The sequence below is a fragment of the Thioclava sp. F36-7 genome (assembly GCF_002020075.1).
Taxonomy (GTDB): Bacteria; Pseudomonadota; Alphaproteobacteria; order Rhodobacterales; family Rhodobacteraceae; genus Thioclava; species Thioclava sediminum.
Window position 1 is genome coordinate 1 of record NZ_MPZR01000009.1, and the last position, 55,366, is coordinate 55,366.

Annotated in this window: 55 protein-coding genes and 1 pseudogene (1 of these 56 cut by a window edge); 18 read left to right on the top strand and 38 right to left on the bottom strand. The window is 62.0% G+C overall.

The genetic code is table 11. The features are described 5' to 3' along the window. Positions 1-170 precede the first annotated feature (170 nt). The 3 genes from BMI89_RS15970 to BMI89_RS15975 all read right to left on the bottom strand — a co-directional run bounded on the left by BMI89_RS15970 (position 171) and on the right by BMI89_RS15975 (position 2,183). Complete coding sequence (locus tag BMI89_RS15970) at positions 171-626, bottom strand: cytochrome c (protein WP_078520071.1); 456 nt, start codon at positions 624-626, stop codon at positions 171-173. 88 nt (positions 627-714) lie between these two features. Beyond that, positions 715-1,089: a hypothetical protein gene (locus BMI89_RS20635; protein ID WP_143593930.1), complete on the bottom strand. Its 375-nt coding sequence runs from the start codon at positions 1,087-1,089 to the stop codon at positions 715-717. A gap of 359 nt (positions 1,090-1,448) precedes the next feature. Continuing rightward, complete coding sequence (locus tag BMI89_RS15975) at positions 1,449-2,183, bottom strand: DUF4396 domain-containing protein (protein ID WP_078571825.1); 735 nt, start codon at positions 2,181-2,183, stop codon at positions 1,449-1,451. 293 nt (positions 2,184-2,476) lie between these two features. On the opposite strand from BMI89_RS15975, the gene BMI89_RS15980 reads away from it, so the two are divergent. Both BMI89_RS15980 and BMI89_RS15985 read left to right on the top strand, forming a co-directional pair. Next, positions 2,477-3,862 (top strand): MBL fold metallo-hydrolase, encoded by a 1,386-nt coding sequence (locus BMI89_RS15980; RefSeq protein ID WP_078571827.1) that lies wholly within the window; start codon positions 2,477-2,479, stop codon positions 3,860-3,862. Positions 3,863-3,890: 28 nt separating this feature from the next. Continuing rightward, the gene (locus BMI89_RS15985; RefSeq protein ID WP_078520074.1) at positions 3,891-4,277 is read left to right on the top strand and encodes a DUF302 domain-containing protein; all 387 of its coding nucleotides are present in this window, start codon (positions 3,891-3,893) and stop codon (positions 4,275-4,277) included. 66 nt (positions 4,278-4,343) lie between these two features. On the opposite strand, the gene BMI89_RS15990 is transcribed toward BMI89_RS15985, so the two are convergent. From BMI89_RS15990 to BMI89_RS16005, 4 genes are read right to left on the bottom strand one after another with little or no spacing between them, the layout of a single operon-like run. Next, positions 4,344-4,589 (bottom strand): glutaredoxin family protein, encoded by a 246-nt coding sequence (locus tag BMI89_RS15990; RefSeq protein ID WP_078571829.1) that lies wholly within the window; start codon positions 4,587-4,589, stop codon positions 4,344-4,346. A 1-nt stretch (position 4,590) separates the two neighbouring features. Then, a complete protein-coding gene (locus BMI89_RS15995; protein ID WP_078520076.1) occupies positions 4,591-4,794 on the bottom strand; it encodes a cation transporter in 204 nt (67 codons plus the stop codon). 29 nt (positions 4,795-4,823) lie between these two features. Further along, the gene (locus tag BMI89_RS16000) at positions 4,824-5,219 is read right to left on the bottom strand and encodes a DUF302 domain-containing protein (protein ID WP_078520077.1); all 396 of its coding nucleotides are present in this window, start codon (positions 5,217-5,219) and stop codon (positions 4,824-4,826) included. A gap of 30 nt (positions 5,220-5,249) precedes the next feature. Then, a complete protein-coding gene (locus BMI89_RS16005; protein ID WP_078571830.1) occupies positions 5,250-7,745 on the bottom strand; it encodes a heavy metal translocating P-type ATPase in 2,496 nt (831 codons plus the stop codon). Positions 7,746-7,999: 254 nt separating this feature from the next. On the opposite strand from BMI89_RS16005, the gene BMI89_RS16010 reads away from it, so the two are divergent. After that, complete coding sequence (locus BMI89_RS16010; RefSeq protein ID WP_078520079.1) at positions 8,000-8,323, top strand: SHOCT domain-containing protein; 324 nt, start codon at positions 8,000-8,002, stop codon at positions 8,321-8,323. A gap of 371 nt (positions 8,324-8,694) precedes the next feature. Here BMI89_RS16010 and BMI89_RS16015 read toward each other — a convergent pair whose 3' ends face one another. The 4 genes from BMI89_RS16015 to BMI89_RS16030 form a co-directional block, all read right to left on the bottom strand. Then, the gene (locus BMI89_RS16015) at positions 8,695-9,456 is read right to left on the bottom strand and encodes a glutaredoxin (RefSeq protein WP_078520080.1); all 762 of its coding nucleotides are present in this window, start codon (positions 9,454-9,456) and stop codon (positions 8,695-8,697) included. Positions 9,457-9,763: 307 nt separating this feature from the next. After that, entirely contained in the window at positions 9,764-10,480 is a 717-nt protein-coding gene (locus tag BMI89_RS16025; protein WP_078571832.1) for a DUF1499 domain-containing protein, read from the bottom strand. Further along, entirely contained in the window at positions 10,473-10,625 is a 153-nt protein-coding gene (locus BMI89_RS20910) for a hypothetical protein (RefSeq protein WP_168176827.1), read from the bottom strand. Before BMI89_RS20910 ends, BMI89_RS16025 begins: the two co-directional genes overlap by 8 nt. Then, positions 10,622-11,473 carry a sterol desaturase family protein gene (locus BMI89_RS16030; RefSeq protein ID WP_078571834.1) on the bottom strand — a complete coding sequence of 284 codons (852 nt, stop codon included), beginning with the start codon at positions 11,471-11,473 and terminating at the stop codon, positions 10,622-10,624. The genes BMI89_RS20910 and BMI89_RS16030 overlap by 4 nt, the downstream gene beginning before the upstream one ends. 149 nt (positions 11,474-11,622) lie before the next feature. Between BMI89_RS16030 and BMI89_RS16035 the strand changes: the two genes are divergently transcribed. Together BMI89_RS16035 and BMI89_RS16040 are read left to right on the top strand one after the other, a co-directional pair. Then, complete coding sequence (locus BMI89_RS16035) at positions 11,623-12,285, top strand: metalloregulator ArsR/SmtB family transcription factor (RefSeq protein WP_078571835.1); 663 nt, start codon at positions 11,623-11,625, stop codon at positions 12,283-12,285. Between the two features lie 261 nt (positions 12,286-12,546). Continuing rightward, a pseudogene (locus BMI89_RS16040) lies at positions 12,547-12,726 on the top strand (IS256 family transposase); the annotation flags it as partial. 43 nt (positions 12,727-12,769) lie between these two features. Here the strand turns inward: BMI89_RS16040 and BMI89_RS16045 are convergent. The 7 genes from BMI89_RS16045 to BMI89_RS16075 form a co-directional block, all read right to left on the bottom strand. Then, complete coding sequence (locus tag BMI89_RS16045; RefSeq protein ID WP_210402170.1) at positions 12,770-13,285, bottom strand: TRAP transporter small permease; 516 nt, start codon at positions 13,283-13,285, stop codon at positions 12,770-12,772. 13 nt (positions 13,286-13,298) lie between these two features. Then, positions 13,299-14,333: a TRAP transporter substrate-binding protein DctP gene (gene dctP, locus BMI89_RS16050; RefSeq protein ID WP_078571839.1), complete on the bottom strand. Its 1,035-nt coding sequence runs from the start codon at positions 14,331-14,333 to the stop codon at positions 13,299-13,301. Positions 14,334-14,372: 39 nt separating this feature from the next. Beyond that, positions 14,373-15,668, bottom strand: a complete 1,296-nt coding sequence (locus BMI89_RS16055; protein ID WP_078571840.1) for a TRAP transporter large permease subunit — start codon at positions 15,666-15,668, stop codon at positions 14,373-14,375. A gap of 207 nt (positions 15,669-15,875) precedes the next feature. Then, the gene (locus BMI89_RS16060; RefSeq protein WP_210402171.1) at positions 15,876-17,147 is read right to left on the bottom strand and encodes a TRAP transporter large permease; all 1,272 of its coding nucleotides are present in this window, start codon (positions 17,145-17,147) and stop codon (positions 15,876-15,878) included. Continuing rightward, positions 17,144-17,674 (bottom strand): TRAP transporter small permease, encoded by a 531-nt coding sequence (locus BMI89_RS16065; protein ID WP_246832053.1) that lies wholly within the window; start codon positions 17,672-17,674, stop codon positions 17,144-17,146. Before BMI89_RS16065 ends, BMI89_RS16060 begins: the two co-directional genes overlap by 4 nt. 90 nt (positions 17,675-17,764) lie before the next feature. Then, positions 17,765-18,763: a TRAP transporter substrate-binding protein DctP gene (gene dctP / locus BMI89_RS16070; protein WP_078571842.1), complete on the bottom strand. Its 999-nt coding sequence runs from the start codon at positions 18,761-18,763 to the stop codon at positions 17,765-17,767. Positions 18,764-18,871: 108 nt separating this feature from the next. Beyond that, complete coding sequence (locus tag BMI89_RS16075; protein ID WP_210402172.1) at positions 18,872-20,089, bottom strand: CoA transferase; 1,218 nt, start codon at positions 20,087-20,089, stop codon at positions 18,872-18,874. A gap of 85 nt (positions 20,090-20,174) precedes the next feature. On the opposite strand from BMI89_RS16075, the gene BMI89_RS16080 reads away from it, so the two are divergent. From BMI89_RS16080 to BMI89_RS16090, 3 genes are all read left to right on the top strand, one after another. Further along, complete coding sequence (locus BMI89_RS16080; RefSeq protein ID WP_078571845.1) at positions 20,175-21,110, top strand: hydroxymethylglutaryl-CoA lyase; 936 nt, start codon at positions 20,175-20,177, stop codon at positions 21,108-21,110. A 22-nt stretch (positions 21,111-21,132) separates the two neighbouring features. Continuing rightward, positions 21,133-21,822 (top strand): GntR family transcriptional regulator, encoded by a 690-nt coding sequence (locus tag BMI89_RS16085; RefSeq protein WP_078571847.1) that lies wholly within the window; start codon positions 21,133-21,135, stop codon positions 21,820-21,822. Positions 21,823-22,180: 358 nt separating this feature from the next. Continuing rightward, positions 22,181-23,266 (top strand): hypothetical protein, encoded by a 1,086-nt coding sequence (locus BMI89_RS16090; protein ID WP_078571848.1) that lies wholly within the window; start codon positions 22,181-22,183, stop codon positions 23,264-23,266. Between the two features lie 645 nt (positions 23,267-23,911). Here BMI89_RS16090 and BMI89_RS16095 read toward each other — a convergent pair. From BMI89_RS16095 to BMI89_RS16130, 8 genes are read right to left on the bottom strand one after another with little or no spacing between them, the layout of a single operon-like run. Beyond that, positions 23,912-25,843, bottom strand: a complete 1,932-nt coding sequence (locus BMI89_RS16095; protein WP_078571850.1) for an aconitase family protein — start codon at positions 25,841-25,843, stop codon at positions 23,912-23,914. After that, positions 25,840-26,268, bottom strand: coding sequence for an RraA family protein (locus tag BMI89_RS16100; RefSeq protein WP_246832054.1), 429 nt, complete (start codon positions 26,266-26,268; stop codon positions 25,840-25,842). The genes BMI89_RS16095 and BMI89_RS16100 overlap by 4 nt, the downstream gene beginning before the upstream one ends. Then, the gene (locus tag BMI89_RS20915) at positions 26,265-26,537 is read right to left on the bottom strand and encodes a hypothetical protein (RefSeq protein WP_078571852.1); all 273 of its coding nucleotides are present in this window, start codon (positions 26,535-26,537) and stop codon (positions 26,265-26,267) included. Before BMI89_RS20915 ends, BMI89_RS16100 begins: the two co-directional genes overlap by 4 nt. Continuing rightward, positions 26,534-27,835, bottom strand: coding sequence for a TRAP transporter large permease (locus tag BMI89_RS16110; protein ID WP_078571854.1), 1,302 nt, complete (start codon positions 27,833-27,835; stop codon positions 26,534-26,536). The genes BMI89_RS20915 and BMI89_RS16110 overlap by 4 nt, the downstream gene beginning before the upstream one ends. Further along, positions 27,835-28,149, bottom strand: coding sequence for a TRAP transporter small permease subunit (locus tag BMI89_RS16115; RefSeq protein WP_078571856.1), 315 nt, complete (start codon positions 28,147-28,149; stop codon positions 27,835-27,837). Before BMI89_RS16115 ends, BMI89_RS16110 begins: the two co-directional genes overlap by 1 nt. Before the next feature lie 54 nt (positions 28,150-28,203). Continuing rightward, a complete protein-coding gene (locus tag BMI89_RS16120; RefSeq protein WP_038142964.1) occupies positions 28,204-29,136 on the bottom strand; it encodes an IS5 family transposase in 933 nt (310 codons plus the stop codon). Positions 29,137-29,176: 40 nt separating this feature from the next. After that, a complete protein-coding gene (locus BMI89_RS16125) occupies positions 29,177-29,389 on the bottom strand; it encodes a TRAP transporter small permease subunit (RefSeq protein ID WP_078571857.1) in 213 nt (70 codons plus the stop codon). Between the two features lie 59 nt (positions 29,390-29,448). Continuing rightward, positions 29,449-30,420, bottom strand: coding sequence for a TRAP transporter substrate-binding protein (locus tag BMI89_RS16130; RefSeq protein WP_078571859.1), 972 nt, complete (start codon positions 30,418-30,420; stop codon positions 29,449-29,451). 113 nt (positions 30,421-30,533) lie between these two features. On the opposite strand from BMI89_RS16130, the gene BMI89_RS16135 reads away from it, so the two are divergent. Together BMI89_RS16135 and BMI89_RS16140 are read left to right on the top strand one after the other, a co-directional pair. Continuing rightward, the gene (locus BMI89_RS16135) at positions 30,534-31,247 is read left to right on the top strand and encodes an FCD domain-containing protein (protein ID WP_078571860.1); all 714 of its coding nucleotides are present in this window, start codon (positions 30,534-30,536) and stop codon (positions 31,245-31,247) included. Between the two features lie 566 nt (positions 31,248-31,813). Beyond that, positions 31,814-32,887, top strand: a complete 1,074-nt coding sequence (locus BMI89_RS16140) for a Hint domain-containing protein (protein ID WP_078571862.1) — start codon at positions 31,814-31,816, stop codon at positions 32,885-32,887. A gap of 469 nt (positions 32,888-33,356) precedes the next feature. Here the strand turns inward: BMI89_RS16140 and BMI89_RS16145 are convergent, their stop codons facing one another. Then, on the bottom strand, positions 33,357-33,992 hold the full coding sequence (locus BMI89_RS16145) for a hypothetical protein (RefSeq protein ID WP_143593931.1): 636 nt from the start codon (positions 33,990-33,992) through the stop codon (positions 33,357-33,359). 1,028 nt (positions 33,993-35,020) lie between these two features. Next, positions 35,021-37,285, bottom strand: coding sequence for an adenosylcobalamin-dependent ribonucleoside-diphosphate reductase (locus tag BMI89_RS16150; RefSeq protein ID WP_078542871.1), 2,265 nt, complete (start codon positions 37,283-37,285; stop codon positions 35,021-35,023). Positions 37,286-37,444: 159 nt separating this feature from the next. On the opposite strand from BMI89_RS16150, the gene BMI89_RS16155 reads away from it, so the two are divergent. Then, on the top strand, positions 37,445-37,870 hold the full coding sequence (locus tag BMI89_RS16155) for a DUF1489 domain-containing protein (RefSeq protein ID WP_078571865.1): 426 nt from the start codon (positions 37,445-37,447) through the stop codon (positions 37,868-37,870). Here the strand turns inward: BMI89_RS16155 and BMI89_RS16160 are convergent. The 7 genes from BMI89_RS16160 to BMI89_RS16190 all read right to left on the bottom strand — a co-directional run bounded on the left by BMI89_RS16160 (position 37,867) and on the right by BMI89_RS16190 (position 44,485). Continuing rightward, positions 37,867-38,187, bottom strand: coding sequence for a hypothetical protein (locus tag BMI89_RS16160; protein WP_078571866.1), 321 nt, complete (start codon positions 38,185-38,187; stop codon positions 37,867-37,869). The two genes, BMI89_RS16155 and BMI89_RS16160, sit on opposite strands and share 4 nt — an antisense overlap. A 129-nt stretch (positions 38,188-38,316) precedes the next feature. Beyond that, a complete protein-coding gene (gene pgi / locus BMI89_RS16165; RefSeq protein WP_078571868.1) occupies positions 38,317-39,924 on the bottom strand; it encodes a glucose-6-phosphate isomerase in 1,608 nt (535 codons plus the stop codon). A 16-nt stretch (positions 39,925-39,940) separates the two neighbouring features. Beyond that, the gene (gene pgl, locus BMI89_RS16170) at positions 39,941-40,612 is read right to left on the bottom strand and encodes a 6-phosphogluconolactonase (RefSeq protein ID WP_078571869.1); all 672 of its coding nucleotides are present in this window, start codon (positions 40,610-40,612) and stop codon (positions 39,941-39,943) included. Beyond that, on the bottom strand, positions 40,609-42,063 hold the full coding sequence (zwf, locus tag BMI89_RS16175; protein ID WP_078571871.1) for a glucose-6-phosphate dehydrogenase: 1,455 nt from the start codon (positions 42,061-42,063) through the stop codon (positions 40,609-40,611). Before zwf ends, pgl begins: the two co-directional genes overlap by 4 nt. 106 nt (positions 42,064-42,169) lie before the next feature. Next, entirely contained in the window at positions 42,170-42,670 is a 501-nt protein-coding gene (locus BMI89_RS16180; RefSeq protein WP_078571873.1) for a DUF2478 domain-containing protein, read from the bottom strand. A 64-nt stretch (positions 42,671-42,734) separates the two neighbouring features. Next, positions 42,735-43,277 carry a PIN domain-containing protein gene (locus BMI89_RS16185; protein ID WP_078571875.1) on the bottom strand — a complete coding sequence of 181 codons (543 nt, stop codon included), beginning with the start codon at positions 43,275-43,277 and terminating at the stop codon, positions 42,735-42,737. Next, complete coding sequence (locus tag BMI89_RS16190) at positions 43,277-44,485, bottom strand: class I SAM-dependent rRNA methyltransferase (protein ID WP_078571877.1); 1,209 nt, start codon at positions 44,483-44,485, stop codon at positions 43,277-43,279. The genes BMI89_RS16185 and BMI89_RS16190 overlap by 1 nt, the downstream gene beginning before the upstream one ends. Positions 44,486-44,725: 240 nt before the next feature. Here BMI89_RS16190 and edd point away from each other — a divergent pair, with 240 nt between their 5' ends. Both edd and eda read left to right on the top strand, forming a co-directional pair. Beyond that, positions 44,726-46,531 (top strand): phosphogluconate dehydratase, encoded by a 1,806-nt coding sequence (gene edd / locus BMI89_RS16195; protein WP_078571878.1) that lies wholly within the window; start codon positions 44,726-44,728, stop codon positions 46,529-46,531. Between the two features lie 133 nt (positions 46,532-46,664). Next, complete coding sequence (gene eda, locus BMI89_RS16200) at positions 46,665-47,306, top strand: bifunctional 4-hydroxy-2-oxoglutarate aldolase/2-dehydro-3-deoxy-phosphogluconate aldolase (protein WP_075775624.1); 642 nt, start codon at positions 46,665-46,667, stop codon at positions 47,304-47,306. 8 nt (positions 47,307-47,314) lie between these two features. Here the strand turns inward: eda and BMI89_RS16205 are convergent, their stop codons facing one another. Together BMI89_RS16205 and BMI89_RS16210 are read right to left on the bottom strand one after the other, a co-directional pair. Then, the gene (locus tag BMI89_RS16205) at positions 47,315-47,581 is read right to left on the bottom strand and encodes a hypothetical protein (RefSeq protein WP_078572021.1); all 267 of its coding nucleotides are present in this window, start codon (positions 47,579-47,581) and stop codon (positions 47,315-47,317) included. A 15-nt stretch (positions 47,582-47,596) separates the two neighbouring features. Then, a complete protein-coding gene (locus BMI89_RS16210; protein WP_078571880.1) occupies positions 47,597-50,371 on the bottom strand; it encodes a glutamine-synthetase adenylyltransferase in 2,775 nt (924 codons plus the stop codon). A 121-nt stretch (positions 50,372-50,492) separates the two neighbouring features. Here BMI89_RS16210 and BMI89_RS16215 point away from each other — a divergent pair, with 121 nt between their 5' ends. From BMI89_RS16215 to BMI89_RS16235, 5 genes are all read left to right on the top strand, one after another. Then, positions 50,493-50,960 (top strand): YbaK/EbsC family protein, encoded by a 468-nt coding sequence (locus BMI89_RS16215; RefSeq protein WP_078571882.1) that lies wholly within the window; start codon positions 50,493-50,495, stop codon positions 50,958-50,960. Positions 50,961-51,087: 127 nt separating this feature from the next. Continuing rightward, the gene (locus tag BMI89_RS16220) at positions 51,088-51,543 is read left to right on the top strand and encodes a DUF2852 domain-containing protein (protein ID WP_078571884.1); all 456 of its coding nucleotides are present in this window, start codon (positions 51,088-51,090) and stop codon (positions 51,541-51,543) included. Positions 51,544-51,682: 139 nt separating this feature from the next. Continuing rightward, positions 51,683-52,513, top strand: coding sequence for an arginyltransferase (locus BMI89_RS16225; protein WP_078571885.1), 831 nt, complete (start codon positions 51,683-51,685; stop codon positions 52,511-52,513). Positions 52,514-52,747: 234 nt separating this feature from the next. Further along, positions 52,748-53,845 carry a TRAP transporter substrate-binding protein gene (locus tag BMI89_RS16230; RefSeq protein ID WP_078520100.1) on the top strand — a complete coding sequence of 366 codons (1,098 nt, stop codon included), beginning with the start codon at positions 52,748-52,750 and terminating at the stop codon, positions 53,843-53,845. 292 nt (positions 53,846-54,137) lie between these two features. Next, on the top strand, positions 54,138-55,250 hold the full coding sequence (locus tag BMI89_RS16235) for a TRAP transporter substrate-binding protein (protein WP_078571887.1): 1,113 nt from the start codon (positions 54,138-54,140) through the stop codon (positions 55,248-55,250). A 75-nt stretch (positions 55,251-55,325) separates the two neighbouring features. Here BMI89_RS16235 and BMI89_RS20920 read toward each other — a convergent pair whose 3' ends face one another. Beyond that, positions 55,326-55,366 carry the final stretch of a hypothetical protein gene (locus BMI89_RS20920; protein ID WP_158522199.1) on the bottom strand. The gene runs 127 nt beyond the window's last position, so 41 of the gene's 168 nt are visible here — the last part of the coding sequence; its start codon lies beyond the right edge, outside the window; its stop codon occupies positions 55,326-55,328.

The window sequence follows — 55,366 nt, forward strand, 5'->3', positions numbered from 1 at the left end:
TTGCTCAACCTGCGCCGATCGGCGTAAACACCAACCGGGCTCCGGTCGTGGCTGGATGAAAGACCCATGGCAGGTCACGTTGAAAAAGCCCGAGCTAACAAAGGTGTTCAATTCGGCAAGCCATAGCAAATCCGGCGGCCCGAAAGACGGGCCGCCAGCTTGAGCCTAGCTCAGTCACCTTCCATGTGCTCTTTAATATTTTCTGGAATGTCGGCTTCCGAGAACGATTTCTGTTCGGTCGGATCATGCACGAAGGCAATGATGTCCGCCAGTTCCTGCCCGGTAAATTGGATCTGGGCTCCCAGTTCCGTTTCCTGCATTGCGATCATTGCCGGAGCCCCTCGCCACATTTTGGCAGCGAAGCTGAACGGATCCATGGGCATTGCCATCGTGCTCGCATCGAGGTTCGGAGCGTCTGTCCCCCCTACCCCATTGATTGAGTGACATACGACACAGCCCTTCGACGCGAACAGGCGCCGCCCTTCAACCGAATCCATTTCCGGAACGACAAGCCCGCCCATCATGGCACCGTCGTGCATAACACCGGATTGCTCAGCGCTTGCCGAAAAGGCAAGCAAGGATGATGCGACAACCGCTATCGTCGACACAAAATAAAAATGTTTCATCTTTCTTTTCCTTCGTCTGTGTGTGGCTAGTTGGCGCTCGGAAGGATGTTCCGCAGCAGCGCCAAAAGCTTTGAAGCCGTTACTTCTGTCAGACGAGAGATTTGGGAGGGGGAGCGCGCGGGCTATCGATATGCCCTTCCATCGAAAGCACATTTATTGGGAGGGTATGGCTATCGTAGATTTTTGGTTCGATACCAGCCTCTTCCGTTAGGATAACCGCTGGGGCACATAGTGAATGCGCATGGTGATGCGCACGATGGCAGCCCACTAAGGAAACGCCGCTTTCAATGGGGGGCAAGGCATTGTGCGCCGATACGGTGAGAGAGGTATGGTTGCCCAGTTCCTCGATAACAGCTGGCACCTGCAAAGTGACTGCGATGAGCGCGATCACCAGGAAGATTCTCCACAGTGCGCCCCACATGGGCTGCCCCTGGCCACGCCGAATTCCTTTGAGATGCTTCATTCGAGCATCTTACCGGGGTTCCAGATTGTCACCTTGACACAAGTCAACGCAACAAGCCGCCGCCGCAGTCCCTTGAATGCGCAATCTACTCGCAGGTCGTCACATCGAGTAATTCGCCCGCGCCTGAAACGCCAAGCTATCTATCGCGCCCAGACTGGTAGGCGCGATGGCAAATTTTGCGATGGAGTTTCGTCGGCACGTCCGATCGTGGCATCCCGGAGGCGAGATGGTTGTCGCCATGTCAAGAAAAGTCGCGTCAACGGGTCGAAACACGGGATCGACATCGATCGATCTTTCCTCCGCTCAAATGCACTTTTCTTGACATTGGTGGCATCTCTCAGGGCCAGACCAGCGTGGAGTTACATCTTTTCCTTGATCCCTTTCCGGATCAGCCACCAGTTCACCGGGTAAGAGGTGATGAAGCCGAATATCATCGCGATCTGCATCATGAACCAGAATTCAACGCTGTTCACCTCAAGCTTCACGCCAAGAATGCTTGCAAAGATCCAGAAATGCGCAACGGCCATGAAACCATACATCCCGATCTGCCAAGCTGACAGGGAGAGGACGTCGGCTTTTATCGCTTGAATGATACCCTCTTTCACGGAGAGATTCCGCATCGGTTTGATCGTGAAATACTGGAAGGCCACCCCGATCACGAGCGCGAAGATATAGTCTACAATCCAAGCGGCGAAGATCTTCTCGGCAAAGAGTTCTTTCCAGCCGAACCAAGTCGCGATGACCGGCACGAAAAACAGCAACCACTCCGAGATGATGTCTCCAAGCGTGCAACCACTGCCACAGTGAGATGCGCCCTTGGCCACCATCATGGGAAATGGCGTGTATTTCTTGTTTGGCGGGGTCTCGTCCTTCTCCATCGCTGCATGCATTTTGCTGTGCGCCCCGAGCTTGCCGTAGGTGAAGTAGGCCCAGAGAACGATCACCGAGGCAAAGAGCGCCACGACAGGCCAGACCACATTCATGATCCACATGTGCTGGGGGTCTTTCGACTCGTCCCACGCGATGACAATTGCGGAAATCGCGCCAACAGTGAGAGAGATTAACGATAGGATGTGCAGCCAGTCGGGTATCATGGACGAACTCCTAAAATGCTTAGGGTGACTTCGCATCGAAACGGTCGAGTTCACGTGAGGTTCCGGCTGGCTGTCACTGCGCCCGCTTCGCTGGCTTCGTCAATTCACCCGCTCTGAGCTCCAGGCCGCCGCAGCATTCGAAGTTGGTTGGCCGCTTCCTGCCGACACTGTCGGCGTCTAAGTGCCGCCATGCCCATCCTACAAATGGAACACATTCAGAATTCGGAACGTGAATCGCTCCCCACGCATTTCTCCGGCAATCCCGAGCTGACGGAAATTCGGAGGCAAATGACATGACCATGCGTTTTGAACAGATCCTTGCGGAAGGGATCGCCCAGTGCTCCTACCTCTTGGGCGACACCGGCAGCGGCACCGCCGCCGTCGTCGATCCCCGCCCGGATTGCGATATCTATATCGAGCGCGCCAAGGCGCTCGGCCTGACGATCACCCATGTGTTCGAGACCCATATCCATGCCGACTTCCTGTCGGGCGCGCGCGAATTGGTGGACCGGCTGGATGGCACGCCCAAGCTTTGCGTCAGCGTCGAAGGCGGCGCCGAATATGACTTCGCGCATGAGGGCATCCGCGACGGCGACAAGTTCACCTTCGGCCAGCTCACGCTCGAGACGCGGCACACGCCGGGGCACACGCCCGAACACGTCTCCTTCCTGCTCTATGAGAAGGACAATGACGACCCGTGGGGCGTGCTGAGCGGCGATTCTTTCTTCGTGGATTCGGTCGGCCGGCCCGACCTCTTGGGTGACGACAAGACCGAGGAACTGACCGAGGCGCTGTTCCGCACCACGCAGGAATTCTACATGCAGCTGCCCGAGGGCGTGCTCGTCTATCCCTGTCACGGCGCGGGCTCGGCCTGCGGTCCGAATATCGGCGACCGGATGTCTACGAGCATCGCCTATGAGAAAGCCCATAACAAATATGTCCAGATCACCGATCTGCAGGCCTTCAAGGACGAGATGACGAAGGACGCGCCGCCGGTGCCAACCCATTACCCGCGCCTCAAGAAGGTGAACGCTGCGGGCCCCGAGGTGATGAAGGGATTGCCGCGCTGCATCGGCAAGACGCCGGAGGAGTTCGAGGCGCTGATCGCCAAGGATGACGTGCAGCTAGTCGATCTCCGCGACATGCTCGCCTTCGGCGGCGGCTTTATCGAAGGGTCGCTCAATATCGGGCTGCAGCCGATCCTGTCGGTCTGGGCGGGCTGGATACTCGATCCCGACAAACCCATTGCGCTTGTTAGCGAAACGAGTGCCGAGATCGACGAGGCCGTGCTGCGGCTCTGGCGCGTCGGCTTCACGAAATTCGCGGGCTACCTCAACGGCGGCATTTCGGCATGGCGCACCTCCGGGCGACCGCTTGCGCAGATCCCGCAGGTCACCGTGCAGGAACTGAAGGGCAGCGATCTGACCCCGCTCGACGTGCGTAAGGACGAGGAGTGGGACGGCGGCCATATCCCCGGCGCGATCCACCATTTCCTCGGCACGCTCGAAGACGAGATGGACGAACTCGACCGTTCCACCGACTATGCGGTGTATTGTCAGGGCGGCTACCGCGCCAGCGTCGCTGCGAGCCTGCTGCACCGCGCCGGGTTCAAGAACGTCTCCGCGGTGCCGGGCAGCTTCGGCGCATGGTCCGCGCAGGACTACCCGGTCGAATCCTGAACCGCTCACCATCAGAGGATCCAAGACAATGAGCTACACCATCGACAAACGCCTCACCAATACCACCCTGAAAGAGGCCGACACCCGAACGCGCGAGGCCCTCAAGGAGCAGGGCTTCGGCGTGCTCACCGAGATCGACGTGCAGGCCACGATGAAGAAGAAGCTGGATGAGGACATGGCCGGCTACATGATCCTCGGCGCCTGCAACCCGAAGATGGCGCATCAGGCGATCCAGCTGGAGCCGAACGTCGGCGCGATGCTGCCCTGCAACGTCATTTTGCGGCAGGACGGCGCGGATATCCTCGTCTGCGCGATCGACCCGGCGGCCTCGATGATGGCGATCGACAATCCGCAGCTCAAGTCGGTCGCGGGCGAAGTGCGCGACATGCTGGCAAAGGCGATTGAGGCGATTTGAGTTCAATGAAAATGCGGCGGCGGAGCAGATTTGCGCCCGCCGCCGCTTGACGGATTGCCCGTTACTTCAAGTCGACCGATTGAACGTCGCTTCAAGACGCGGCTTCTGGTCGGCGAAGGTTCCGTAGGTTGCTACGCCGTCAATGACGGTGATCGGAGCGACGCGCACGCCGTAGCGTGCTTTCGCCTCCTCGGCTACGCCGGGGCGCGAGACGTCGCGTTCGTCGAATGCGATACCACGCTCGGTCAGGTAGCGCTTCACTGCCGCGCAGTCAGGGCAGCCAGGGCTGGTATAGACGAGCACCTCGGTCATCCTACTGGACCTCGGCTTCGTAACCTTCTTCATTCACCGCGGCGATGAGCGCCGTTGGCTCGGCCGCGCCTTTCACGACGGCTCCGCCGGGTTCCAGCGTAACCTCGGCGCTTTCGACGCCCGCTACACCTTCCAGCGCCTTGGTCGCAGCCTTGACGCAGTGGCCGCAGGTCATCCCGGTAATCTTGAGATTGATGTCGCTCATATTTTGTCTCCTTTCTGGTTTTTGATAGGTCAGGCGGAAAGCGTTTCGGCCACACGACGCAGCTTGATGGCGACCTCTTTGCCAAGGCGATCGACGTCAGCGTTTGCGACCAGGCCAAGCACTGCCGCCGGGTCCATGAACAGCACGCCGACCTTGCCTTCTGCCTCTTCGCGAACGACGACGTTGCAGGGCAGCAGGGCACCAATATCCGGCTCGGCTTCGAGCGCCTGATGGGCGAACTGCGGATTGCAGGCACCGAGAATGATATAGGGGCTACGCTCAAGCCCCAGCTTGGCCTTGAGCGTAGCGGCCACATCGATGGTGGTCAGCACGCCGAAGCCCTCGTCCTTCAGCGCCTCGGTCACGCGTGCGACCGTCGCGTCGAAACCCTCGGGGCTGGTGACAGCGAATGTGAATTGGCTCATGGTCTTTTCCTCTCTCTTCAAGTGGGTTGATCAGGCTTCGGCCCCGGTCTTGAACGCTTTCAGGCGGCGCAGGCGCAGGCTGTTGCCAAGCACGAAGACCGACGACAGCCCCATCGCGACACCGGCAACCATTGGGTTGAGGTGGATACCCCAAGGCGCAGCCAGCCCGGCCGCGATCGGGATCAGGATGACGTTGTAGAAGAACGCCCAAAAAAGGTTGCCGCGGATGTTACCGAGCGTGTGCCGTGCCGCGCTCAGCGCGGTAACCACCTCGCCCAACTGGCCTCGGGTCAGGGTGACATCGGCGGCTTCGATGGCGATGTCGGTGCCGGTCGCCAGAGCGATGCCGACATCTGCCTGCGCCAACGCTGGTGCATCGTTGATGCCATCGCCGACGAAGGCAACGCTGTGACCTTCACTCTGCAGCGACGTGACCACTTTGGCCTTATCCTGCGGCAGCACTTCCGCATGGACGTCGTCGATGCCGAGCTGGTCGGCCACCGCCCGCGCTGTCGCCGTAGCGTCGCCGGTAACCATCGCCACGGAAACGCCCTGCGAACGCAACGCGTCGACCACCGCTTTCGCTTCGGGCTTAGCGCGATCGGCGATGGCCAGTAGGCCGAGCGCTGCGTCGTCGACCGCGACATAGACGACCGTTCGTCCCGAGCCCTCCATCTCGGCCGCGCGCGAACCGAGGTCACCCAGCTCGATCCCCTCACCTGCCATGAAGCGGTGCGCGCCGACCCGCACCAGCCGGCCGTCGATGCGGCCTTCGATGCCGTGCCCCGCGACCGCGCGGAAGTCCGTCACCTCGGGTAAATCGAGTCCCTTTTCCTTCGCGGCGGTGACGATGGCACGACCCAGCGGATGCTCGGACGCGGTCTCCAGCGCAGCAGCGAGACGCAACGCTTGGTCCTGCTCGGCTGCAACCATGTCGACCAGAACCGGTCGCCCCTCGGTCAGTGTGCCGGTTTTGTCGAACAGCACAGTGTCGACATGCGAAAGGGCTTCAAGCGCCTCACCTTTGCGGAAGAGGACACCCAGTTCCGCCGCCCGCCCGGTGCCGACCATGATCGCCGCTGGCGTTGCCAACCCCATCGCGCAGGGGCAGGCCACAACCAGCACCGCCACCGCCGCAACCAGCGCCACGCTGATGTTGCCGCCGATCAGAATCCAAGCGATGAAACTGAGCGTCGCGATCAACAGCACGATGGGCGTGAAGACCCGCACCACCCGGTCGGCGAGGCCTTGGATCGGCAGCTTGCCCGTCTGAGCGCTTTCCACCAGCTTGATGATCTGCGCCAGAACCGTGTCACCGCCGACCGAAGTCGCTTCGATCACCAACCGTCCGTCCTGATCGACCGTGCCGCCGACGACCTCGTCGCCGTCGGTCTTGGCGACCGGAAGTGGTTCGCCTGTCAGCATAGCCTCGTCGACATGAGCGCGGCCCTCAACCACCCGGCCATCGACCGGCATGCGCTCTCCCGGGCGCACGACGAGACGGTCGCCGACACGTAGTTGCGCGACTGGCACGTCCTGCTCGACGCCCTCACTATCGAGCCGGTGCGCGGTTTTGGCCTGCAGTCCCACGAGCTTGCGGATCGCGGCGGAGGTTCGACCCTTGGCAATCTCTTCCAGATACTTGCCGCCCAGAACTGCGGCGATCACCACTGCGGCGCTGTCGAAATAGACGTGTCGCGCTTCGGGCGGGAACAAGGCAGGTGCGAGCAGAACCAATGTGCTGTAGGCCCAGGCTGCACCCGTGCCGGTAGCGACCAGCGAGTTCATATCGGGCGCCAAGTGGCGATACGCGATCAAACCGGGCCTGAAAAAGCGCCGCCCCGGCACAAACAGCACCACACTGGCGAGAGCGAATTGGACCCAGTCCCAGAAGCCCGCGAACGGGCTGGCGGCGGCGAGCGCGCGGTCGAAGGCGGGCACGAATGCCCCCCCCATGCCCACCACAACGATCACCGCGCCCAGGATTGCCGCCAGCGCCACGTCGCGCCCCATCGCGCGCAATGACGCACGGCGCTTCTCCCCGTCGCTCTCAGCAGCCTCAGCGGCGTCGCCGACCGGATGTGCCTCATAGCCTGCATCAGCCACCGTTGCAGCGAGCGTGTCCGCGTCAGTCATCGCGGGCAAGAAGCGCACCTTGGCCCGCTCGGTGGCAAGGTTCACGCTGGCCTCCAGAACCCCCGGGGCCTTGTTCAACGCGCGCTCGACACGGCCCACGCAGGACGCACACGTCATACCCTCGATAGACAGTTCAGCCTCCGTGCTCACCGGGGTATAACCGGTGTCGCGGATCGCCTCGACGATCTGCTCGGCCGAAATCTGCTTCGGGTCGAAATGCAGTTCTGCCCGCTCGGTGGCAAGGTTCACGCCCGCGTCGGAAACGCCGGGAAGCTTACTCAAGCCGCGCTCGACACGCGCGCTGCAGGACGCGCAGGTCATACCCTCGACATCGACAGAAAGGGCCGGAAGCGCAAGGGGCTCTTGCGCGTGATGAACAGCGGTATCCATGACGATTTCTCCTATCGCAGCATAGTCGAAATTGATTTTTCGACTCGGATCTATCGGGTATGTAGGGGCTCCAGTTACTGGAGGCTCAAGGGCCGGAAATAGATTTTTTGGATTTCGCTGTGACTCGGCGAGTGTGCGTCAAAGGAAAACACAGTTTGGTGAACGCTCGGTTTCACCGCGCATTTTTGACCTCGCTCAAAGTGCTGGACATGTGAACGGCGTATCGAACCCGAAGCGAAACTGCGGAGGCCGACATGACCAAACTTTCTGTATACACCACTCTTCTTTCGACACTGGCCGCCAATGCGGCTTTAGCTGACGCGCCCGGCACTTATGGTGACGGCTACTACGGACACCCGATGATGTGGGGCGACGGCTACGGCTTCTTCGGCATCGGCATGATGGTGATTTTCTGGGGCGTCCTGATCGTCCTTGCGATCCTCGCCGTGCGCTGGCTGATGGAACGTGGCCCGAGCCGGAGCCAGAGCACCGCGCTCGACGTTCTCAAGGAACGCCTCGCAAAGGGCGAGATCGACCCCGAGGAATACCAAGCCCGGCGCAAAGCACTGGAAGAGTAAGAGCTCTACTCTTGGACACGTAAAGCCTAAGCGAAGAGGCCTTTAGACAGGCGCCATTTGCTGGCCGGATCACGAGCATGCGCCTGAGAAAATTCGATTCTCAGGCGCAGGTGCATCGGGCTGGATGCTGGGTCCAAGTCGCCCTGTGTTTCAGCCCACAATGCTGTCTGCTCCGGAGGCGGTTCGTAACGGCGATGCTGGCTTCGCCGCTCGCAACCACCCGCGACATCCTTGGCTCCGCATCTTGTGCGAGCGCGCATATGCCTCCGAGGCGTCGTTAGTGAATCCCATGTCGTGATCGACCGGTGCTGACGAGGACGTGTCCGTCTTGCTTTCTTGTCGCGGACAGACATTAGGAGCGAGAAAGCTGGTCAGACAGAAAGAAGGAACCGCAAACCCATCCAGAGCCCCATGACGATCATCATGAGGTTTTCGGTGAGCGATACAAACCCCAAGGGCACGTTGCTACCTCCGCCGACGCAGGCGCACTTCAGTTCTCGTTTGTCGATGTAAACTGCCTTGAATACCGAGACCGCCCCGACGGTGCCGATGAACAGAGCCAGCGGTGCAGAAAGCCACGTTAGCGCCCCGGCGATCATCAACAGCCCAGCGAGAGTTTCGGCGAAGGGGTAGAGATACCCGTATCTGACCCAGCGGCGGGCAAGCAAATCATAGTTCAGGAACATCGTGGAAAACCCTTCAACGTCCTGAAGTTTCTGGATGCCAAGCAAAGTCATCGAGATCGCGATGAACCACTCGAGGACGCGGACGCTAAGCATGGTTCCGAGAGCCGCCCAGCCGACAGCCAGCGCCATCAGGAAGGCAACGCCAAAAATCGCGATCACCGGTGTGTAGGTGGTCTCCCCGTCCTCGCGCAGCGGCTTGCCAAAATATTTGCGCAGGGCGTCGTAGCCACCGATGCGCTCGTTGTCGATCCATGTCTGCGGCGTGGTTTCCACGCTGTGGCGCTGCTTGAATTGCTCAGTTTCGTCGTGCGTCTCAAGGAGGTGATCCTCGACATCGAACCCCTGTCTCTCCAGCAGGTCCTTTGACTTGAGCCCGAAAGGGCAGAGATGACCGGGCATGGCCATTCGGTAAAGCTGCGCTGTCTTGCGCGGAGCGTCAGTGGGCATTGGTCTCCTCCGGCGAATATGGCACCTGGTTCCTAACGTCCTTGCAGCGCGGGAGGGTTCCGGCAATAGCCGTGAAAACGCTCATATGCGCTTGCGTCAGTTTTGCTGACTTGATCTTTCATCTTTGGGGAGGTGCCCGTTAGACGCGCAGACGATCAATTCTACCCGGCTGGCGACGCCGAATTTCTCCATCAAGCGCTCCTGATATACCCTCGCTGTGAGCTGGGAAATCCCGAGCATCCTCGCGATTTCCTTGTGTGTCCGGCCCTGAAGCAGTCCGTCGAGCACATTGCGTTGCCGATCGATCTTATTCGGTGACTTGTGCTTGCAGCTCCGCAAGGAACGCCTCGATGCGTCGGGCATTGGCCCCGCGGTCGATCTGCCCAATGCGCGAGCGTGACCGCATGTCGATGCGGCTGCCTGCCTCGACGTCGGTGACCCGAACTGCCACCTCGTCCTCGAAGCCGAAGACGCGGCTTCGGGCGATGGCTTCGATCTGGTTTTCCGCAGGGTCGGCCGAAAGAACCTCCCAGCCACGCGTTTCAACAAGGGCCAACGCCTCTGCGAATGCATCTTCGACCGGGATCGGAAGGACCAGCGGGCGCACGTTCGGATAGGCGGAGCGTTGTGGCGCGGCATTCTGCGCCGGGTAGTCCGTTGGGGTCACGGTGAACCAGTAGACCGGCGGGTCTTCGGTATCGGTCGAGATGTCGTTTATCGGCGGTGTCGTCCGAGCGGCGATTTCGAAAGCCACCCCGAGGCCTGCAACGGGCAATGACAGGATAAGGCCAATCAGCGCGATGCTGGCACCGTGCCTCTTGCGGATAGCCGCCACCAAAGTCGCGAGTGCTGCGACGACCCCCGCTAATGCCGTCCAAACACCCCAACCGGCGAAGTCATAGGCTTGGGGCCAAGGCCATCCGCTCGCACGATACCCCCAGACGGACAAAGCAAGAAGCGCAAGGGACACAAGGCCCAGAAAGATCGCCACATAGCCAAGGCGTCGCGTTATGAATTCAAGCATCTGTCTCTTCCTGATCGGGGGCGGGATTCAAGCGCGGGTGCGTTTCCAGGGATAAACGGGCCTCCGGACAGCCGAAAAAGAGAACCTGCAAGAACTGTTCAGGAAAGGGGCGCAGGTTCTCGCGGATGCCGAGGGTATAAGTCATTCCTCTTCCTCCACCGCGATGCGTGGGTCGAGAGCATGGCCCGAAGCCGGGCCACGCAGGGGCTGGAGCAGCATCCTGTCGATCCAAAGATCACGACGCGTGCGGAACTGTTCGATCCCGATCTCCATGTCCTGATGCCCCTTTGCCGGTTGCGCGACATAGGTGCCTAATAGCCGATCCCACCAGGGCAGGTTGAAGCCGTAGTTCGAATTGGTCTCACGCGGGTCGACGGAATGGTGGACGCGATGCATGTCGGGCGTGACCACGATCAGGCGCAGCACTCTATCAACCGGACGCGGCAGATCGATATTGGCGTGGTTGAAAAGCGCGGTCGCATTCAGGATCACCTCGAACAGCAGCACCGCGACCGCAGGCGGCCCGAGCGCCGCGACCACCGCCAGTTTGATCCCCATCGAGATCAGGATTTCCAGCGGATGGAACCGCAGGCCCGTTGTTGCGTCGAAGTCGAGATCGGCATGGTGCATCCTATGCAGACGCCAAAGTCCGGGAACCGCGTGGAACATGACATGCTGAAGGTAGATCGCCAAATCGAGCACCAGCATCGAAACAAGGATGGCCGCCCAAGTCGGCCACTCCAGATTGTTGAACAGCCCCCAGCCACGGTCCTCGGCCATGACGGCCAATCCGACTGCGAGGATCGGGAATGCCAGGCGCAGGATCACCGTATCTATAAAGTCCATGGCAATATTGTTCGTCCAACGGATCAAGCGCGGTATCTCTCTGCGCCGCCGGGGGGCCGCGACCTCCCACAACGCCATCGCCGCCAACACGCCCAAGAAAGCGGCAAGTCGGATCGTCGGCTCGGCAGAGAGGATCGTTTCGGTCATGCGTTCGGCTTTGCTCTTGTGGCGCAGGCTGGATTCGCTATTATTCAATTATTCGATTATTCGATTATTCGATTATTCGATTATTCGATTATTCGATTATTCGATTATTCGATTATTCGATTGAATGATGTAATATTCCGAGGCAGCCCATGTCAATTAGCCCGAAGATGGCCCTTCTCGAAGAATACGCCCTTGTCGCGCGGGCCTTGTCGGCCCCCGCACGCCTTATGCTTCTTGAACAGCTCGCCCAGAACGAGCGCAGGGTAGAGGCGCTTGCGGAAAAAACCGGGCTCACTGTCGCGAACTGTTCGCAGCATTTGCAGCAATTGCGGCGCGCTGGCCTTGTCACCAGTCGGCGCGACGGCAAGGCGATAATCTACAGGCTGACCGACGCGAGGACACTGACGTTGTTGGGAATTTTGGGCGATGTTGCCGAAAGGAACCTCGCACAGGTTGGGGAGATTCTGCGCGGGCTATCGAACGGCGAAGACGCGCCGGAACCGATCAACCGCGACGAGCTTGCCGCTCGACTGAGTGAAGGGTCGGTGACCGTTCTCGACGTGCGCCCCGCCGACGAATTTGCCCATGCCCATATCCCGGGCGCGCTCAACATGGCCGTGACGGAGCTGGACAAGTTCCTGACGGACTTCGACCGGAACACCGAAATTGTGGCCTATTGTCGTGGTCCATACTGCGTCTACGCCCACCAAGCCGTGGCGTTCTTGCGCAAGAATGGTTTCAATGCCCGTCGTCTCGACGGCGGGCTGCCTGAATGGCGCGAAGACGGTCGAACCATTCGGTCGACATCCTGATTTACAAAGGCCGATGCCGCTACGGGTCGATCTGACTATGTGAGCGCACTGCGTGCGAGGCCTTTCGAAATGCCATGATGACTCGCCCAGACTTCACATGAGATCTTATGGAGAAAGCAACCTCAGCTTAGTGTCTGCTACGGACCGCCTGCTGACCCACTCTACGCGATGCTCGAATGTCGGGTTTGGGCCGTTCACTGCGCCGAAGCAGGAAGGGCGGGGAGCGGCCGTTCGCTGCGCTCGATCCCAATGCCGGCTTTGCGGCTGAACGAGGAATTCCGCCGCCGCATCAAGAGCCAGACCGTGCTCTCCTTCGCCGGAGCCGTGCCGATGCTCCCGTGGGCGTCGATGGCATCGAGCCAGATCCAAGTGCGAAAGGTGGATGGCTGGAAAATGATCCCTCAACCGATCGCGCCGATCGCGCTTGACCTCGTCGCCTGATCGGACGCACCTGCACATGCTCGGAGCAAGCTGCTGATGCGGCTCAGACTTCCTGAAGCTCCTGATGCTTCTTGTCCCCGCCGCGATCCGGCCAGATCGTGGCGTCGAGGAAGTCGAACAGGAATTGCAGCGCGAGCGTGCCGAAGCCGAGCGGCAGCAACGCGTAGGGGATCACCATCGGCGTGCCGAAGCTCGACGATACCCGCTCGCCGTAGTCCCACGCCTGATAGGCCATCAGGAAGCCACGCCACGTCATGATCCCCGCAAACGCCATCCCCGCCAGCGCGATGATCGCCTGCGTGCCCCGTTTGACGAGGGGCCGCGCGTTCTCGACGAAGAAGGTGATCCGGATATGGCTGTCCGTTCGCTGCACGTCAGCCGCCACCATGACGGCGACATAGACGATCAGGAACGTGTTGATCTCGAGCGACCAGGAGGTCGGCGCCGCGAAGATGTATCGCATCATCGCATCGTAACAGATCGTCAGAACCATGAAGACCAGCACCAGCTGACCAAGGAACCGCGTGCCCCGCACGATACGGTTGAAAATCGTCCTCACGGCGCCCTCCCTTTTAGCTCGCCTGACCGGTCGCAAGCGCGATGGCGCGCTCGCCGAGGTCCTTGCCGACTTCGTCGATCCAGGCCGCGCGGACTTCTTCAGCCGACTTGGTCAACGCTTGCAGATCTTCCTCCGAAGGCTCGATCACCTCGATCCCGGCCTCCTCCACCATGGGCCAATATTCGTCCTTGTAAATGACGTCATTGGAGTATTTCGCGCCCTCGGCGTCGAACCAGTCGGCGGCGGTCTCGAACGCAGCCTTGGTGTCGGCGTCCATCGCCTCCCAACGCTTCGGCGTGACGAACAGACCGATACCGAAGCCGGTGATCGGCAGCTTGTAGACATGGTGCAGCTGCTCTTGCAGCGAGCGCCCGATGATCGTCGAGATATTGGCCACCGCCGCATCGACCGTGCCGCGCTGCAGCCCGAGGTAAAGTTCCGAGGACGGAAGACGCACCGCCGCGCCGCCGAAATTCTCGATGACCTTGGTGCCTTCGAAGCTGACGACGCGGACCTTCTTGCCCTTCACGTCGGCAATCGAACGGACCGGGGCATCCGCGCTCGACCAGATGTATTCCGGCTGCAGGATGTTGCCCATCATCGACACCATGTAGAGGTCTTCCTTCGCCAGTTGCTCGTTGATGAGGTCGAACAGCGGGCTGCCTTTCTTCAGGCGGTCAGGATTCTCGTAAAGCTCTTCGACGACGCCGGGCAGACCAGTTACGCCGAGAATCGGCACCGAGCGGGTGATGTAGCTCGTCGTATGGAACATGAAGTCAATCGTGCCTGCGCGCAGGGCGGGCAGTTGCTCGTCGGCCTTCAGCAGCTTCGCGCTGTCGTAATAATCGACCGTCACAGCATCGCTTTGATTCAGCCGCTCGACGAAGCCCGCCGACCCGTAGGACAGCGCCTTGTAGCTCGGCGGCAGGTAGCTCACCCCGGTCAGCGTGGTGTTCGCGAAGGCCGGACTGCCGGCCATTCCCAGAACCGCGCTCCCTCCCATGAGTGCGGCTCCGGTTGCCAGGAAATTGCGTCTTGTCTGCGTCATTTTAGTTCTCCTCCCTTTGAACTTGCAGAAACGATCCGGTCACAGCAGGCTCGGAAGCCAGAGGCTGATCCCGGGGAACAGCACGAAGATCATCAGCATCACGAATTGCACCGCGACGAAGGGCACGATGGAGCGGACGATTTCTTCGACGCTGAGCATCGGGCACACCCCACGCAGCGCGTAGAGGTTGAGCCCCACCGGCGGCGTCACCACCGCGATCTCGAGATTCATCACGAGAATGATGCCGAACCAGAGCGGGTCGTAGCCGAGCGTCTGGATCAGCGGCAGCAGGATCGGCGTCGTCACGACGATCAGCGACACGGCATCGACCAGCATCCCCAGCAGGATCAGCGCCAGCATCAGGATCACGAGGATCCCCCAGTTCGGCAGATTGGTCGAGGTCAGGCTTTCGGCCACGATCTCGGGCACCCGCACGAGGTTGAGGTAATCGCCGAAGATTTTCGCGCAGCCGATGATCAGAAGGATCGTGCTGGAGACCTTCACCGACGAGGCCAGGATCAGTGCGAGGCTGCGCCATGTCAGCGCGCGGAACACCAAAACTGCGATGAGAAACGCGCCCAACGCCCCGAAGGCCGCGGCCTCTGATGGGGTCGCGATGCCGGAATAGATCGAGCCGAGCACGATCACGACGAGCAGCAGCGCGTGCCAGATACCGGCGAGCGAGCGCATCTTCTCGCCCATCGACGGCGCGGGGCCTTCCTCGCTGGGGGCTTGCTCGGGCTTCAGCCGCACGCGGATATAGATGTAGAGCGACAGCGCCGCCGCCAGCGCGATCCCTGGCAGGATCCCCCCGATGAAGAGCGAGCCGACCGAGACGCCCGACACTGCGCCGTAGATGATGAAGGGCACAGAGGGCGGGATCAGCATGGCAAGTGCACCCGACGAGGCGACCGAGCCTGCCGCCAACCCCCGCGAATATCCGCGTTCCAGCATCTGCGGCACCGCGATGGAGCCGACCGCCGCGACGCCCGCGACCGAGACGCCGGACACCGCACCAAAGATCGCGGAGGCGCCCACGGTCGCAATCGCCAGCCCGCCGCGCAGCCATTGCAGCCATAGGGCCGCCGCGCGGAACAGGTTCTTGCCCACCGGTGTCGCGCCCAGCAGATTGCCCATCAGGATGAACAGCGGCAACGCGATCAATTCGAACGAGTTGAGCTGGCCGAAAAACGACGTCGGCGCGAAGAAAAACGCGAGCGATCCGCGCGCCATCCAAAGACCGAGCAGACCGCTTGCGCCCAGCGCGAGAAAGATCGGCGCGCCGATGCCGATCAGGCCGATCAAGGCAATCACCACGATGACAGGTTCAATCATCCGGTGGGCCTATACCGTGAAAATCCAAGACGCATATTCTCCTCCCTCTGGTCTCTCCCTGACCGCCTGAGTCGCTACTCCGTCACGGCCCTCCCCGGCCTAGACAGATCTCGCGCCGCGCGCCTGGCCCAGCGCGCGCGGGGCGTCCGGGGCGCACGGGGCGCGCTTCGGGCACAGCCCCGCCATATGCCGCACCGCCCAACCTGGTCACAAACTGAACGGAATGAACAGCGCGAGGCCGGGCAGCAGGCACATCGTCACCGCTATGAGCAGCATCAGCAGCACGAAGGGCGTCACCCCCTTGATCACAGTGCCGATCCCGGTCTTCGCGATCGCCTGTATGACGAAAAGATTGAGCCCGACCGGTGGTGTGATCAGCGCGATCTCGATCAACAGGACGAAATAGACGCCGAACCAGATCGGATCGATCCCCAGCCCGATCACGGTCGGCAGGAACACCGGCACCATGATCAGCAGCATCGACATGCTCTCGAGGAACAGCCCGACGAAGAGCAGGATGATCGACACGATCAGTAGGAAGACCCAGCGGTTGTCGCCCGCCAGCTCGAACATATGCGCGACCTGCGCGGGGATCTGGTAGAGCGTGATCGCGCGGCCGAAGATTTTCGCGCCGATGACGATCAGGAAAATCACCGAGGTCGTCATCACGGAGTCGCGGACCGCCGCAAGGAAGCCCTTCCAGCTGAGCGAGCGTTGCAGCACCGTGATCAGCAGCGCGACCGAGGCCCCGATGCCCGAGGCTTCGGTGGGCGTGAAAGCGCCGGAATAGATGCCGCCCAGCATGATCACCGCGAGGATCGCGGTCGGCATGGCGCGACGGCTCGCCCGCAGCCGCTCGGGCCAGGTGGCTTTCGGCGTGGCGCTGGCGCGCGAGCCGATGGTGGAGGCGAACACCGCGTAGATGCCGAAGACGACGATCAAGGCGAGGCCCGGACCGATCCCGGCGAGGAACAGCTTGCCGATGCTCTCCTCGGCGATCACGCCATAGACGATCAACGGGATCGAGGGCGGGATCAGAATGCCCAGCGTGCCCCCGGCGGCCAGAAGGCCGAGGGTGAAGGATTTGCCATAGCCGCGTTTCGTCATCTCGGGGATCGCCACGGTGCCGACGGTCGCGGCGGTGGTAACAGAACTGCCCGAAATCGCAGCGAAGACACCGCAGGACAGGAGCGCCGCGATGCCAAGGCCGCCGGGCAGATGCCCGACCCAGCTTTGCAGCGCCACGAACAGATCGCGCCCGACCCCGCCGCGCAGCAGGATGTTGGACATCAGCAGGAACAGCGGCACCGCGAGCAGAACGAAGTCATTGACCCCGCCGAAGAGGTTCGAGGGGATCAGCGCAAGCGGCAACCCTTTGAGCACGATCAGCAGCGTGCCGAAGGTCGCGAGACCGAAGGCGACGGGCAAGCCGGTCAGCAGCAAGGCGATCAGCCCGAGGATAATCAAAACCGGGATCATGCGCCCTGCCCTTCGTCTTCGTGAAATTCTGGATCTTCAGAATGACTGAATTCGGGCGGCGGACGCATCCAGAGCCGAGCCGCATCCGCGAAAGCCTGCAGCGCGAGCAACGCGTAGCCGATCACGACCGGCGCCTCGACGATCCATTGCGGCATCTGCAGCATGCTCGCCGTGCGCCGCCCCATCTCGACGCTTTCCATCAGCTCGCCCCAGCAGAGCCAGACCGCGAGCACCGAGAAGCCGCCAATAACGAGCAGCGAGAACAGTTCCACCAGTCGCGCGACGTTGGGGCTGCGATGTCCAATCAGCGCGGTGATCCGGATCATCCGCCGATGGCGCAGGCTTTGCGCCATCGCGATGAAGGTCAACCACAGCATCAGGGTCGTTGCGACATCCGCCGTCCAGCGCGTCGGCGCGTGCAGAATGTAGCGTGCGAGCGCCTCGTAGCTGACCATGCAGCAGATCGCGACGATGGCGATATCAGCCCCCCATGCCGCGATGGAGGAAACAGCGTCGACGGCCCGCAACGCGCGCGGACCGTCCTGCGAACCGGAGCCCCCCGAAGGGGTCTCCGGCCGCTGAGGAATGTGCTCATCCATCATGGCGCGGGGCCGCGATCAGTAGAGCGCGCGAACTTCGTCGACCAGCTTCTGGCCGACATCGCCCGCATCTTTGATGTAGATGTCGATCGCCGGGGCCGAGGCTTTGCGCCACTGCTCCATCTCATCGTCGGACAGGTCTGTAACCGTGGCATTGCCGCTTTCCTGCAGCCATTTCGCGGCTTCCTCATTCTGCTTCCGGGTATTGGCCCGCATCGACATCTCGGCATCATGCGCGGCCTGATCGACCCAGCCCTTCTCCTCGTCGCTCAGCGAGGCGTAGACATCGGGATTGATGACCACGATGAACTCTGCCAGAGCGTGGTTCGTCATCGTAACGTTGTTCATCACCTCATAAAGCTTGCGCGATTTGGTGGCGGTCGTGCCGCTCATGCCGATATCGACGGTGCCGCGCTGATAGGCCATGAATTGCTCGGAGCCGCCCATCACGACCGGGGTGCCGCCGACGGCCTCGATGAAGTCGCCCGAGGGCTTGCCGAGCGCGCGCACCAGCTTGCCCTTCATGTCCGCGGGGGTGCGGATCGGCTGGTCCTTCGAGAGGATTTGCACGGGGCCGTAATCCTGCCACCAGAGAACTTTCGTCCCGGTCTTGCCGATCAGGTCGTCGAAGGTCTTGCGCACGGGGCTGTCGGGTTCGGCGGCCTTCGCGAGCACGTCGTAGCTCGGGAACAGGAAGGGCTCGCTGAAAAGACCCGCGGCCGGCACGGTGCCGGAATATTCGTCCGCCAGCACGACGCCCATATCGATCGCGCCGCTCGCCACGGCCTTCGGAACTTCGCTGCCCTTGAAGAGCTGCGCGCTGTCATAGATCTCGACCTTGATATCGCCGCCCGAGAGCTTCTCGACCTCGTCCTTGAAGGTCACGAGGTTCGCGCCGATCGGGTGATCGACCGACACCTGAACGGTCGCGCGCAGAGTCTTTTCGGCCATCGCCTGTCCGGTGGTGCCGATCAGTGCGCTGCCCACGAGCATCGCGGCAATTGCATAAGATTTCATGATAGTCCTCCCAATGAGTGCCGACCTCCTTGCCGGCCTTTTGTCTGGCGAAATGCCATCACTGCCCGACGCGCGCCGCTCCTCCAAAGCACGCGCCGAACGAAAAGCTCAGACGATCCCCGCCTCGCGCAGCTCCGCGATACGGTCGGAGCTCATGCCGAGCTCACCTCCCAGAATTTCCTCCGTGTGTTCTCCCAGTTCGGGACCGACATGGCGGATCTCGCCCGGCGTGTCGGACAGGCGCGGCGCGACGTTCTGCATCTTGATCGAGCCGAAATCGCGATGCGGCAGCTCCACGATTGCCTCGCGCGCCTGGAAATGCGGATCGTCGATCATTTCGGCCGCGCTGTAGATCAGACCGCAGGGCACGCCATGCTCGTGCAGCACCTCCTCCAGCGACTTCAGATCGAGCGTCCTGGTCCATTCGTTGATCTTGCCGTCGAGCGCGCGCATGTTCTTGCCGCGCGCCGAATGGGTCGCATAACGCTCGTCCTCGGCCAGTTCGGGCTGCCCCATCGCCGCGGCAAGCCTGCGAAACACCGTGTCCTGATTGGCGGCGATCAGCAGTAGCTTGTCGTCGCGGGTCTCGAACACGTTCGAGGGCGAGACATTCGGTAGGGTCGCGCCCGTGCGCTGACGCACGTAACCCGCGACATCATATTCGCTGACCGTGCTTTCCATCATCGCCAGCACCGCCTCGTAGATCGCGCTGTCGACGATCTGGCCCTGCCCGGTGCGTTCGCGCGCATGCAGCGCCATCAGCGCGCCCATGCAGGCATAGACCGCGGCGAGTTCGTCGCCGATCGAAATACCCATGCGGCTCGGCGGCGTCGACGGATCGCCCACGACATAACGCAGACCGCCCATCGCTTCGCCGATCGCGCCATAGCCCGCGCGCTTGGAATAAGGTCCGCTCTGGCCGAAGCCGGTGACGCGCACCATGATCAGGCGCGGATTGATCTTTCTAAGATCCTCATAGCCGAGGTTCCACCGCTCCATCGTGCCGGGGCGGAAATTCTCGACCAGAATGTCGGTCGAGCGGATCAGGTCGCGCACGATCTCCTGCCCCTCTTCGGTGCGCAGGTTGAGCGTCAGCGATTTCTTGTTGCGCCCGACGACCGGCCACCAGAGCGATTTCCCATAGGGCTTTTCCTGCCCCCAAACCCGCAGCGGATCGCCGGAGCCGGGCTGCTCGCATTTGATGACCTCGGCGCCGAAATCGGCAAGCAACTGACCGCAGAAGGGGCCTGCCAGCAATTGTCCCATCTCGAGCACGCGAACATCATTAAGCGGCCCGCTGCGCGCGGTTTCTGCCTTCGTGGCCATATGGTATTTCATCCTCTTCCTCACGTCGGCCCACCAGAGCGGACTCGACTCTCCTCAAAATTAATGCATACATTTTTGAAGTTGCATGGCAACAATTTTTCTTCGGGAGGGCGAAATATTGGGAAATAACGTCGAAATAGTGGATGTTTCCCTGAGGGACGGTATCCAAAATGAGAAGAAAATCCTCTCGATGGATACAAAACTGGAGCTTCTGCAGGGCATTATCGATGCAGGCGCGCGCCGGGTGGAGATCACCAGCTTCGTCCATCCGACGAAAGTGCCGCAGATGGCCGATGCAGAAGACATCTGCGCTAGGCTACCGCGCGAGGGGATGCGCTATATCGGGCTGGTGCTGAACCATCGCGGCTTCTTGCGCGCGCAAGCGGCAGGGGTGGACGAGATCAACTACGCCATCGTTCTCAGCGACACGTTCAGCCAGCGTAACCAAGGCATGACGACCGAGGACGGCATCGCGCAATGGCGCGACATCGCTGCGGGCGCCAAGGGAAAGCAGAAGACGAACGTGACCTTCGCGGCGGGCTTCGGCTGCCCCTTCGAGGGCGAGGTTCCGGTCTCGCGGTTGATCTGGGTGCTTGATCAGGTGATGGAGACACCGCCCGACGAACTGACGCTGGCCGACACGATCGGCGTGGCCTCGCCGCGCGATGTGACCGAACGGGTCGCAGCCGTGCGCGAACGCTATCCCGACCTGCCGATCCGGCTGCATCTTCACAACACGCGCAACACCGGGCTCGCGAATGCCTGGGCGGGCTATGAGGCGGGCGTGCGCTCTTTCGATGCGGCGCTCGGCGGTGTCGGCGGCTGCCCCTTCGCCCCGCGCGCGACCGGGAATGTGCCGAGCGAGGATCTTGTTTACATGTTTGAGCGCTCCGGTATTAGAACCGGATACGATCTGGATAAGACGATCGAGACCGCGAAGGCGCTCGAGAGCGCGGTGGGGCACGAGGTGCCGGGGATGCTCATGAAAGCGGGCGGCTTCCCCAAGCCTCAGACGGCCTGATCAGGCGAAGGAGAGGGGCGAAATGGGACACAAAGAGGAGGGCGGCGCGCGGATCGGCGCCGCCGAGCAGGCCTATCTTGCCATTCGAAAACGGATCTTCTCTGGCCATTACGCCGAGAATGAGCGTGTGACCGAAGCCGAGATCGCACAGAGCCTGCAGATGTCGCGCACCCCGATCCGCGAGGCGGTGAAGCGGCTGCTGCTCGAGGGGCTACTGACGCGAGAGGCAGGCCCCGGCCTGCGCGTCGTGGGCCTCGGTCCCGACGAGATCGAACAGATCTTCCAGATCCGCCTGCTGCTGGAATCCTACGCCGCGAAACGTGCCGCCGGTTTCGCCGATGAGACCCAATGCACCGAGCTGCAACGGCTGGCAAAGCGCATGGCAAACCACGTGCCGCCACGCAGCGAGGACGATTTCCGCGAGATCACCGAGGCGAACCGCGAGTTCCACCAGTTGATCCTCGTGGCTTCGCGCTCACCGCGGCTGGAGGCGATGCTGTCGCTCGTGGTGAACCTCGCTCTGGTTGCGCGCACCTTCCACAGCTATGATGAAGCCGCGATTGAACGCTCCGCCGCGCATCACCAAGAAATTGCAGATGCGATCTGCTCGGGCGACCCGAATTGGGCAGAGACCGCGATGCAGACCCACCTGCACGCCGCCGCGACGACGGCGCGCAAAGGGTTCGCCGCCGGATCCGCCCCGGAGGCTTAGACCGCGGCGAAAAGCGGCGCGCCGATATAAGACCTGACCTGCCTCCTGCGAGATCCCTCACCATGATGTAGAGTCTACCCGACCTTGAAGGAACAGGCGCATGCGAAAGAGCCGTTTCACCGAGGCGCAGATTATCGGGAATGATCGAAGAGCAAGAGGCAGGCACGCCGACGTCTGAAGTGGAGCCGTGACCCGCCCTTCGCTGTATCAGACACAAAGGTCGGCTTTGGGCCGGCCTCGAACGGAAAACAATTCGAAATACGTTTCGGTGATGCAAGCGACGCTGATGGTTTCTTACACGCAAGAATGCAAGTAAGCGTTTGGATCTGCTGTAGACGTCTATTTCGCAGATAACCGAATGTTCATTTTTCCATATTACCTACGCCTCTTTCTCAAGTTTGGCACCTGCAACGGGACCACCAACGAGTTGGGCGACATCGGGCCCGCAGAGTTCCTTGGGAGTCGGGATGACACGGATAAGGAAAGCGTAAGGCTTTACCGAGCCCTTGCACGAACGCTTAGCGCGGATGGGTTGAAAGGAATTCAGACAGAAACACGTCTTAGCCGAGAAATCCAACGGTATCACGGAAGCAAGTCTTCAGATCCTGAAGCCTACAGGGAAATAAAGGCGCTTCAAATGTCGTCATTGTCGGATTTGCCGATTACCAACGATGTCTCGATTTTACTTTCGCCGCCTGTGATGCAATCTAGTCCGAGGAAGCGCGATTCCATCTTGGAGATGATTGAGCGGGCGGAGAAGCTCGCAGTGGGGTCACGAAGCGGAAATACTACGCGTAAGGACTTCCTGTATTATCCGTGGTTGGGAGCTGGTAAACCTCTCGTTCCCGTGCCCAACGAGACGGAAATTGAGCGTGTTGAGCGTTTGGTCACCAGTGATGTCGTGTTCTTTCTGTGGGTGGTGGCTCTCATTTCAAGCGATGGTATTTGGTCAAGAATCGACATTGAAAACCTTGTCCCCGCACGCGCTGACCTGCTTGGAGGTGCATGGGTGTCTTGGCTACAAGTCTTCACTCCGCAACCGAAAACAGCACCTAAAAGAGGGCCAAAACCCGTGTATCAAAACGTTGCGACGTTTCTGGTTAGCGGAGACCCAGATGGTGGGCCGATGCAAACAGTTGCGGACGAATTAAGTGCCTTGGATCGCAGTAAAAAAAGGCTCACCGCGCGCGTATTGGATCGGCATCGCACTCTCTTGGAAGCCGCATTTGCCGCGAATTTTGATGCGGAGGAAGAGCATCCCAATCGCGCGGAAGAGTTGGCGGCGGTCGCATGGTGCGTTGGATTAGTTCTGGGGTTCCTGCAGTTTTCCAAGGAGGTAGGTCTGTCTGAGCTGCGTGATAAGTATCCTTCGGCGGATTTGGATAGGGCCTTTGATGATGGGTTGGCGTTTTGGTCTCATTTGGTGCGTCGAGCGCGCGCATAAAATGCCCCCCACAGGTTTGCGTGAGGGGCGCAGTGTTCGTCTATTTCCCCTTGCTTCCCCCGTTAGAACGCCCGCCGCCACTCGGGTTGCCTGTTGTGGACGGCCAACCTCCGCCGTTTCCTTGTCCTTTGCCCATTTCAATGTCCTTTCCATATCTGTTTGGTCTAGGTGCCTCCAAGCTACAGTAAATCCGCCGAAAACATTCAGATGGGTTGGGACAAAGCGACATTGAGGTTCAAGACCATTTGAGCAGTGCTTCCGCTTGGCTCAAAGCAGTATTGATACCCACAGAGTGTCCGTTGTCAGAGTTTTTGGGAGAAATGCCGGCCTAAACCAAGGGAGCCTCTGGCTCATTTTGCAGGTTTGATTGTGCAGCGAATGTCCGCTTCGACCGACCGCATTGCAGCGCCACAGAGTTATGCACAACGGCTGCTCCGGGCCGATCACTGCGCCCAAACAGGAAGGGCGGAAACCGGTCATTCTCCGCGCTCGTCTCGAATGGCCGGTTAGGGAAAGGAGCTCGCTCAGGGTTCAAGGCGACGCGGTATGTCCGCGTCGCGCTTATCCGAAGGAAAATGCCAGCGACAGACAGGGGACACTTATGCCGCGCATAAAAAACGCTGAGACGAAGCGCCCAAGCGATGGTCAGGACGTCGCCTCTGCCAAATCTTCGAACGTGCAGATGCGCCCGGCGATAGCACTTGCGATGACCGTTGGCGGACTGGCCAACCAGGTTTTTCCCGGCCCGCCACGCCCTGGGAAATTCCGGTTGATCGCAGAGATCGTCACTTGGTCCGCTCGCTCCGAGACGCCTGGACCGCATTGGCCACAAGCGCCGCAAGACGGCCCAAGCAACTCCGCTCCGATCGCCTCGAAAACCTCCAGGTAACCTTGACGGATGCAGTAGTCTCGCACCTGAACCGTGCCGCATTGAAGATAGAGGGCAACGCCGGGCGCAACGGTCATGCCGCGGTCGGCGGCCCATTTGGCAACTTCGAAATAGCGGTCGAAGTCGTCACGCTTTCCTGCGGTGCAGGAACCGCCATAGGCGATATCGACCTTTACGGTCTCCGCCATCTCTTCAACTGGAATGCCATTGCCCGGATCCCCGGGGCGGGCCAGCATCGGACCAATCTCGGAACAATCGAGCGAAATTATCTCGGCATAAGTGGCGCCTTCGTCCGAATGCATCCAGTCTTCGACTTCGAACTCGACGCCACGCCTCTCCTTCAAGAAGCGCACCGTTTCCCTGTCAGGGGCGCAGAGTCCTGTGAGGCCGCCAAGTTCAGCCACCATATTGGTCAAGGTTGCCCGTTCATCGATCGACATGGCCGATACGACAGGTCCAGTGAATTCGAAAATTCGGCCAAGACCGCCGCCGCCGCGGATCAACTCCGTCGAGAGCAGCTCGAGCACCACATCTTTTGCAGTGACACCGCGACGCAATTCCCCTTCGAGGCGGACGAGCAGACTGTCGGCCATCGTGAGACGGATTGCACCAGTCATGAACGCGTTGGCCATGTCTGTTGTCCCGACCCCATAGGCGAAACATCCGACTGCTCCGGAATGCGGCGTATGGCTGTCGGTTCCGACGACGATCCCGCCAGGCAGCGCGTAGCTTTCGGCCATCATCGCGTGGGAGATGCCTTCGGACCCCTCTTCGCCGAGCAAGTAGCCGTGATCCTTCAAACCATACTGATTGGCGAACCTGCGATGCGCCTCGCTGAGTTCGCGCACCTGCGGCAGCAGTCCGAGCTTCAAGTGCGTAGGCGATCGGTGGGCATAGCTGAGGTGATCTTCGAACAGCACGATGGTTTCGGGATCATATAGGTCGAGAGGCGCTCCGAAACGGTCGTGAAGCATATGTGCGGCCATGGCAGTGTAATACTCGTGAATGAAGCGGTGATCAGCGCGAACGAAACCGCCAGTTCCCGGGCGCTGGTCCCAGTCGATGCCTTCGACCGCCGATGCATGACGCGCGACGATTTTCTGTGCCAATGTAAGAGGCCCCTCGGGCATGGTGCCGGCCAGCCTCGCATCTTTCAGCCGCGACTGACCGTAGGCCAGAAGCCCGCCCGCCTGAAGGATCGCCTGCGCGAGGCTGTCCCGACCTTCGACCAGTTCCTCAACGCCAATGTCTTCACCAGCGCGGATCCGGTCTACCAGGGTGAAATCAGTGGAAGTAAATATCCCGAGGTTGTCGCAATTCTGGCGATAGATCCGCTCGAAGCTTTCGGCAATCACCAACCGGATGCCTGCGGACTTCTCTGCCAGCGGCGAATGTTCGCGCGACGAGCCTTTCCCGTAGCGCTTGCCCGCGACGATGACCTCGAACCCACCCGTGGCAATGGCATTTTCTCCGATGGGTTTGTCATCGCCAATCGTCGTGCCGATATGGGCATAGCGCGCCAGTCTGGCGTCGTAGTTCAGAAGGATCTGGAGGGGCGTGATTTCGTCCGTAGAGATGTCGTTCCGTAACTCGCCAGCGTCTTGAAGGGTGATGTCCTCGCCTGAAAGTTGGCGAGCAATCGCGCCCGGCGCTGTGCCGAGCATCAGGATGCGTCCTTCGAATTTCATTGTTTTCCCTCGGGTTGCCGTAGCCAGACCATGTGCGACATGCGGCCCGCACGCGCCTTGGCGCGCGCCTCGGGCGTCTGGGCTGGGGCGGTTTTCAGTTCATATTCCTTGGCGGCCAGCGTTTCAGCCATTTCGAGGATTTGCGGTGCGGCGGCCTTTGGAATGACGACGACGCCATCGGCATCCGCCAGCACGATGTCGTCGGGACAAATGCGCACCTGCGCGCCCTCAGGGCCCGGCATTATTACTGGCACGCCATGGTCGTTCAGAGAGAACCTTCGTGCGCCGTTCAAAGGAATAGAACCGGTGGCGATAACTGGCATTGCGCTCTGCGCGATGGCCTCGCGGTCGCGGATCAGACCGTCGGTAATCAGACCAGCGACACCCGCTTCGGCAAGATCATTTGCCAATAGCTCCCCGGTCACGCCTCCTCCGCGGAACCCCCCGGTTGCAAGGACCATGACGGATCCCGGCTGTGCCAAAACTGGCAAGCTGTAGAGCTGCAGACCGACAGCGCTTCCATCCGTGCGGGTGACCACACCGCGCCCCCCTGCACGCAAATCGCCGGGCCGCAGATTGCCTTTGCCGCGCCGATGAACCCCAGAGATGGGTCGAGGGTTTGGCTATGGAAGCCGGCCTCGTCCAACACGTCGCTGACGAGCGCTGTGCCGAGTTTTGCGAAACGGTCAATCATGGCATCTCTCCCAGCAGCAGGTCCGGTAGGCCAGTCGACAAAACCGGGAAGAAGGTCAGAGCAACCAGCACCGCGAACGCGACCAGCACGAAGGGTATTACGCCCTTTGTGCCTTCGGCGATCGAGATCCGGCCGATAGCCGATGCTACGGCCAGCACGATCCCGATGGGTGGCGTTACCAGACCGATACAGAGGTTCACTGTGAAAACCACGCCGAAGTGGATCGGATCTACGCCGAGTTCTTGGCTGATCGGGAAGAGCACAGGCAACAGCATGACCTTGGCTGCGTTCTCCTCCATCACCATGCCGACGACAAGCAAAAGCAGGTTGATCACGAGCAGGAACACCAGAGGCGTATGAACCCAAGTCTGCATCCAGGCTCCGAAGCTCTCAGGCGCATGGACCCATGCCAGCATCCACGCGAAGAGCGAAGCGCCCGCAAGGATCAACATAACCGCGGAGGTTAGCCGGGTAGCTTCTGTGATCGCAGTCCACAACACTCTCCACGTCAGCTCGCGATACACGACCCCGGATACCAGAAGCGCATAGGCCACAAGAACGACTGAAGCTTCGGTTACGGTGAACAGTGCCGAGAGGACACCTGCCAAGAGCAGCACCGGCATCGCCAGTGCCGGCAGAGCGGCGATGAATTTGCGAACCAGTTCAGAAAGCGACGCAGGGGGGAAGACCGGATAGCCGTTTCGCTTGGCGATCCCCCAGGCGGCGATGATCAAGGCCAAGCCCCAGAGCAGCCCCGGCACGATGCCCGCGATGAACATCCGCAACACAGATTGATCCGTGAGGTAGGCATAGACGATCCAGGCGATTGACGGCGGAATGAGCGGAGAGATCGGCGACGAAGCCGCTGTGATTCCGACCGAATAACGCGTGGGATAACCGCTCTTGTCCATCGCCGGAATGAAGGTTCCGCCAATCGCTGCCGTGTCGGCCACGGCGGATCCCGAAATCCCGCCGAACAGGATCGAAGACAGCACGTTCGATATCGCGAGGCCGCCAGTGAAGCGCCCAACCAGAGCATTGGCAAAATCGATCAGCCGGGCCGAGATACCCCCGCCGGACATCAGCGCCCCCGCGAACAGAAAGGCCGGGATCGCCATGAGGGAGAATTTATCCATGCCCGCGAAGAGGCGTTGCGGTGCAATAACGGGACTGGCGCCGCCGTGAGCGAAGATTGCCAGCATCGCGCCCGCAATGATCGCGATCGCCAGCGGCACACCAATCAGGATACAAAACCCGATGCCGCCGATCAGAATGAGCGCCAACTCCGCGAGGTCCATCACAGGTCCTCCTCGGAAAGTGGGCCCGCGACACGGCCAGCGCGCGAAAGCACCAGCACCAGCGCCATGAGCGCGGCTCCGATCGGGATCGCCAAATAAGGCAATGACATCTTGATCCCCAAACCGGTCGAGGTCTGGCGCCCGCCGATCTTCATCAAAAGCCAGCCGTAATGTGCCAGAAGGCCGCACACCGTAAGTGTTATCGCATCGCGCAGCCACGCGACGAAAACCTGCGCACGGCGCGGCAGCATCTGAACCACGATGTCGATGGAAATATGCCTGTTACGCTCGAGTAACGCCGCAGACCCGACCATGGCTCTGTTGCACAAATCGGCTGAGGGTCGAGGTTCCCCTTCCCCCGGACAGACTCATCCCACGGCTTCAGTGACGGGTATGCCGAGTGCGGTGAAGCCGTTCAGGACGACCACACGGATCTGAAACTCGGCAACCTGACGGTCGAAGTCCCTGGCAGTCAGGCGTTGGCCCAGCAGCTTCACACAATGCATCTTCGTTTCGACGCGGCTCCGGCGGTGATAGCCGCTCCATCGTCGCCAGATGTTTCGCCCGAAGCGACGTGACGCGCGCAGGGCTTCGTTGCGCGCGATTGCTCCGGGAGTGTCGGGCTTCCATGGCCTGGCATTTTTGCGTGGCGGTATGACTGCGGCGGCACCTCGGGCGGCGATGGCATCGTGGCACTTGCGGGTGTCAAAGGCACCATCAGCGGTGACGCTTGCAACCTCGTGATCTGGCGGGATCTGGTCCAGAAGCTCTGGCAGCATGGGCGCGTCACCGACATCACTGGTGGTGAACTCGGCCGCGCGTATTTCCAGCGTTTGCTCGTCAATTCCGATGTGGATCTTGCGCCAGACCCGGCGCTTGGTGCCACCATGCTTGCGGGCGTTCCACTCCCCTTCGCCCTCGACCTTGATGCCGGTGCTGTCGATCAGCAGGTGCAACGGGCCGCCGGATCCACGGTAGGGAATATTGATCTTCAGGGACTTCTGGCGCCGCGACAGCGTGCTGAAGTTGGGCACGGTCCAGTCCAGGCCGGTCAGGCGCAGCAGGCTCTCAACGAAGCCCGTCGTCTGCCTGAGCGCCATGCCAAACAGCACCTTCATCGTCAGGCAGGTCTGTATGGCTGCGTCACTATAGTCAGGCTGTCGGCCACGTTTGCCTGTTGGCCTGGCCTCCCAGGTCATCTCGGGATCGAACCAGATCGTCAGCGAGCCACGACGCTTCAGAGCTTCGTTATAGGCGGGCCAATTCCTGGTCTTGTAGGCGGGGGGGCTGGGTCGGCTCATGCGCCCCCAGCTACCACGCTGGATTCACAAGATGAATCCCTCACGCGATTTGTGCAACAGAGCCCCCGACCATGGTAATCGCCACCAGGAGAAAGCGCGCCAGTTCCTCGGCCCAGACGGTCGGCGCACCGACGACGAACCTCGCAACGACCTGCGTTCCGATGGCGAGCAACATGGCGACGAGCAGGAGGTTGGCAATGAGGCCCGTGATTTCGGCTGTCCAATGAGACAGCCTCGCAAACAGCTTGGTCATGATCAGTCTTTCAGGAATGCGTGGTCGCCCCGCCAGAGACCGGCGAGGCGCTCAGATGATCATTCGGCGGCTTGAATGCGTTTGACCCAAGGGGCGAGGTCCGGGAACTGCGCAGCCATCGGTGCGAGCTTTTCGCGGAAAGGCGCAAGATCAGGCTCGATGATGGTGACGCCGTTTGCCTCCAGCTGAGCGCGCAGGTCACCGAGTTCGGCCTTGGCTTGCTCCGTGCCCCATTCGAAGGCCAGCTTGGCCTGTTCTTTGATGATGGCACGCTGCTCGTCGGTGAGGGATTGGAAGCGCGCGTCGTCGAAGACAAACGTATAAGCGCCATATACGTGATGGGTCATGATGACGTAATCCGCAGCTTCGTAATATTTCGACCGCAGATGCGCGGACAGAGGGTTCTCCACCGCGTCAATGATGCCCGATTGCAGGCCGGTATAGACTTCTTTCGAAGACATCGGCGTCGGCGAGGCACCAAGCGTTTCCCAGGTCGCGCGGAAGACCTCAATTCCAGGCACACGAATTTTCAGGCCATCCAAGTCGTCGACAGTATTGATCGGGCGCTTGGATGCCATTTCACGCGGCCCGCGCGACCCTGCGCCGACCAAACGCAGGCCGGAGGATTGCGCCAGTGCGTCGAACAGGTCGTCTCCAATCTCACCGTTGTAGACCCTGTTGAAGTGCTCTTCGTCGCGGATCAGGTAAGGGTAGCTCTCAATCGCAGCCAGTGGATCATAGCTGTTGAGCGAAGCCACGACGGTCATGACGATATCGTTTGTGCCGATGGCCAGCGCCTCAAGCGTTTCTCGAACGGACCCGGTAGAACCTGACAGCGCCAGTTCGATCTTTAGATCTCCATCCGATGCTTCGGCTACGCCATCCGCAAATCTTTGCGCGACTTGTCCCCACACCGTTTGCGGCGTCTCGACCGACGCCAGCTGCAGAACGGTTTCCGCATGGACGGAAAACGACGACGTCACCGCAATGAGCGCGCCGGCCGCCAAGCGAGCCTTGATAGAATTGAGCATTTTTTCCTCCTCCGTTCGCTTGGCTCCTCCCCAAGCTGTCTACCTATTATTCCAAATTACAGGTGGACACAATCCTGTTAGCTGATATCTACTGATCGGAAAGGAGGACGGGCATGTTGAAGGCCGAACAAGTGCGCCGGAAGCGGCTCTATGAAGACGTTGTCGAGCAGATCGAGAGCGCCATCGCCTCGGGTGACCTGCGCCCCGGTGACTTCCTGCCCGCCGAACGAGACCTCTGCGAGAATTTCGGCGTCAGTCGAACAGCGATCCGCGAGGCCTTGTTCGCCCTTGCTCAGAAAGGCTTGATCGATCTCGAGAACGGGCGCCGTGCTCGCGTGGTAGAACCGACGGCAGAGAAGATGATCGACGATCTTGCCGGCCCGGCAAAATTCATATTGTCCCGCCCGGACCGTCTACGCCAACTGCAAGAAGCACGGATGCTCTTCGAAGGCTTCCTCGCACGGCTCGCAGCGGAAAAAGCGACGGACGAGCAGATCGACGCGATACGAACGGCGCTCGAGGCCAACAAGGCCAAGATCGGCGACAACGAAGGCTTCGTCGAAACCAATATCGCCTTCCACCTCGAAATAGCGAAGGTCGCGGGGAACGTTTTCCTCGATAGCCTTCATACAGCCGTCCAAAGCTGGCTGGAGGAGCATCGCCGCGTGGCGATCCGCAGCAACGGCGCCGCGGAGCGTGCCTTCGCGCGCCATCAGCAGGTGTTCGACGGTATCGCAGCACATGATCCGGATGCCGCCGAGGCCGCAATGCGTGCACATCTTCAAGAATCCATCAATGCCTACTGGGCAGTGCGCAACGAAGCCTAATTCACCAACGCTCCCGCAGCGGCGACTGTGAGACCGCGGAGATGGCGGCCGGTGAACGAGGTGGAGCTCAGGAAGCGATCTACGAGCGATAAGAGGCGACTTTCGCTGCACAGGGTCTCAATGACCGCTATGGGCCGTTATTGACGGGCCGTTCAAAAGTGGCCGGTAGCTACTTTTCCCGCTAGTGGAGAGGTGGCCGAGCCAAAAGACTTCGAATGCCCTACTCCGCCTCCTGACAGCCCCGCTCTCAGGTGGTTCAGCGTTGCTTGGCACAGCGGCAACCACCGCTTTCCGGTCGTGTCAGGACGCCACTTGATTGGCGTGTCACGTCCAATTCCGTTTGCTTGGATTGCTCGGCTCTTAGCGAGAAGCTTTCACGGGAATCCAAAGCTTTAGCCGGAACCGATCGGCGGCGTCACACCCTTAGGTTGCTTCGAATCGTCTAAAGTCGCATCCTAAATTCATCATTCGAGCGATGGCCCCATTAAAATAAGGGCCCGTAAATAAAGTTCGGTAACGATTTCATCTTTTTAAATCTCAAGTGAATTTATCTTAGGGATAATAAAATGAATGACATCACGAAGACTCTTGAAAATACCTACGCCTATAATGGGTCGTTGGCAGACCTGACCGGGACGCTCGTGGTGAGCTCCTTCACCGAACAACCACCGGGTGAAATTCAAGTCTCTGACGCCGACAATGAACGCGACTGGGACTCCGGAGAAGTCGCAAGCTGGAATGGGGACGACGCGACTTATGGAGGCTCCGGAACTGCGACATCTGCGGTGTCCTTGAATCTCGGCCTGCTCGGCTCGATCGATGTAGACCTCTCTTCATCGGTGGACGTTGTCGCATGGCAGGCAGGGGGGCAGACATATGTGAACTACCCCAACGGCGATCAGGCAGCACTACTCGACGGGCTGGTATCCTCAATCGAAAACAACGCGCTCTTCAAGACATTGGGCTTAACCACTGTGCTGAACGCGCTCGGCGTCGGAAGTCTCACCGAGTATGTGGAGCAGAACGCAGTTCTCACCTTCGATCTCGACATCAACGCGTCTTACGATCTGCCGGTCTGTTTTACCCGCGGCACCTTGATCGACACCGTCTCCGGGCCTGTCCCGGTAGAGGACCTGGAGGTCGGCGACCTCGTGATCACCGAGGATGAGGGAACACAACCGCTGCGCTGGATCGGACGGCGCAAGGTTGCCGCAAAAGGCGCTTTCGCCCCGGTCCGGATTGCCAAGGGCGCGCTCGGCAACGATCGCGAGTTGCTCGTGTCACAGCGACATCGCATTCTTCTTCGTGACTGGCGCGCAAACCTTTTGTTCGGGCAGACCGAGGTGTTTGTCGCCGCGACGCATCTTGTTAACGACACGACCATCCGGCGCGTGACTACCGGCGAGGTCGAATACTTTCATCTGCTGCTCGACCGTCATCAGATTCTGACCAGTAATACCCTTCCGACCGAGAGCTTTCACCCCGGTGACATCGCGATGGGGGCACTCGCGAGTGCCGCGAAATCTGAGGTTCTCCACCTCTTCCCCGAGCTCGGGTGCCAGGGATGGAGTAGCTTTGGGCCCATCGCCCGTCGCAGCCTGCGGCGCTACGAAGCCAAGGCCCTCAGGAACGGGCGATAGACCGTCCTGTGCTATTGATCACAGACGGGAAAAGAGGATGCTCGTCCCCAATGAACGATTTCGGTCCGCTCAAATTTAGCAAATATAGCACATCATCATCTCGCGACTGAATATCTCCCGCAAGTCGGCCCCGGTCACTCCCTAAAAGGGATCAGTGAGCTCGAGTGCAGCGTTAGATTGAAACGAGTTCCGAGCCTCGATGGCGATGCGCAGCATCCTCCTTGGGCTTGGACACCTGAGGAACAAGTATGTCCTCCTCCATATCATTCTGTGGGGATCGCGCCGCACGGGCGCGGTTACAGTGTGGCATATCGCGCAGGCGAGAACGGAGAGGTTCTCTGAGAACGCGTCGTTCTTTTCGCTGACAGCGTGTCGCTCAACGGGCATCTGGCAAACCAGATGCCCGAAGACGTTTCTGGCAACCGTCGCGAGAGCAGTTGCCGCTCAACCTGGCGCGTGAAGTTCGAACCTACTTGATGGCGAGCTTGACGAATGAGCGATTGATATACGGCGCAAGGCTCGCCTCGGAAGCACTTAGGAAAATGCCCTGAGAGGACCTACGGCTGATGCCACCGGTTAGTTGGAGCGTTCCGCCTTCATGAAGGTCGATGATCAGGTCAGACCCTTGCACGTCTTCGACCGTTCCGATGAAGACCCTATCCGCCGAGAATACGGGCAAGCCCACCACAGCAGCTTGGTTCAACTGCAACCGGGAAGCATTGCGGTCGCCTGTAGAATTCGCGCCCGCTGCCGACGATTGATCGGCCCCATTCGCGGCTGTGTCTCCGGGCTGTTGTCCCCCGTTCCCCGAGGTGCCGCCGCCGCTACCGGTGCCGCCACCCCCGTTCCCCGAGGCGCCACCATCACCAGTCGTGCCGCCACCACTCGAACCAACGCTGGCATCGACCCCGACATTCACTCCAGATGAATCTCCTCCGGAGCTATGGCCTCCGACGCCAACTGATGCGCCTGCATCAGCCTCTACCCCGCCAACCGAAACTCCAAGGTTGGCCGTAAGGTCTGTCGCAGCGGCTGGGGAAACCCCACCAATAGCGCAAATTGCACACGCGCTGACCGCCGGAATTACAAATTTATTGATAAACATTTTATAAGCCTCCTCCGCTTACATAAAGTTAGATAACCCTTAGGTTGTAATCTGATACGGACGGCTGACCGCAAATTGATCACTTTTTCACGAAAGGGTGATCATTGGCAGCTTGCGAAGGGCAGTCGTTTCTGGGGTGCGATACGGCGCGGCCTGCGAAAGCCTCACGGCCTCTAAGGGCTCAGATTGTAGGCAGGCTCACAGTGAAGGAGGATCTCCAAGCGAACAGGACCCCTTGAGCATCACGATCTTCTAAGTTTCAGTAAAACTAACCCGTTCGCATTTATCTGCTTCTTCAAGATCGGGAGACGTCGTGACGGGGAGGGAGGCCTGCCGAGCCGAGCCAGCACGCCCTTCTTCAGCAGACGCGCCTGCCCCACCATATTTCGCGCTGATTTTTCCAACCCTTCACTCTCACGCATCCCTCTCACCTGCGCCCCCATCGCCGCAGTTATCCCCAAAATCTGGGGACAGGATTGTGGAGAGGAGCCGTGACGTCCAATGGCGCTTCGAAGGGTTCGAATGCGCTCAAATATTAGGCGCCTCCTGACTTTCCAGGGAGCTTTTCATCCAGCAAGTCGGAGACTGGCAGCTCCACTCCGGTCGATCCGCCGACCTTCGAGAATGACGCACATTCTCTCTCGATCAGCCTACGCAGCCCGCCACAGCGGCTTTGAGGCGGACTTTGGGAATACGAAAATGCTGACAGCTTGATAGAGCAATGCTGTCTTTCGCTGCTGTCCGGGCGAAGGACCGCTTTGGGCCGTTTCCAGCCTTACTGCTGGAAGGTCCCAGAGCAGAAATCCCATTTACGCCGCATGAAAGCAGGTGGCTACGAGGCGACGATTCAGCCCGTGGGCAACGCGACGGTCTTAGTCGAGCCATCGGCCCATTTCTTGAAGCACTAAGTGCGCTCCATGCCAATAGGCGCGTCTGCCAGTTTCAATTCTAGCTTGACAGGTCGTGCGCAGACTTATGCTTTCGCCTGCGCACTCATTTGCTTTTTCTGGCTCTTCAACCCACCCGGCTCAGCCGCATTTGGAGTGGCCGCAATCGGCGCAGGTCATGCAGCCTTCGACCATCCGCAGGGCGTAGGAGCCGCAGGACGGGCAGGCTTTGCCGCGGGGGGCTTCGCCGATGGCCATGCGGTCGGCCTCGGGGTCGGATTTCAGACCCAGCCCTTCGCCTTCGAGGAAGCCGATAGAGATCATGTGACGCTCGATCACGCCGCCGATCGCCGCGAGGATCGAGGGGATGTATTTACCCTGCATCCAGGCCCCGCCGCGCGGATCGAACACGGCTTTGAGCTCCTCGACCACGAAGGAGACATCGCCACCGCGCCGGAACACCGCCGAGATCATCCGGGTCAGCGCCACGGTCCAGGCGAAATGCTCCATGTTCTTCGAGTTGATGAAGACCTCGAAGGGACGGCGGTGACCGCCTTGGACGATATCGTTGATCGTGATGTAGATCGCGTGCTCCGAACCCGGCCACTTGATCTTGTAGGTCGAGCCTTCCAGCGCCGCGGGACGGTCCAGCGGCTCGGTCAGGTAGACCACATCGGCGCCCTCATCGACTTCCGGCGCGTCTTCGGATTTCTCCGACACGCTGAGAACCGAGCCCGTCACGTCGTTCGGACGGTAGGTGGTGCAGCCTTTGCAGCCGGTGTCCCAGGCTTCCATATAGACCGACTTGAACGCCTCGAAGGGGATATCCTCAGGGCAGTTGATGGTCTTGGAGATCGAGCTGTCGATCCATTTCTGCGCCGCGGCCTGCATCCGGACGTGATCCATCGGCGCGAGCGTCTGGGCGTTGACGAAATAATCAGGCAGCGGTTTGTCCCCGAACTTATCGCGCCACATCTGCACCGCGTAATCGACCACTTCTTCCTCGGTGCGCGAGCCGTCGGGCTGCAGCACCTTGCGCTTGTAGGCATAGGCGAAGACCGGCTCGATGCCCGAGGACACGTTGCCCGCGTAGAGCGAGATCGTCCCGGTCGGCGCGATGGAGGTCAGCAGCGCGTTGCGGATACCGTGCTCGCGGATCGCTTCGCGGACGTCATCGTCCATCTGCATCATGTTGCCCGAGGCGAGGTATTTCTCGGCATCGAAGAGCGGGAACGGACCCTTCTCCTTGGCCAGATCGACCGAGGCGAGATAGCTCGCCCGCGCGATCTGCTTCATCCAGGCTTCGGTCTGCGCGGCCGCCTCTTCCGAGCCATAGCGCAGGCCCAGCATCAGAAGCGCGTCGGCGAGACCGGTCACGCCCAGACCGATGCGGCGCTTGTTCTGCGCCTCTTCACGCTGCTGCTCCAGCGGGAAGCGCGAGGCGTCGACCACGTTATCCATCATGCGGATGGCAAGGCGCACCATCTCGTCGAGCTGCTCGGGGTCCAGCCCCGCATCCGCCTCGAACGGGTTCGTCACTAGACGTGCGAGGTTGATCGAGCCCAGCAGGCACGCGCCATAGGGCGGCAGGGGCTGCTCGCCGCAGGGGTTGGTCGCGGCGATCTGCTCGACATAGTTGAGGTTGTTCATCTTGTTGATGCGGTCGATGAAGATCACGCCCGGCTCGGCATAGTCATAGGTCGCGCGCATGATCTTGTTCCACAGATCGCGGGCGTTCAGCGTGTGATAGACCTTGTCGCCGTATTTCAGGTCCCACGGACCATCGGCCTTCACGGCCTCCATGAACGCGTCGGTCACCAGCACGGACAGGTTGAACATCCGCAGCCGCGCCGAATCCTGCTTGGCGGTGATGAAGCTCTCGATATCGGGGTGATCGCAGCGCATCGTCGCCATCATCGCGCCGCGACGCGAACCCGCCGACATGATCGTGCGGCACATCGCATCCCAGACATCCATGAAGCTCAGCGGACCGGACGCATCGGCGGCAACGCCTTTCACCTCGGCCCCACGCGGGCGGATGGTGGAGAAGTCGTAGCCGATTCCCCCGCCCTGCTGCATCGTCAGCGCGGCTTCCTTCAGCATGTCGAAGATGCCGCCCATGTTGTCAGGGATCGTGCCCATTACGAAGCAGTTGAACAGCGTCACCGCGCGGCCGGTGCCAGCACCTGCCGCAATCCGGCCTGCGGGGAGATATTTGAAATCTTCCAGCGCGCCGTAGAATTTCTCTTCCCATTTCGCGGGCTTATCCTCGACCTCGGCCAAGGCGCGCGCAATCCGGCGCCAGCTATCCTCGACGGTCGCGTCGATCGGGGTCCCGTCCTGTTCCTTCAGACGGTATTTCATGTCCCAGATCTGTTCGGCAATCGGGGCGGCAAAACGGCTCATGAGGTCCTCGCTGGCAGCAGTTCGAGTGAGGTAAAAATCGAGCGCCCCCTCCGCATATCGTGCGTCGGGGGCGGGCTGACACTATACCTAAGGCCTCTTCGCATGGCCAGACGCAAATCGGACATTGCCGTCGCGGGAGCGAAAACCTAATTAAGGGGCATGGGTGACAAAGTGGTGAATCTGATCAAACTGTGCGTCGGCGCCGAGAAGGTCGAGGACCTGATCGCGTGGCAGGCCAGCCGCTATGGCAAAGGCCCGGCCATGCATGTGACGCGCATGTGGCCGAAGCGCGCGGATGAGATCCTGAACGGCGGGTCGCTATACTGGGTCTTCAAGGGTGCGGCGCTGGCGCGCCAGCGCGTGCTGGAACTGTCCGAAGTGATGGGCGCGGACGGGATCGCGCGCTGCGCGATCGTGCTCGACCGCGAGGTTGTCCGCACCGAGGCCCTGTCGCGCCGCCCCTTCCAGGGCTGGCGCTACCTCAGCCCCGAGGATGCGCCCCGCGATCTGCCGAAAGGTCGCGACCGCGAAGAAGCCCTGCCCCGCGAGCTTGCCGTGGCCCTGTCCGAGATCGGCCTGCGTTAAGAGGCGAGCCAGCTTTCGGCGTCTCCTTGCGCGGTGAAGATGCGGAACGCGCCGCCCTCGCCCTGCATGCTCGCCTCGGAGCGCATATCCTCCGGCACGACCAGTGCGCAGCGCCCGGCCTGACCGTCTTCGCAGCTTTGACGCAGCCCGCCGATCAGTTCCGCCACGTAGCCATCGAAGCGCGGCGCGACGACGACCATCATCCGATCCGCAGACCCGACGAGGCGCATCGCCTCGGTCACATCATGTTTAAGAACAGTGCCGGAGGCGATCAGACCGACCACACCTTCGGGACTTCTCTCCATCGACTCGATCATCGTGGAATTCCTTTGTTCGAACACCAGACGGCGAGGCGCCACGCCCCGCCTATAAGCTGAACGGAAGGATGATCGGCGCGGTTCCGGCCACAGGCGCGACCGTTACCACACCGTTACCACGTGGCAGGCTCAGCCACGCAGCGATTGCACCCGCGCGACAAGCTGCCGGGTGGAGCCGTCCTTGCCCTCGCCCGCATCCTCGCCCTTTAGCACCGGAGCCAGCGCAAGCGCCAGCTCCTTGCCGAGCTCAACGCCCCACTGATCGAAGCTGTTGATGCCGAGGATCACGCCTTCGACGAAGACGCGGTGCTCGTAAAGCGCGACGATACCGCCGAAGACCTCGGGGGTCAGTTTCGGATAAAGCAGCGTGGTCGACGGGCGCGAGCCCGGGAAGACGCGGTGCCGCGCCTGACGGTCCAGTTCGTCACCCTCGAAGCCTTTCTTGCGCATGATCTCGGTCGCCTCGGCCAGCGAGCGCCCGCGCATCAGCGCCTCGGATTGCGCCAGACAGTTGGCCACGAGCAGCGTATGCTGATGCGCCAGATCGGGCTCATGCCCCTCGGCAGCGACCATGAATTCGCACGGAATGACCCGCGTGCCCTGGTGGATCAACTGGTAGAACGCGTGCTGGCCGTTGGTGCCCGGCTCGCCCCACACGACCGGCCCGGAATTGTAAGGCAGGTCCTTGCCATCCATGCTGACGCGCTTGCCGTTGCTCTCCATTTCCAGCTGCTGAAGATAGGCCGGCAGACGTGCAAGCCGTTGATCATAGGGCAGAACCGCGCGGGTCGCGTAGTCGCAGAACTGGTTGTGCCAGATGCCGACCAGCGCCAGCAGCACCGGCAGGTTGTCCTTGAATTCGGCCTTGCGGAAATGCGCGTCCATCGTGGCCGCGCCCTTGAGGAAACCCGCGAAATCCTCCGGCCCGACCGCGAGCATCAGCGACAGCCCGATCGGCCCCCACATCGAATAGCGCCCGCCGACCCAATCGGCGAAGCCGAAGACGCGAGCCTGATCGATCCCGAAGGCCGCGGTCTTCTCAGCCGAGGTCGAGAGCGCCGCGAATTGCTGCGCCGGATCCGAGACTTTCTCGGCCATCCACCGCTTCGCGGTCTCGGCATTGGTCATCGTCTCGATCGTGGTGAAGGTCTTGGAGGCCACGATCAGCAGCGTCGTCTCCGGGTTCAGACCGGCCAGCGTGTCATGGATATGCGCCCCGTCCACGTTGGAGACGAAATGGCAGCGCGGCCCGTCGTGATAGGGCGCAAGCGCCAGCGTCGCCATCGCCGGGCCCAGATCAGAGCCGCCGATGCCGATATTGACCACATCGGTGATCTTGCCGCCCTGCCCCGTGAACTTGCCCTCGCGGACGTCGCGCGCAAACGCTTCCATCCGGGCATAGGTCGCGCGGACCTCGGGCATGACGTTCTCGCCATCGACGAACACGTCCGTGTCGAGATTGCGCAGCGCGGTATGCAGCACCGCGCGGCCCTCGGTGTCGTTGATCTTCTCACCGGTGAACATCGCCTCGGCGCGCGCCGCGACCTCTTTCTCCTCGGCCAGCTTCACCAGCAGATCGAGCGTCTCCGCATCGATATTGGTCTTGGAGAAATCGAACAGAAACGGCCCGGTTTCGCGGCTGAATCCGCCTGCGCGATTGTCCTTTTCGAACAATTCTCCGATTCCGCGGGATTGTACGGATTGCGCCTTGTCGAGGAGGTCTTGCCAGATGGTCATCGCTTGCTCTGCCCAGTTATTCAGCCCAGTGAACGGTCGCGTCCTTGAGAACGGCGCGCACCGGCGCCTGTTCCACAGGGAGCCTTTCGGCTTTTTCGATCGCCTCGCGCTTCTCAGCGCCGGTGATCAGGATATGCGTATACATCGCGTCGCGCAGCACGGGCGCGGACAGGGTGATACGCGGCTCGCCCGCAGCTTCGGCCCGCATCGGCAGCAAGATCGGCGCATCGTTCGACAGCGCCTCTTTCAGCCGGTCGGCACCCGGGAACAGGCTCGCCGTGTGCATATCCGCGCCCATGCCCAGAAGCAGGACGGAGATCGGCAGATGCGGCGCGATGCCCTCGGCCAGTTCCGCCATCTTGTCCTCGGGCCGCTCCGCCTCGGCATAAAGCGGCACCAGTGTCGCCGCCGCCGCCCGGCCCTTCAGGAGCCGCGCACGGATCAGGCGTGTATTCGAACGCTCCGAGCTTTCGGGCACCCAACGCTCGTCATTGAGAAGCACCGCGACCTTGGACCAGTCCAGATCAATGTCGGAAAGGATGTCGAAGATCGGACCGGGCGTGGAGCCGCCGGGCACCGACAAGGTCGCACGGCCCTCGTTGTTGATCGACGCGCGCAACTGGCTCGCGATGCGGTCCGCAAGCCCCATCATCAGCATCTCGCGATCGGGATAACTTTCGAAATTCATTCACGAATCTCCCGCCAGCGGCGTCCGTCGCGATGCATCAGCATCAGCGCGTCATCCGGCCCCGACGCGCCGCTGTCATAGGTTTGAGGTTTGTCGCCACGCGCCTCCCAACCCTCGATGATCGGGTCGGTCCAGGCCCAGGCCGCCTCGACCTCGTCGCCGCGCATGAACAGCGTCTGGTTGCCCCGGATCACGTCCATGATCAGGCGTTCATAGGCGTCGGTGATGTCGGCCTCGTCGCCCAGAGCTTCCGCGAAGGACATATCGAGCGGCACCTGCACGAGGCGCATCCCGCCCGGCCCCGGCTCCTTGATCATCATCTTCAGGTTCATGCCCTCATTGGGCTGCAGCCGGATCACCAGTACGTTCTCGCGCCACTCGCCCTCGGCGTCGTCGAAGATCTGGTGCGGCGGCTCCTTGAAGGTGATCGCGATCTCGGAAGTGCGCGCGCGCAGCCGCTTGCCGGTGCGCAGATAGAAGGGCGTGTTCACCCAGCGCCAGTTCGCGACATGGCATTTCATCGCGATATAGCTCTCGGTCGTCGACTCCGGGTCCTCGGCATCTTCGAGATAGCCGGGCGCATCCTTGCTGGCCGCGTATTGACCGCGCACGATATCGGCAGGCTGGACGGGCTGGAGCGCGCGGATCACCTTGAGCTTCTCGTCGCGCACCGCATCGGGATCGAAGTGATAGGGCGGCTCCATCGCGATCAGGCACAGAAGCTGCATCATGTGGTTTTGCACCATGTCACGCATCGCGCCCGACTTGTCATAATACGACCCGCGACCGCCCACACCGACCGTTTCAGCCACGGTAATTTGCACATGATCAACAAATTGGCTGTTCCAGAGCGGCTCGAACAGGATGTTGGCGAAGCGCACCGCCATCAGGTTCTGCACGGTCTCTTTGCCGAGATAGTGGTCGATCCGGTAGATCTGCGTTTCGTCGAAATACTCCGCCAGCGCCGCGTTGAGCGCCTTGGCTGAGGCGAGGTCGCGCCCGAACGGTTTCTCGACCACGATCCGCGCCTCCGGCCCCGCGATACCGCGCGTGTGCAGGCGCTCGGCCAGATCTCCGAATAGCGCTGGTGCCACCGAGAAGTAGAACGCATTGACGGTATCGTCGCGGACTTTCGACTTCAGATCGTCCCAGCCGCCATCGCCTTTCGCGTCGATCGCGACATAGTCGAGCATCGGCAGGAAGCCGTCCAGCGCGCTTTCGTCGTCGCATTTATTGCCGCCGAATTCGGCGATCGCGGCGCGGGTCTGGTCGCGGAACTCCTCGGGGGTCATCTCCGAGCGCGCAGCCCCGATAATGGTGGATCCTTCGGGGATTTGACCGGCGCAATAGCGACGAAACAGGCCGGGGAGAATTTTGCGATTGGCGAGGTCGCCAGTGGCGCCGAAAATCACCAGGTCGAAACGATCGACGGGAATGACGCGCGAAACCATGGGCTGCTCCGTGTTTGGGGTCCGTTAGCGCTAACGACCCCCTTTTACTCACCTTACCTGAACAAGTCTAGCATGGGAGCGACATGAGACAACGCGAGGGCGCGGATTAAGCGCTCTCACGCGAAAGAAACGCCTCAAGCGCCTGAATTTCCGGCACGATTTCTTCGGCCATACCATCTGCGAAAGTCGCAAAATCGGCGCGCGTTTCGGGCGGAACGGACAGAAGCACCGGAAAATCGGAGGCCATCGCCTGCGCGATCAGGTCGCGACACCCGCGCCCTGCGGCCTCCTGTTTGCCGAATTTGTTGAGGATCACGATGGCGCTCGGGGGCGCCGTTTCGAGCGCATGACCGACCTGCGCGACGACCTCTTCGAGCGCACCCGCATCGAGCGAACAGGCCCCCGCGCCCTGCCCCAGATCCTGCGAGATCGTGCGGGTTTCGCCCTCGGGCAAAAGGCGCAGATGCATCTCGCATTCGAAGCGCTGCGGCACCTCGGCGCGCACCATGCCGATCACGTCGCGCCCTTGCGACAGCAGCCTGTCGGCGAGCTGGGCAAGGAGCTTGTCGGCCGCGCCGCGCTCTTGGCATGTGATGAACCCGATCATTGCGCCTGTTTGGCGAGGCTTTCGCGGGCGGTCAAGGGGCGACACCCGGACACGCAGCGCGAGATCACGCCGCCAGCGCCTTACCGAAACGTGGCAGGCGCGCGCGTTTCATCAGCGCCCGGATCGGCTGCGGTTCGCCCGACAGGCGCTCGGCCTCGGCGCGCACGGCCTCGGTGATGGCGCGCATCTGATCGGGATGCTCGGACAGAAGCTGCCAGAGGAACCCGTCTGGATCGCGCCGCTCCAGCCCCTCGCCCGCCAATGTGCCGCGCGGAAAATCCTGCGCGTTGAAGGTCAGGATCGCATCGGCACTGCCCGCAATCGCCACGGCCAGAACATGAAGGTCATTCTCGTCGGGCAACACCAGCCGCGCCTCGATCCCCGGCTGGGCGGAAATCTCGGCCTTCGGAAACCCCGCGCGCAGCAGCGCGATCTCGCCGCGCGCGATGGCCTCGTCGGCAGGCGCGCGGCGGGCGGCGGCGCGCGCCCATTCCTCGAGGATGCGCGCCGACCAGAGCGGACGGTAGAGCCCCGCCTTGGCCGCCCCGATCAAGATCTCGCGCAGCACCGTCGGGTAGAGCACGCAGGCATCGAGCACGACCCGCATCAGTCGAGCCGGAAGAACAGCGATTTCAGATAGCCCGATTCCGCCAGCTGCGGCAGCATCGGGTGATCGGGCCCGGCATAGCCGGTGTGGATGAGCTGCGCCGACCGCCCCGCCTTGCCGATGCCGCGCGTGCAGGCCGCGCGGAATTGCGACAGATCGGCAGCATGCGAGCAGGAGCACAGCACCAGATAGCCGCCCGGCTCGACCAGTGGCGCGGCCATGCGCGCGATCCGCTCATACGCGCGCAGCCCCGCCTGCAGTGCGGGCTTGGCGGGCGCGAAGGCGGGCGGATCGCAGATCACCAGATCGAAGCGCTCCCCTTCCCGGCCCAAAGCATCGAGCGTGTCGAACGCATCGCCCTGACGCGTGGCAAACCGGTCCGCCATGCCCATCGCGGCCGCGCCCTTGGCCGCAAGATCCAACGCCGGGGCCGAGGCATCGACCGATAGCGCCGAAGTCGCACCACCTGCCAGCGCGGCCAGCGCGAAGCCGCCCACATGGGAGAACACGTCGAGGACCCGCGCGCCCTCGGCCAGCCGTGCCGCGAAAGCGTGGTTCGGGCGCTGGTCATAGAACAGGCCCGTCTTCTGCCCGCCCATCAAATCGGCGAGGTAGATCGCGCCGTTCATCGGCACCTCGACCGGCGCATCAATGCCGCCGCGCAGGGTGAGCATTTCCTCGTCCAGCCCTTCGAGCGTGCGCGCGCGCCCTGCCGCGTTCTTGATGATAGTCGTGACGCCCGTGACCTCGGCTAGCGCGGCCTCGAGATCGGCGATCATCACTTCCGACCATGCCGCATTCGGCTGGATCACCGCCGCATCGCCGAAACGGTCGATGATGACGCCGGGCAGCCCGTCTGCCTCGGCATGGACCAAGCGATAGAACGGCGCATCGAACAACCGCGCACGCATCTCCAACGCGCGGGTCAGCTTCGCGGCGATCCAGTCGCGGTCGATCACCGCCTCCGCGTCGCGGCTCATCACCCGGCCGATGATCTTCGAGTTCGGGTTGACCGTCACCGTCGCGAGCGGACGGCGCTCGCCATCCTCCAGCGTCGCGATCGTGCCGGGCGCCAGCGCCTTGGTGCGCCGGTCCGTCACCAGCTCATCTGCATAGACCCAAGGAAAGCCGTGGCGGATCGCGCGGGCCTCGGCCTTCGGGCGCAGCCGAACGGTCGGGCGGGTGGCGGTGTCTTCGGACTGGCTCATCGGATGCTCCTTGCGCGCGCTGTCTCAAGCGCCGCCTTCCTAGCGCCAAGCGACCCGGCGCGAAAGCCCTCGCGCTTGCCGCACCCCCGCACTGCCCCAGATAATCGACAAAGGGAACGGGTTGCAGCGTTAGCGCTAACATGATAGCGAAGAGGCGACCGCGATCCGCGCCCGCTGCGCGAGCGGCCCGCTAGGGCTGCATGTTCCGCATCAGATGCATAGCAAGGAAAGGCCCCGCCGATGACCCTCGATGCCACAATCGCCCGTGTGACCGACCGAATCCGCGCCCGCTCCGAAGGCCCGCGCGGCGACTATCTTGCCCGGATGCAGGCGGCAGCCGATGCAGGCCCCGCCCGCGCGCATCTCAGCTGCGGCAATCAGGCCCACGCCTACGCAGCCATGGGCGAGGACAAAGACGCGCTCGCGGCAGAGCGCGCCCCCAACGTGGGCATCGTGACGGCCTATAACGACATGCTCTCGGCGCACCAGCCGTTCGAGACCTTCCCGCAGACGATCAAGGCGGCGCTACGCGAAGTCGGCGCCACCGCACAGGTCGCGGGCGGCGTTCCTGCGATGTGCGACGGGGTCACGCAGGGCCAGCCGGGGATGGACCTGTCGCTCTTCTCGCGCGACGTGATCGCGATGGCGGCGGCGGTCTCGCTGAGCCACAATACCTTCGACGCCGCGCTCTACATGGGCGTCTGCGACAAGATCGTGCCCGGCCTGATCATGGCGGCGGCGACCTTCGGCCATATCCCGGCGATTTTCATCCCCGCGGGGCCGATGACCACCGGGCTGCCTAACGACGAGAAAGCCAAGGTGCGCCAGCAATTCGCAGCCGGCGAAGTCGGTCGCGATGCGCTCATGGCAGCCGAGATGGCCTCCTATCACGGCCCGGGCACCTGCACCTTCTACGGCACTGCGAACACCAACCAGATGCTGATGGAGTTCATGGGTCTGCACCTTCCGGGCGCGTCCTTCGTGAACCCGAACACGCCGCTGCGCGAGGCACTGACGGTCGCAGGCGCGAAACGCGCCGCCGAGATCACCGCGCTTGGCAACGACTACCGCCCGGCCTCGGAAGTGCTCGACGAGAAAGCCTTCGTGAACGGCATGGTCGGCCTGATGGCGACGGGTGGGTCGACCAACCACGTCCTGCACCTGCCCGCGATGGCACGCGCCGCCGGGATCGTGCTCGATCTGGAAGATTTCGACGAGATTTCCTCGGCCGTGCCGCTGATGGCGAAAGTCTATCCGAACGGGCTCGCCGACGTGAACCACTTCCATGCGGCGGGCGGGCTGCAATTCATGATCCGCCACCTGCTGGAGGCAGGGCTGCTGCACGAGGACGCGAAGACCGTCGCGGGCGACGGCCTCACCCGCTACACGCAGGAGCCGAAGATCACCGAGGGCGGTCTGATCTGGGAAGAGTCCGACCCCGAGAGCCAGAACGAGAAAATCCTGCGCAAGCCCGCCGATCCCTTCCAGAAAACGGGCGGCCTCAAGCAGCTCGAAGGCAATCTCGGGCGTGGCGTGATCAAGGTCTCCGCCGTCAAGCCCGAGCGCCATGTGATCGAAGCGCCGGTCCGCGTCTTCAAGGAACAGCACGAGGTGAAGGACGCCTTCAAGAACGGCGAGTTCACCTCGGACACGATCGTCGTCGTGCGCTTCCAAGGGCCGAAGGCGAACGGAATGCCGGAGCTGCACTCGCTCACCCCGACCCTCGCAGTGCTGCAGGATCGCGGGCTGAAAGTCGCGCTGGTCACCGATGGCCGGATGTCGGGCGCCTCGGGCAAGGTTCCGGCGGCGATCCATGTCTCGCCCGAGGCCGCCGATGGCGGACCGCTTGCGAAGCTGCAGGACGGCGATATGGTGCGGCTCGACGCGACGACGGGCGAGCTGACCTGCCTGAGCGAAGGTTTCGAGAGCCGCACGCCGGTCGTGCCCGACCTCAGCGGCAACCAGTTCGGACTCGGCCGCGAGTTGTTCGGCGCCTTCCGCACCCATGTCGGCCCGTCCACCAAAGGCGCCTCCGTGGTGCTGTGAGTTTTCTTGCCTCCGGCGGGGATATTTGTACCAAGGCGAAGACAGGGTTCTGCTTTCGGCTTGGCGATAAATATCCCCCGCGGAGCGTCCTGCCCTCTCCGCCCGCGCGGGCGGCCCAGACTGGAGTGATCCGATGACCCCTAGCGAACAATCCGCATCCGCCCGCAAAATCTGCGAACTTGCCCCGATCGTGCCGGTGATCGTGGTGAAGGATGTGGCCCATGCCGCGCCTCTGGCCAAGGCGCTCGTCGCGGGCGGCCTGCCCGCGTTGGAAGTGACGCTGCGCACGCCCTGCGCGCTCGACGCGATCCGTGCGATGGCCGATGTCGAAGGCGGCGTGGTCGGCGCGGGCACGCTGCTGACCCCGGCCGATGTGAAAGCCGCGAAAGCCGCGGGCGCGAAATTCGGCGTCTCGCCCGGCGCGACCGAAACGCTGGTGAAAGCCTGCGAGGACGAGGGCCTGCCGCTTCTGCCCGGCGCCGCCACCGCGTCGGAGGTGATGAAGCTTCTCGAGATGGGCTATGACGTGCTGAAGTTCTTCCCGGCGGAAGCCTCGGGCGGCGCGCCTGCGCTGAAGGCCATCGGCGCACCGATCCCGCAGGTCAGCTTCTGCCCGACGGGCGGCGTCAGCATGAAAAACGCCAATGATTACCTGAGCCTGCCGAACGTTCTTTGCGCGGGCGGCTCCTGGGTCGCGCCCGATGCGATGGTGCAATCGGGCGACTGGGCCGGGATCGAAGCGCTTGCGCGCGAGGCGGCGGCGCTGCCGCGCTAACCACCCTGCTAGGGACGGCGCGCCCGCCAGCCGCCACGCCGCATCGGCGGGCCGCTCTCGCGGGTCAGACCTTCTTCGAGCACCCGGGTCATCGGGTGCTCGGGCGGCGCTTGATAGGCCGCGAGCACGGTGCGCATCGCTTCACTCGCATCCATCCCGGGGCCAAGGCTCAGCGCCCAATCCATGAAGATCGAGCGGCACTCTTCCGTGCTGATCCCGTCGATCTTGAAGCTCTCGCGGATCAGCCCTTTCGGGTCCGCCTCGCTCAATTCCATCAGTTTGCGCGCCATTCAGCCCTCCAGAGCCCTGTCCACGATGGCGGCCGTCTCAGTCGTGACCTCGTTCAGACGCGCCACCAGAGCATCGAGATCATCCAGCCCCGTCTCACGCAACAGGAAAGCGCGGCCGCCCTCTCCGATCGCCGCCATATCCAGACGTTTTTCGCTCAGCAAGCGCCCGCCTGCCTGTAGCCGCCAGAGGAAGCGATAGGCGGTGGCGAGCTGTTCGCCCTCCTCGCGCGTCACGAACCCGCCGCGCGGGCCTGCGCGCAGCTGCGCCTCGACCTTTCGCGCCGGGACGCCCGCGCGGAGCGCGAAGCTTTGCGCCAGAAGCTCGATATCCTGCAGCCGTCCGGGGCCGACCTTCGCCTCCCAATCGCCATCGGGGGCCTTGGCCGCGAAGATCCGGGCGCGCATCTGCGCCAACTCGTGGAGCACCGCGTCTCCGCCGCCTTTCGCCTCCAGAACCTTCAGGCGGATCGCCTCGACCCGGTCGGCCAGATCGGGGCATCCCGCGACAGGCCGCGCCCGGGTCAGCGCCAGATGCTCCCAGGTCCAGGCCTCTTCCATCTGGTAGCTCTCGAAGCTTTGCACCGAGGTCGCGACGGGCCCTTGCCGCCCCGAAGGCCGCAGCCGCATATCGACCTCGTAGAGCATCCCCTCCGGCATCGGCGCGCTGAGCGCGGTGATCAGGGCCTGCGTGAGCTTCGCGTAGTAAGCCCTTGAGGCGATGGGCTTCTTGCCTTCGGAAAACTCCTGTCCGTCCGCGTCGTAGATCACGATCAGATCGAGATCGGACTGCGCGTTCAGGCGCTCTGCGCCAAGGCTGCCCATTCCCAGAACCACTGCGCCCTTGCCGGGGCACGGCCCGTAGCGGCGCGCGAATTCGCCCTGCACGATCGGCCAGAGCGCGCCGAGAACCGCGCCCGCCACATCGGCATATTGGCCCGCGGCCTCTGACGCATCAACGAGGCCGCGCAGATGATGCACGCCGACGCGGAACTTCCATTCCTTGGCCCAACGCCGCGCCGCGATCAACGCGGCCTCGTAGTCGCCCGCCCGCTCCAGCAGCCGCGCAAGATCGGCCTCAAGGGCTGGCTTGCCCGGCCATGGCGCGAAGAACGAGCCACCCAGAACCGCGTCCAGCACCCCGGCATTGCGCGACAGGTAGCTCGCCAGCCCCGGCGCCGTAGCGCAGATATCGACGATCAGATCGACGAGTTGCGGATTGGCCTCGAAGAGAGAGAACAACTGCACCCCGGCGGGCAACCCCTTGAGGAAGCCGTCGAATTGGGTCAGCGCCTCCTCCATATTTGCCGCCCGGCGCATCCGGTCGAGCAGTTCCGGCTCCAGCCGCTTGAAGATCGCGCGCGCCCGTTCGGATCGCAGCGCCGGATAGCCCGTCCAGCCCTCGACGATATCGCGCGCGGATTCGCTCAGTTCGGGACGCTCGGCGGCGGCATCGGGAGCGAAGAACTCATTCGTCAGCCCTTCCACCCGCTCCAGCCGGTCACGCAGCCGGTCGCGCCAGCGCGCCACATCGCCCTCGCCCATCATCGCGGCGATCCGCGCAAGCCCCTCTTCAGTGCCGGGCAGGATCTGGGTCTGGGCGTCGCCCACCATCTGCAGGCGGTGTTCGATCTCGCGATGCTCACGGTAATGATCGATCAACTCCTCTGCCACATCCTCGGGCACCCAAGTCTTCGCCGCGAGCGCGCGCAACCCGCCCACAGTGGTCCGGTCGCGCAGGCTCCCGTCCCGCCCGCCTGCGATCAATTGCCGGGTCTGGGTGAAGAACTCGATCTCGCGGATGCCGCCCTGACCGAGCTTGATATTGTGGCCCGCCACTTCGATCGGGCCGTGCAGCCCCTTATGCTCGCGGATGCGCAGGCGCATGTCATGGGCATCCTGAATGGCCGCGAAATCGAGGTGCTTGCGCCAGACGAAGGGCCGCAGCCGCTCGAGGAACTGCTCGCCCGCCGCGATGTCACCCGCGCAGGGACGCGCCTTGATATAGGCCGCGCGCTCCCATGTCCGGCCTTCTGCCTCGTAATACAATTCCGCCGCGCCCATCGAGATACAGACCGGCGTCACGGCGGCATCGGGGCGCAGACGCAGATCGGTGCGAAAGACATAGCCCTCGACGGTGCGGTCGTTGAGCATCGCCGCCATCTTGCGCGTGGCCCGGATCAGCGCGCTGCGCGCCTCCATCGCATCGTCAGGCTCGTAGCGGCTTTCATCGAAGAGGCAGATCAGGTCGATATCGGAGGAGTAGTTCAGCTCCCCCGCCCCCATCTTGCCCATCGCGAGCGCGACCATCCCGGCGGCATTCTCTATATCCTCATTGGTCGCACCGGGGATCTTGCCGCGGCGGATTTCCTCGGCCACCAGCCGCTGCATCGCGAGATCGACCGCAATATCGGCAAGCCGCGTCAAGGCGCCGGTCACTTCTTCGAGACACCAGACGCCGCCCAGATCGGCAAGCCCGGCCAGCAACGCAACCCGGCGCTTCGCGCGGCGCAATTCGCTCGGCAGATCGGCGAGGGGCACGGGCGTGATCCGCGCGAACTCCTCGGCCAGCGCGGCTTCGGGATTGCCCGAAATCGCGGGACGCAGCCACTCGGCCTCTTTCTCCATCAGGCCTTTGAGATAAGGGCTGCACCCTGCCGTCCCCCCGAGCAATTCGCGCAACTCCGGCGCGAGATCGGAAAACAGCTCTTCGGCTTCGGCGGCGCGGTCGCGCTCGAAAGGCAGGGGCGAACGGGTGAGACGCGAGGCAAACGGCATGGCGCCATGCTTACGCCGCCGAGCGGGCCGGTCAATGGGGATTGCTGTCGCGCGACATCTGGCCATAACTACACCCGCCCGGCGCGCCAGCGCCCGACCTCAGACCCTCCGGAGCCTCGCCATGAGCAAATCCCTCAAACGCGTCCGTGCAGCCCTTGAAGCCGCAAGCGTGCCCTTCGAGATCACCGAACCGGGCGAGGCCCGTACCGCCGAGATGGCCGCACAGGCGGTGGGCTGCGAGGTCGACCAGATCGCCAAATCCATCATCTTTCGCGGCGAAGACAGCGGCCATGTCGTGCTGTTCATCACCGCAGGCGGCAACCGGGTGAGCGCGGAGAAGGCAAACGCGGTCGCGGGCCAGCCCTTGGGCAAGGCCGATGCGGCGCTGATCCGGGCGGAGACGGGCTTCGCGATCGGCGGCGTCGCGCCCCTTGGCCATGTCGGCCCGGTGACGGCTTTCCTCGACCCCCGACTGTTCGAATTTGATACCGTCTGGGCTGCAGCAGGCACGCCACGGCATGTTTTCGCCATCGCCCCGGCCGATCTGGAGCGGATCAGCGGTGCGAAACAGGCCGATTTCACCAAATAAAACAAAGAGAATCCAGTGATTTGCGAGAAAAATGTAAAAATCATTTACATACCCCCTTGCAAGAACCGCCCTGACTTCCGATCTTGGGTATGTGAAAGGAATTCACATGCTCAACCCGGAGGTTCAAATGTCCGCCTATTCCACCAACTCCATGCCCGTCGCGGTTGGTAACTGGTTTACCCGCGCCGTTAACTGGATGGATGGGAACGGCCCCGGCGCCTGGATCGCGCTGATGGTGGCCGGTTTCATTTTCGCAGGCCCCCTCGGCCTCGTCATTCTCGCTTTCATCCTGTTCACCGGCCGCTTCGGGCGTCGCTGGCGCACGGGACAGGCGGTTCAAAAACGCAGCTTCGGTTGCTCCGGCGTCGGTGGCGTCCATGTCTCGCGTTCGACCGGCAACGCGGCGTTCGACGCCTACAAGGCCGACACGCTCGACCGACTGCAGCGCGAACAGCAGGAATTCGAAGAGTTCCTCGGTCGTCTGCGCGAAGCCCGCGACAAGGCAGAGTTCGACCAGTACATGGAAGAGCGCGCCAAGGAAGCGGCTCAGTCGGAGGACAGCTCCGAAGAGGCAAAAGCCTAACCATATAGACAGTTCGCAATGCGATTTCGGCGCCCCGGTTGACGTAACCGGGGCGCTTTCTATGTCATCAACATGAAACACTTGGCGGGTGCGCGCTCCTTTGCTAGCCTGCCGCGACCCCTCCCCGACGAGGCTACTGATGCGCCATTCGCTTCCGCTTGCCCCGCAGTTCTATGTAACCGCGCCGCAGCCCTGCCCCTATCTGGACGGCAGGTCGGAACGGAAATTGTTCACCGCATTGCAGGGGGACACGGCCGAGAAGCTCAACAACGCCCTGTCACGGCAAGGCTTCCGGCGCTCGCAGAATGTGCTGTATCGGCCCTCCTGCGCAGATTGCACCGCCTGCCTGTCGGCCCGCATCCGGGTCGCCGATTTCAAACTGTCGAAATCGCAGCGCCGGGTGCTGAAGAAAAACGGCGACCTTAAGCGTACCGCGACCTCTCCTTGGGCGACGGAAGAGCAATTCGCACTGTTCCGCCGCTATCTAGATGCGCGCCACGCCGATGGCGGCATGGCCGACATGGACATCTTCGAATTCGCCGCGATGATCGAGGAGACGCCCGTGAAGTCGCGCGTGATCGAATATCGCGAGACCGCCGCCACGCCAGACAGCATGCGCGCCCTGATCGCGACCTGCCTGACCGATGTGCTCGATGACGGGCTGTCGATGGTCTATTCCTTCTACGAGCCCGAGCGGATCCGCGACTCCCTCGGCACCTACCTGATCCTCGACCATGTCGAGATCGCGCAACGCGTGGGCCTGCCCTACGTCTATCTCGGCTATTGGGTGCCCGGCTCGCCGAAGATGAACTACAAGGCGAACTTCTCCGCGCTCGAAATCTACAAGGGCGGTCAATGGACCGATCTTGGCGATCCGGCCACGCACGAGACGGAGACTCATCCGCTTTCCGTGCCGCCCATCGCGGAACAGGTCGCCCGGATTCAACTCCCCGATACACGCAATAGTTGAGCAACACCCAGCAACGGACGTCACTCTCGCAGGCAATTGCTCAACCGTTCGGCAGACACCATCTGTCAACTCATTTTTTCAAAACTATTCCGTGACTTCCGACGATTACGGGCCCGTGAACTCTGGACACTCCCGGCCCGTGGTGAAACGGTCCCGACAGACCCGCCGCGGAGGACACGAGGCGGGCGGCGAGGACCGGCCTCGCACAACGGAGCAATAATGGGAGGATCCTAAATGGACCGTCGTTCCTTTCTGACGAAAGCCGCGCTGGGTAGCGCGGCCGCGAGCACGCTGGCAGCCCCCGCGATCGCACAAAGCAATCCGCAAATCACCTGGCGTCTCGCCTCGTCCTTCCCGAAGTCGCTCGACACGATCTATGGCGGCGCGGAAGTGATGTCGAAGATGGTCGAGGAAGCCTCGGACGGTAACTTCAAGATTCAGGTCTTCGCGGCTGGCGAGATCGTCCCCGGCCTTCAGGTCGCCGACGCGGTGATGAACGGCACGGTCGAAGCCTGCCACACCGTCGGCTACTATTTCTGGGGCAAAGACCCGACCTGGGCGCTCGGCGCAGCGGTGCCCTTCTCGCTCAACGCACGCGGCATGAACGCGTGGCACTACCACGGCGGCGGCATCGAGCTCTATAACGAGTTCCTCGGCAAGCAGGGCCTCTATGGTCTGCCGGGCGGCAACACCGGCGCACAGATGGGCGGCTGGTTCCGTAAGGAGATCTCGACGGTCGAAGACCTCAAGGGCCTCAAGATGCGTGTCGGCGGTTTCGCGGGCAAGGTGATGGAAAAGCTCGGCCTCGTGCCGCAGCAGATCGCCGGCGGCGACATCTACCCGGCGCTGGAAAAAGGCACGATCGACGCGACCGAATGGGTCGGCCCCTATGACGACGAGAAGCTCGGCTTCTACAAAGTCGCGCCCTACTACTACTACCCCGGCTGGTGGGAAGGTGGCCCGACGGTCCACTTCATGTTCTCGAAAGAGAAGATGGAAAGCCTGCCGAAACAGTACCAGCAGCTCCTGCACACCGCATCGCAAGCGGCCGATGCGGACATGCTGCAGAAATACGACATGAAGAACCCGAAGGCGCTCAAGACGCTGGTCGCCAACGGCACCCAGCTGCGCGCCTTCTCCCCCGAGATCATGCAGGCCTGCTTCAAGGCAGCCAACGAGGTCTATTCGGAGATGGAGGCGAACAACGCCGAATTCGCGAAGATCTGGGGTTCGATCAAGGACTTCCGCAAGGACTGGTTCACCTGGGAACAGCTGGCCGAGTTCAACTACGACTACTTCATGATGAGCGAAGCCAACAAAGGCGAGCTGTAAGCCGCCCAAACTGGTCAAGCCAGATAACCGAAGCCCCGGCGAAACCTGCGCCGGGGCTTTTTCTATGCCCTGACGACCGACGATACCCTACGGATATTCTGCACTTGCATTGCCACACTGCAGCATGGTTTCGCAACTGTGACCACACACGACATAAAATTGCGTGATCGCCGGTTTACACCCGGAACCGGTCAAGTATTGTGACCGCAATGTCCGCACCGGAGGGAACGCCGTAAATGGAGCGGTGTGGTCAGAAAAATTGACAGACATCCACGATTTGGGAGGAAACCATATGGATCGTCGTTCTTTCCTGCGCAAAGGTGCGCTTGGCGGGGCAGCCGCAGCAGCAGGTAGCGCGCTCGCCGCACCGGCTATTGCGCAAGAAACCCCTACCGTGACGTGGCGCATGACCTCGTCCTTCCCGAAATCGCTCGACACGATCTACGGCGCCGCCGAGACGATGGCGAATTACGTCAAGGGCATGACCGACGGGAAATTCAACATTCAGGTCTTCGCGGCGGGCGAAATCGTCCCCGGCCTGCAGGCAATGGACTCGGTGTCGAACGGCACCGTCGAGGCCTGCCACACCGCCTCCTACTACTACTGGGGTAAAGATCCGACCTTCGCCTTCGCGACCGCAGTGCCGTTCGGCCTGAACATGCGTATGCAGAACGCCTGGTTCTACTATGGCGGCGGCAACGACCTGATGAACGAGTTCTACTCGAACTACAACATCACCGCTTTCCCGTGCGGCAACACCGGCGCCCAGATGGGCGGTTGGTTCCGCAAGGAAATCAACACCGTCGAAGACATGAAGGGCGTGAAAATGCGCATCGGTGGCTTCGGCGGCAAGGTCGTCGAGAAGCTCGGTGTGGTGCCGCAGCAGATCGCGGGTGGCGACATCTACCCGTCGCTCGAGAAAGGCACGATCGACGCCACCGAATGGGTCGGCCCGTACGATGACGAGAAGCTCGGCTTCTACAAGGTCGCACCCTATTACTATTATCCCGGCTGGTGGGAAGGTGGCGCCTGTCTGCACGCCATGTTCAACAAGAACGCCTATGAGCAACTGCCCGAGGCCTACAAGATCGCGCTGACGGCGGCGACGCAGGCGGCGAACTCGGACATGATGGCGTCCTATGACTACAAGAACCCGAGCGCGCTGAAGAAGCTGCTGGGCCAAGGCGCGCAGCTGCGTCCGTTCAGCCAGGAGATCCTCGAAGCCTGCTTCAACGCGGCCAACGAGGTCTATGCCGAGATCAACAGCTCGAACGCTGCGTTCAAGAAGATCTACGACAGCCAGTTCGGCTTCCGCAACGATGCCTATGGCTGGTGGCAGCTGTCGGAGTTCAACTCTGACTACTTCATGATGCGTCAGCAGGCTGCGGGCAACCTCAAGCTCTGAGCCGCGTCTCGTGTGAATTGAGAAGGCCCCGGGGTCCGCGCCCCGGGGCCTTCTCAATTGGTCTGGTCACAAAACTCACTTCGTCGTGGCCGCGCCAACCGTGGCACCCGCCACGG

Excerpts from the sequence above, each read along its gene's own strand:
- BMI89_RS15970 (WP_078520071.1), bottom strand. The coding sequence starts at position 626 with ATGAAACATTTTTATTTTGTGTCGACGATAGCGGTTGTCGCATCATCC.
- BMI89_RS20635 (WP_143593930.1), bottom strand. The coding sequence starts at position 1,089 with ATGAAGCATCTCAAAGGAATTCGGCGTGGCCAGGGGCAGCCCATGTGG.
- BMI89_RS15975 (WP_078571825.1), bottom strand. The coding sequence starts at position 2,183 with ATGATACCCGACTGGCTGCACATCCTATCGTTAATCTCTCTCACTGTT.
- BMI89_RS15980 (WP_078571827.1), top strand. The coding sequence starts at position 2,477 with ATGACCATGCGTTTTGAACAGATCCTTGCGGAAGGGATCGCCCAGTGC.
- BMI89_RS15985 (WP_078520074.1), top strand. The coding sequence starts at position 3,891 with ATGAGCTACACCATCGACAAACGCCTCACCAATACCACCCTGAAAGAG.
- BMI89_RS15990 (WP_078571829.1), bottom strand. The coding sequence starts at position 4,589 with ATGACCGAGGTGCTCGTCTATACCAGCCCTGGCTGCCCTGACTGCGCG.
- BMI89_RS15995 (WP_078520076.1), bottom strand. The coding sequence starts at position 4,794 with ATGAGCGACATCAATCTCAAGATTACCGGGATGACCTGCGGCCACTGC.
- BMI89_RS16000 (WP_078520077.1), bottom strand. The coding sequence starts at position 5,219 with ATGAGCCAATTCACATTCGCTGTCACCAGCCCCGAGGGTTTCGACGCG.
- BMI89_RS16005 (WP_078571830.1), bottom strand. The coding sequence starts at position 7,745 with ATGGATACCGCTGTTCATCACGCGCAAGAGCCCCTTGCGCTTCCGGCC.
- BMI89_RS16010 (WP_078520079.1), top strand. The coding sequence starts at position 8,000 with ATGACCAAACTTTCTGTATACACCACTCTTCTTTCGACACTGGCCGCC.
- BMI89_RS16015 (WP_078520080.1), bottom strand. The coding sequence starts at position 9,456 with ATGCCCACTGACGCTCCGCGCAAGACAGCGCAGCTTTACCGAATGGCC.
- BMI89_RS16025 (WP_078571832.1), bottom strand. The coding sequence starts at position 10,480 with ATGCTTGAATTCATAACGCGACGCCTTGGCTATGTGGCGATCTTTCTG.
- BMI89_RS20910 (WP_168176827.1), bottom strand. The coding sequence starts at position 10,625 with ATGACTTATACCCTCGGCATCCGCGAGAACCTGCGCCCCTTTCCTGAA.
- BMI89_RS16030 (WP_078571834.1), bottom strand. The coding sequence starts at position 11,473 with ATGACCGAAACGATCCTCTCTGCCGAGCCGACGATCCGACTTGCCGCT.
- BMI89_RS16035 (WP_078571835.1), top strand. The coding sequence starts at position 11,623 with ATGTCAATTAGCCCGAAGATGGCCCTTCTCGAAGAATACGCCCTTGTC.
- dctP (WP_078571839.1), bottom strand. The coding sequence starts at position 14,333 with ATGACGCAGACAAGACGCAATTTCCTGGCAACCGGAGCCGCACTCATG.
- BMI89_RS16055 (WP_078571840.1), bottom strand. The coding sequence starts at position 15,668 with ATGATTGAACCTGTCATCGTGGTGATTGCCTTGATCGGCCTGATCGGC.
- BMI89_RS16060 (WP_210402171.1), bottom strand. The coding sequence starts at position 17,147 with ATGATCCCGGTTTTGATTATCCTCGGGCTGATCGCCTTGCTGCTGACC.
- dctP (WP_078571842.1), bottom strand. The coding sequence starts at position 18,763 with ATGAAATCTTATGCAATTGCCGCGATGCTCGTGGGCAGCGCACTGATC.
- BMI89_RS16075 (WP_210402172.1), bottom strand. The coding sequence starts at position 20,089 with ATGGCCACGAAGGCAGAAACCGCGCGCAGCGGGCCGCTTAATGATGTT.
- BMI89_RS16080 (WP_078571845.1), top strand. The coding sequence starts at position 20,175 with ATGGCAACAATTTTTCTTCGGGAGGGCGAAATATTGGGAAATAACGTC.
- BMI89_RS16085 (WP_078571847.1), top strand. The coding sequence starts at position 21,133 with ATGGGACACAAAGAGGAGGGCGGCGCGCGGATCGGCGCCGCCGAGCAG.
- BMI89_RS16090 (WP_078571848.1), top strand. The coding sequence starts at position 22,181 with ATGTTCATTTTTCCATATTACCTACGCCTCTTTCTCAAGTTTGGCACC.
- BMI89_RS16095 (WP_078571850.1), bottom strand. The coding sequence starts at position 25,843 with ATGAAATTCGAAGGACGCATCCTGATGCTCGGCACAGCGCCGGGCGCG.
- BMI89_RS20915 (WP_078571852.1), bottom strand. The coding sequence starts at position 26,537 with ATGATTGACCGTTTCGCAAAACTCGGCACAGCGCTCGTCAGCGACGTG.
- BMI89_RS16110 (WP_078571854.1), bottom strand. The coding sequence starts at position 27,835 with ATGGACCTCGCGGAGTTGGCGCTCATTCTGATCGGCGGCATCGGGTTT.
- BMI89_RS16115 (WP_078571856.1), bottom strand. The coding sequence starts at position 28,149 with ATGGTCGGGTCTGCGGCGTTACTCGAGCGTAACAGGCATATTTCCATC.
- BMI89_RS16120 (WP_038142964.1), bottom strand. The coding sequence starts at position 29,136 with ATGAGCCGACCCAGCCCCCCCGCCTACAAGACCAGGAATTGGCCCGCC.
- BMI89_RS16125 (WP_078571857.1), bottom strand. The coding sequence starts at position 29,389 with ATGACCAAGCTGTTTGCGAGGCTGTCTCATTGGACAGCCGAAATCACG.
- BMI89_RS16130 (WP_078571859.1), bottom strand. The coding sequence starts at position 30,420 with ATGCTCAATTCTATCAAGGCTCGCTTGGCGGCCGGCGCGCTCATTGCG.
- BMI89_RS16135 (WP_078571860.1), top strand. The coding sequence starts at position 30,534 with ATGTTGAAGGCCGAACAAGTGCGCCGGAAGCGGCTCTATGAAGACGTT.
- BMI89_RS16140 (WP_078571862.1), top strand. The coding sequence starts at position 31,814 with ATGAATGACATCACGAAGACTCTTGAAAATACCTACGCCTATAATGGG.
- BMI89_RS16145 (WP_143593931.1), bottom strand. The coding sequence starts at position 33,992 with ATGTTTATCAATAAATTTGTAATTCCGGCGGTCAGCGCGTGTGCAATT.
- BMI89_RS16150 (WP_078542871.1), bottom strand. The coding sequence starts at position 37,285 with ATGAGCCGTTTTGCCGCCCCGATTGCCGAACAGATCTGGGACATGAAA.
- BMI89_RS16155 (WP_078571865.1), top strand. The coding sequence starts at position 37,445 with ATGGGTGACAAAGTGGTGAATCTGATCAAACTGTGCGTCGGCGCCGAG.
- BMI89_RS16160 (WP_078571866.1), bottom strand. The coding sequence starts at position 38,187 with ATGATCGAGTCGATGGAGAGAAGTCCCGAAGGTGTGGTCGGTCTGATC.
- pgi (WP_078571868.1), bottom strand. The coding sequence starts at position 39,924 with ATGACCATCTGGCAAGACCTCCTCGACAAGGCGCAATCCGTACAATCC.
- pgl (WP_078571869.1), bottom strand. The coding sequence starts at position 40,612 with ATGAATTTCGAAAGTTATCCCGATCGCGAGATGCTGATGATGGGGCTT.
- zwf (WP_078571871.1), bottom strand. The coding sequence starts at position 42,063 with ATGGTTTCGCGCGTCATTCCCGTCGATCGTTTCGACCTGGTGATTTTC.
- BMI89_RS16180 (WP_078571873.1), bottom strand. The coding sequence starts at position 42,670 with ATGATCGGGTTCATCACATGCCAAGAGCGCGGCGCGGCCGACAAGCTC.
- BMI89_RS16185 (WP_078571875.1), bottom strand. The coding sequence starts at position 43,277 with ATGCGGGTCGTGCTCGATGCCTGCGTGCTCTACCCGACGGTGCTGCGC.
- BMI89_RS16190 (WP_078571877.1), bottom strand. The coding sequence starts at position 44,485 with ATGAGCCAGTCCGAAGACACCGCCACCCGCCCGACCGTTCGGCTGCGC.
- edd (WP_078571878.1), top strand. The coding sequence starts at position 44,726 with ATGACCCTCGATGCCACAATCGCCCGTGTGACCGACCGAATCCGCGCC.
- eda (WP_075775624.1), top strand. The coding sequence starts at position 46,665 with ATGACCCCTAGCGAACAATCCGCATCCGCCCGCAAAATCTGCGAACTT.
- BMI89_RS16205 (WP_078572021.1), bottom strand. The coding sequence starts at position 47,581 with ATGGAATTGAGCGAGGCGGACCCGAAAGGGCTGATCCGCGAGAGCTTC.
- BMI89_RS16210 (WP_078571880.1), bottom strand. The coding sequence starts at position 50,371 with ATGCCGTTTGCCTCGCGTCTCACCCGTTCGCCCCTGCCTTTCGAGCGC.
- BMI89_RS16215 (WP_078571882.1), top strand. The coding sequence starts at position 50,493 with ATGAGCAAATCCCTCAAACGCGTCCGTGCAGCCCTTGAAGCCGCAAGC.
- BMI89_RS16220 (WP_078571884.1), top strand. The coding sequence starts at position 51,088 with ATGTCCGCCTATTCCACCAACTCCATGCCCGTCGCGGTTGGTAACTGG.
- BMI89_RS16225 (WP_078571885.1), top strand. The coding sequence starts at position 51,683 with ATGCGCCATTCGCTTCCGCTTGCCCCGCAGTTCTATGTAACCGCGCCG.
- BMI89_RS16230 (WP_078520100.1), top strand. The coding sequence starts at position 52,748 with ATGGACCGTCGTTCCTTTCTGACGAAAGCCGCGCTGGGTAGCGCGGCC.
- BMI89_RS16235 (WP_078571887.1), top strand. The coding sequence starts at position 54,138 with ATGGATCGTCGTTCTTTCCTGCGCAAAGGTGCGCTTGGCGGGGCAGCC.